Origin of the sequence: Novosphingobium gossypii, assembly GCF_050433305.1 — a bacterium.
GTDB classification, from domain to species: domain Bacteria; phylum Pseudomonadota; class Alphaproteobacteria; order Sphingomonadales; family Sphingomonadaceae; genus Novosphingobium; species Novosphingobium gossypii.
On sequence record NZ_JBNPXM010000012.1, the window covers coordinates 1 to 54,643 of the forward strand.

A 54,643-nucleotide genomic window follows, 5' to 3' on the forward strand; every position below is an offset into this window, starting at 1 on the left:
AGCATCATGCCCGACGCGCTTGTGCAGGCGTCCGGGCCATCGTATTTAACCGCTGGACTCTCGTTATGATCGAGGGACTGCCGGGGGGCAGGTCAGGATCAATGCCGCTTTCAAGCTGCTCGCGCGCTTCGTCTCTTTTGTCTCGCGCCTCCTTGAGGCCCACATCCGGATAGCGGCCTAGCGCCATCTTCTTCTCGATCCCGTGAAAGCGGAATTTGACCCGCCAAAGTAGCGAACCATTCGGCTTCACAAGGAGGTAAAGCCCCTTTCCATCGGCGACTTTATAGTCCTTTTCGCGAGGTTTAAGCGCATTGATCTGGATCGTTGTCAGCATCTGGGGGCCTCGATTCTTGAGGATCGAAAAGGCCCCCGATTCGGGGCCCCCAAATCACCTGGACGGAGATGGATAAAGGGGGACACCACCGGAAAGCCGATGCCGTATTATGCCTGATTTCCGGGGGTTTTTGGAGCGAAAAAACGCTTGACAAAAGGGTGCCGTGGTGCCGCTTACGTGACTCGAACACGTGACCCCATCATTACGAATGATGTGCTCTACCAACTGAGCTAAAGCGGCGTCCCTTGCGGGCAGGGGCGGCGTTTACATGCGCTGTGCGGCGGATGCAATTGCCTTTTGCGCATTTTTGCCATCGTTCGACCTCCCTTGGGAAGTTTCACGAATGGTGGGCGGTGAGGGGCTCGAACCCCCGACCCTCTCGGTGTAAACGAGATGCTCTACCAACTGAGCTAACCGCCCGCTTGCGCGTTGCGGGGCTATTGCCGTCTTGGATGCGCGACGTCAATGGCGATCCGCGCCATCCTTCGGTGGAAAACCGTCCTGACGCTTACCAGTCGAACCAGCGGCGGCGGCGGCTGACCAGCGGCCTGCCTTCGCCCGCGTCAGTGACGACGGCATGGGGTTCGTAGACGGGCGCGGGGTGGCCCTGGGCCAGCGCGTCGGCGCGGGCCTCGGCACGGGCGGCGCGCAGTTCGGCGTCGCGGATTCGGACGTCGGCGTCGCGGGCCGCCAGTTCGCCGCGACGTTCACGGGCGATGGCGTAGTAATGGCTCCACATCTGGCTGTGCGCGAAGGCCAGCGCGAGGCCGCCGATGATCGCCAGGTTCTTGAGCGCCATGATCCGCTGCATCGGATCGCCGATCTGGTGGTGGAAGAACAGCACGGTCAGCGCGGTGAAGCCCGCCAGCAGCAGCGCCACCAGACGCACCATGAACCCGGCGGCAAGGCACAGCCCGCCGAGGAGTTCGAACAGGCCGGTGGGAATGGCAAGGCCCCCCGGAAGGCCGGCAGCGACGATCATCGTCTCGGTCGCGGAAATGTCGGCCAGCTTGCCGGCCCCGGAGAAGATGAAGATGAGGGCGATAAGGATGCGCCCGATGATGGCGGCGATCTTCGACACGGCATGTCTCCCGGCCAGTTCGTTATGCCGGGAGAAGCGAGGATCGCGCGGGTTTGTTCCCGCCGCCGGTTTCTTCCGCTCAGAGGCGGGGGAGCGTGACCCCGCGCTGCCCCATGTACTTGCCCGCGCGATCGGCATAGCTGGTTTCGCACGGTTCGTTGCCCTTGAGGAACAGGAACTGGCAGGCGCCCTCGTTCGCGTAGATCTTGGCGGGCAGCGGGGTGGTGTTGGAGAATTCCAGCGTGACGTGCCCTTCCCAGCCCGGTTCCAGCGGGGTGACGTTCACGATGATGCCGCAGCGCGCATATGTGCTCTTGCCCAGGCAGATCACCAGAACGTCGCGCGGCACGCGGAAATATTCCACCGTCCGCGCCAGCGCGAAGGAGTTGGGCGGGATGACGCAGACGTCGGTCGTGCGGTCCACGAACGAGTTCGCCGCAAAGTCCTTGGGATCGACCACGGCCGAATCGACATTGGTGAAGATCTTGAATTCCGGCGCCACGCGGGCGTCGTAGCCGTAGGACGACAGGCCATAGGAAATGCACCCGTCACGGCGCTGCGCCTCCACGAACGGCTCGATCATGCCGTGTTCGGTGGCCTGGGTGCGGATCCATTTGTCGCTGAGAATAGACATGGCGAGGGTGATTGCCCAAGCCGCGCGGGCGGGCAAGAGCGATGAGCGGTTTTGTCCACGCCGCAGGCCGCCGCCCGCATAATCGTAATGCTTAGAGACGCACCCTGCCGCCCGCCATACCCTGCCCGCTCAATCTGGCCAACCAGGGACGGGAGCCACGCCGATGATCGAAGCAGCCACCGCCACGCGCACTTCCGCCGGGCTCGATGCCGGCGCAGCGAGCAGCGCTCCGCCCCCGTCACGCGATCATGTCGTCGTCAGCGGCGATACCGTATCGGCCATCGCGGCGAAGTCCGGCGTCACGGTAGAGGCGCTGATCGCTGCCAATCCGCAGATCGACAACCCCAGCCTGATCTTCCCCGGCGACCGACTGGCCATCCCGGCAACGGCAGGCATGCGCGTGGTCGAGCATGGCGACACGTTCGGCGCCATCGCCCGCGAAGCCGGCCTCAGCGTGGGGCTGCTAAAAGCCGCCAATCCGCAGGTGCTGGACATCGACCGCATCTTTCCGGGGGACCGGATCGCCCTGCCCTCGGTTCCGCCCACCTCGGTCGCAGCGCGCGGCGAACCGGTGAACACTTCTGCAACGGTGAACGACACGCGGCCCTCCACCAATCAGCCTTCCGCCACTCAGGCCACCACAGCCGTCGCCACCACTTCGGGCGTCAGCGAAGGCGCGCTGCACTTGTCCGCGCAGGACGTGACGAACATCAAGAAGACGCTGCAGACCGAATGGGTGCAGTCCGCCGGGGATGCGCAGGCGCGCGGCATCGTCGATACGATCCTGAACCGGCAGGCATCGGGGCACTGGGGCGACAGCGTGGCCGACGTGGTCAATGCCCGCAACCAGTTCTCCGACATCAACGGCCCGATTTCGCGGCGCGACGGGCGCACCTCGGTGGACCAGCTCCCCGAATCGCGGATTTCTTCGCGCGTGGACACGCTGGTCGACACGTATCTGGCGGAGCGCGCGGCAGGCACCCCTTCCAGCGTTGGCGACAACCTGAACTACGCCAATCCGCACTTCTCGGACGCGCGCAATCTGGGTTGGATCAATGCGCTTGAAGGGCCGGTGCTGGGACGCGGGAATGCCGTGCACCATCATGGCACCACGCCTGACCTGCAGAGCCATCGTCCGGGCGCGTTCGAGGTTGTTCTACCTTGAAATAATACGCTAGTCTGGTGCTCGTGACACCGCACGCTCTCCGCTTCGCCCCCGCCTTTCTGGCTGCCCCCGTCCTTGCAGTCGGGCTCGTCGCCTGTAACGCGCAGCCCGACGCCCGAGCCGAGGCGTCGGCATCCGCTTCGGCCAAGGCCACGCCCGACGCCGCGGCGCTGGCACGGTCAGAGGCGTTGGCGCAGCGCGAACAGGCACAGCTGGCCTGGCTGAAGAAGACGCTGGACGTTCCCGCCCATGCGCAGGTCTACGAGGCTGCCGTGGGCCAGTCCCGCGGTCGTGCAGCGCATTGCCCGACCCAACGCTGCATCGAAACGGGCCTGAGGCGCCGGGAAACCCGGCTGAACTTCGCGGAAGGAAAGCCCGCCCGCATTCCCGGCCTGCCCTTCCCTTCCGGCCAGTTCGCGCGGGACGAAGCCGGATTTAGCGGCCCGGTGCGGATCGTTCCGCTGATCGACGGCAAGGCCATGCTGGTGATCGCCCTTTCCTTCAAGGGCCGCCCGTCCTGCACGATGGACGGCGTGATGACGCGCGATGAAGGCACGAACACCTGGACGGTCGCTTCGCTGGATGAAGGACTGCCCACGATGGTCCTGACGCCCGGCGATGAGAAGACGTTCTCGCTTTCCTATGCAGAAGCCGGCCACCAGCCGTATCAGGTCGATTATTGCACCCAGGGCACCAGCATCGACGGTAAATACAGGCTGGCGGGCTGAAGCGCCTTATTCTCCGTTTAACACACGGGTGTTATGCCCCGCGCCATGACCGCCAGAATCCTCGTCGTCTTCGGCACTCGCCCCGAAGCCATCAAGCTGTTCCCGCTCATCCATGCGCTGAAGGCCGATCCGCGATTCGAATGCGTGGTCTGCGTGTCGGCGCAGCATCGCCAGATGCTGGATCAGGTGCTGGACATCGCCGGCATCGTGCCCGACCACGACCTTGACGTCATGCAGCCCGACCAGACGCTCGATGGCCTGACCGCGAACCTGCTGACCGGGCTTGGCAGGGTGATGGATGCGGTGAAGCCGGGCCGCGTCATCGTGCAGGGCGATACCGCCACGGCCATGTCGGGCGCGCTGGCGGCCTATTACCGCAAGATCCCGGTCGATCACGTCGAAGCGGGGCTGCGCAGCTACAGCATCTATCACCCCTGGCCCGAAGAGGTGAACCGCAAGATCATCGGCGCCATGGCATCGCTGCACTTCGCGCCGACCACCACCAGCGAAGCTGCGCTGCTGCGCGAGAACGTGGCGCAGACCCGCGTCCACGTCACCGGCAACACGGTGATCGACGCGCTACACTGGGTGACGGCGGAGATCGAGCGCAACCCTGCCCTGGCGGCAGGTCTGGCCGATCTCGAAGCGCGCTTTGCCGGCAAGCGCATCATCGGCGTCACCAGCCACCGGCGCGAGAATTTCGGCGAAGGCATGGAGCAGATCGCCCTTGCCATCCGCCAGATCGCAGAGCGGCCTGACACTGCCGTGATCTTCCCCGTCCACCTCAACCCCAACGTGCGCAAGGTGATGAACGAGCGTCTGTCCGGCCTCGACAACGTGGCCCTGATCGAGCCCTTGGACTATCCGCACTTCGCGCGCCTGCTGGCGATCAGCGAGATCATGCTGACCGATTCGGGCGGCGTGCAGGAAGAAGCCCCCGCGCTGGGCAAGCCGGTGCTGGTCATGCGCGAAACCACCGAAAGGCCCGAAGGCGTCGAGGCCGGGACCGCGAAACTCGTCGGCACCGACGCCGCACACATCGTTACCGAATTATCAACCCTGCTCGACGATAAGACCGCCTACGAGGCCATGGCGCGCGCCCACAATCCGTTCGGGGACGGGCAGACATCGCGCCGCATCCTGGAGCTGCTTGCGAATGAAATCTGACAACAAACCTGCAGTGTGCGTGGTCGGCCTCGGCTATATCGGCCTTCCCACCGCCGCCGTCATCGCGCGCTCGGGCAGCAGGGTGCTGGGCCTAGACGTCTCGCAGAAGGTGGTGGACACCATCAACCGCGGCGAAATCCATATCGAGGAAGTGGACCTCGACGGTCTGGTGCAGGGCGTGGTCGCGCGCGGGCTGCTGTCGGCCTCGCTGGACGTGGCGCCTGCCGACGTCTTCGTGATCGCCGTGCCCACCCCGTTCGACAAGGATCATGCGCCGGACATTTCCTATGTCCTTGCCGCCGGACGCACCATCGCGCCGGTGCTGAAGGCGGGCGACGTGGTGATCCTCGAATCGACTTCGCCGGTCGGCACCACCGAGCAATTGCGCGACATGATCGCGGAGATGCGCCCCGACCTGAAAATTCCCGGTTTGACGCGGGAAACGCCGGACATCTCCATCGCCTATTGTCCCGAGCGCGTCCTGCCGGGCCGCATCCTGGAAGAGCTGACCAACAACGACCGCTCCATCGGCGGCATCACCCCACGCTGTGCGCGCAAGGCGCTGGCCTTCTACAAGCGTTTCGTGCGCGGCGAATGCGTGACCACCGATGCCCGCTCGGCCGAAATGACCAAGCTGGTCGAGAACGCCTATCGCGACGTCAACATCGCCTTCGCCAACGAACTGTCCATCGTCTCGGATCGCATGGGGCTGGACGTGTGGGAGGTGATCCGTCTGGCGAATCGCCACCCGCGTGTGAACATCCTGTCCCCCGGCCCCGGTGTCGGCGGCCACTGCATCGCGGTGGACCCATGGTTCATCGTCCACGGCGCGCCGGAGGAAACGCCGCTGATCCGCACCGCGCGCGGCGTCAACGACGGCAAGATGCACCACGTCATCGCCAAGGCCGAAGCCTTGATCGAAGCGCACCCGGACGCAAAGATCGCCTGCCTCGGCCTTGCCTTCAAGGCCAACATCGACGACTTCCGCGAAAGCCCCGCCCGCTTCGTCGCCAGCCGGCTGGCGCGCAAGTTCGGTGAACGGGTCCACATCGTCGAGCCTTATGCCGCCGAACTCCCCATCGAATTCACCGATACCGGCGCAAGGCAGATCGACGTCGACGATGCGCTGGAAAGCTGCGACATCCTGATCGTGCTAGTAGACCACGACGTGTTCCGCGTGGTCCCGCTGGCCGAACGCGCCGACAAGCTGGTCTACGACACGCGCGGCATCTGGCCCGACCAGCCCCGCGTCGTGCGCGAAGAAGCGGCAAAGCTGGCACTGGCAGTCTGAACCCGATCCTTCCCTGATCAGGGAGGATCGAGCCAACCCATATCCCTGAAATCCAACATCGATTCGAGGCCATCGTCCGTCGCTGGCGACAAGGCGGTTCATCTCAGCGCAACATCCTCTATGAAGCGATGAACCGTGCGAGAGGGGCGATGGCTTCCCGGCAGCCTTTCTGGCGCGGTAAGACTTGGGCGTTATAACTCCCTTCCATGAAATTCGTTCCCGCATTCGCACTTGCCGCTCTTGCCCTGCTGACCCAGCCTGCGGTGTCGCAGTCGGCAACGGCCCGCCCGCTGCAGTGCGCGCCTTATGCCCGGGAACACTCCGCCATCGACATCCACGGCAACGCCGCAACGTGGTGGGGTCAGGCCGAAGGAACTTACGCCCGCGGCAAGACCCCGCTGACCGGTTCGGTGCTGGTCTTCAAGGCAACCGGGGCTATGCCGGTGGGCCATGTCGCCGTGGTCAGCAAGATCGTCGACGAGCGCCACGTGGTGCTGAACCACGCCAACTGGTCGCGCCCCGGCATGATCGAACGCTCGGCCATGGCCGAAGACGTATCGGCCAACGGCGACTGGAGCAGCGTGCGCGTATGGTACGCCCCCACCCAGTCGATGGGCCTGCGCGCCAGCCCGACCTTCGGCTTCATCTACGCCCCCGGTTCGGACGCCCACACCACCCTCGCCGTAGACAGCGCCCCCTCGGACAGCTTCCAGGCTGCCTTCGCCGACCTGCCCAAGCAGGGCTGAACGGCTGCGGCGACGGCCCCAAGGCGAACACTAAGCCGCCCCTTCCAAATTCTGCGCTTCTGACAGACGGCGCCATCTTGGTTGGCTGGTTACAAGCCTGAGCCATCGGCTTGTCAGGCCCTGAACAAGTTCAGGGTGATAGTAGAGATGGGTGGGTCGCGGACACCCCGTCAATCAGGCAAGTGGCAGTTTTGACAGGTTTCATCAAAAAGCCAGTACGGCATTAAGTACGAAAAATATTGCTGCCCGCATTCTCCGCATCGCCAGAATACCGACAAGACGGAAAATGCTGTAGTGCTGACGAGCATAGGGACAATGCAAAGTACAAATAGGGCGATAGGAAAGATTGCGTATTCTGAGAACAGTAATGTTGTAATGGCTAAGGCTGTGAAGGTGGCGGCAAACGGGTATATGCCTATGGCCGTCAGCCAAAAACGTGCTCGTTCGTGCGTCACCTATCACCTTTCAAAGTCATTCCAATACCCTCATACATTCCCTTTTATCTTCCTCTCAAGGTCTGCAAAGGGGCGTTACTCGCCATTCCGGTGGCCACCTTTAGCACGAACTCCCGGTAAGCTTCCGCCGGCCGCCGCGGCATTGCCGCTCAAGCGCACTTCGCTCCAAACGCAGCCCGGCGCTTATTTCGGGGGTTCGATCAGCGCCAGCTTGCGCACCGAGCGTGTCGTCTGCACCACGAACAGGCCGATCAGCACCACGCCCACGCTGCCGACGAACCAGTCGAAGCCGGTCATCGCCTCCATGTCGCGCTGCTTGTCGCCCAGAACCAGCATTGCGAAAGTCAGCGTAATCAGGATCAGCCGCAGTTCGGTGGGTCCGGCGTTGAGGTAGGACAGCCGCATCTCGCCCAGAACGCGCACGGCCAGAAAAGCGTGGATGCACAGCAGCAGATAGCCGACCAGCGCGATCAGCGACACTTCCAGCCGCACGTAAGGGCTGACGCCAATACCCAGCAGGATCAGGAACGTGGCGAGGCCATCGCAGCTGTGATCGAGGAAATAGCCATAGCGCGGCCGCTCTATGTGGCGGAAACGGGCGAGGCTGCCGTCCATCGAATCGCCGAACCAGTGGATCAGGTATCCCGGAATGCACAGCCACAGCCAGTCCTCGTCAAGCAGGCTGGTGGCATATCCCGCGAAGATCAGAACCGCTCCGGTCATGCCGATGGCGGTCAGCAGGTCGGGCTTCACCCAGGCAGGCATCCGGGCGCAAAGCCAGTTCAGCAGCCGGCGCTCTCCGATGGCGAGGAGATTGCGCTGGATACGGGCGGGGGGCGCGATACGATTTTCCTGCATGGGCCCTTATTGTGACAAGTCGATGGCTTGGCAAGGCAAACCGCCCCTGCCCGCCCCCGCTCCATCGCGTTGCGGGGGACAACCGGCGGTTTCACTCCCCGATCAGGTGCACCGCGATCTCGCGCCGGTGGGGACGGCGGCGATGCTCGGCAAGGTAGAGGCCCTGCCAGGTGCCCAGCGCCATGCGCCCGCCGATCACCGGAATCTGCAGGTTCACGCCGGTCAGCGTGGCCTTGAGGTGCGCGGGCATGTCGTCCGGCCCTTCGTCGTCATGCAGGTAATGCGCGCCTTCCGGCGCCAGCCGGTCCAGCCATTGCGCCAGATCCACCCGCACTTCGCGCGCGGCATTTTCCTGTATCAGCAACGAAGCGGAAGTATGCCGGCACAGCAGGGTCAGCAGACCTTCGCCAATGCCCTCCCCCGCCAGCCACTCGGCCATGGCGCGGGTGATTTCGGTGAAACCCCGCCCGGGGGTGTCGATGGTCAGGATGGTCGATGCCTGTCTCACGCTGCCGTACTTGCGCGAAAGCGGCACGGCAATGCAAGCCTTCGCGAAGAGGGCCGGCACCACGGAAGAAACATCCGAATTAACTTCGATTAAACGCGCGCATGGCAAGAATATGGCCAATAGTGCCCTCACCCAAAGGAAGCACATGCGGCACGGTTCGAGGATGGTCACTGCAGCGCTGCCGATCGTGTTCCTGACGGGGCACGCCGGATCGCTGGCGCTTGCCGGAAGGGGGCAGACTGCGGGCTCGTTCGCCTGGCTGATCGCCGCGCCCGTGCTGGCCGGTCTGGCCTGCCTGTGGCGCACCCGCAGGGACGGTCCCGAAGGATGGCTGCCGCTGGGTGCCGCAATGCTGTTCTGGGCCGGCGGCATGGCATCGACCATGGTGGCCACGCTGTTCTTCGACATCGTTCGGGAAGACCAGCTTAGCATGTTGCTATACGTGCTGTACGGGGTGCCGCTGATCTTCGCACTTGCCAGTCCCGAAGATGAGAAATGGTCGGTTCGGCTGGTGGACGGGCTGCTGGCGGCGGCGCTGGGCTATCTCTACTACATCCACGTCACCGCCCTGATCGCCGCTGCCGCCACGCCGCAGAAGACCCTGCAGGCGCTGCAGATCATGTTCGATATCGAGAACCTTTATATCGCACTGTTCGCGATCATCCGGTTTTCCGCGCGCAACCGGGGCCGGGCGGAGTTTTTCCGGGCGATCGCCGTCTACGCCGTCGTCTACCTTTTCTCCGCCGCGTACATAAACCATTTCGAGGCCGAGGGCACTTATGGCCGCTGGCCGGACCTGCTGATCGACCTGCCCTTCGTGCTGCTGGCGTGGCATGCCCTTGGCGCAGGGTATCGGCTGGGCCTTGGCGAGGCGCCCAATGCGCCCGCCCGGGCACGCATCGTCCGGGCGGGCGGCCCGCTGCTGATCCCGGCCAGCCTGCTGACCGTCTCGGTCCTGCTGGTGTCGCGCGATCCGGTGATGGCGATCACCGGCTGCGTCATCGCATCGCTGGGCTATGGCCTGCGCACGATGCTTGTGCAGATCCGCAACTTCGAGGAGCAGGACGAGCTTACCCGCCTTTCGCATGTCGACGGGCTGACGGGAATCGCCAACCGCCGCCGCTTCGATGAAGTGCTGGTGCGCGAATGGGCCCGCCGCCGCCAGACCACGGGCCAGCTGGCGCTGCTGATGATCGACATCGATCACTTCAAGCAGCTGAACGACCGGTTCGGCCATGCCGTGGGCGACGACCGCCTGCGCTGCGTGGCTGCCGTGCTGGCCGGTTGTGCCCGGCGCGAAGCCGATCTGGTTGCACGCTACGGAGGCGAGGAATTCGCCGCGATCCTTTCCGGCATCGAACCGCAGGACGCCATCGCGATCGCCGAACGGATGCGCACGTCGGTGGAAGCGCTGTGCCTGACCTCGGGAGCGGGATCGGGGGTCGTCACCGTCAGCATCGGCCTGGCCTGCGCGCAGGCGCTGGATACGGACATGGCGGCTTTCGTCACCGCCGCCGACGCTGCCCTCTACGAAGCCAAGCGCAGCGGCCGCAACCGCGTCTCGCGACGTACTGCAACCCTGCTGCGGGCGGTGGAAGCGCCCGCAGCATCCAACGACGGCCGCGCCGCTTGACGCCGCCGCCTTTGCCGTGGCAGTAGCCCGTCACCACGACAGCGCGGGCCGCGCTGCGATGCGGGTGTAGCTCAATGGTAGAGCAGCAGCTTCCCAAGCTGAATACGAGGGTTCGATTCCCTTCACCCGCTCCACTCCCACCTGCCGAAACGAACATCGCACCAGATGCCGCACAGCAAAACGCCCGCCATTCCAGTGGAATGACGGGCGCGCAATCCTATCGCCGCAGTGTTCCGGCGATCATTCCCACTCGATCGTGCCGGGCGGCTTGCTGGTGTAGTCGTAGACGACGCGGTTGATGCCCTTCACCTCGTTGATGATGCGGGTGGCGACACGGCTGAGGAAGGCGGCGTCGAAGGGATAGATGTCCGCCGTCATGCCGTCGGTCGACGTCACCGCGCGCAGGCCGCAGACGCTGTCGTACGTGCGGCCATCGCCCATCACGCCCACGGTCTTGACCGGCAGCAGCACCGCGAAAGCCTGCCAGATGGCGTCGTAGAGACCGGCGTTGCGGATTTCCTCAAGATAGACGGCGTCGGCCTTGCGCAGGATGTCGCAGCGTTCGCGGCTGACTTCGCCGGGGATGCGGATCGCCAGGCCCGGTCCGGGGAACGGGTGGCGGCCCACGAACACATCGGGCAGGCCCAGTTCGCGGCCCAGTTCGCGCACTTCGTCCTTGAACAGTTCGCGAAGCGGCTCGACCAGCTTCATGTTCATCCGCTCGGGCAGGCCGCCGACGTTGTGGTGGCTCTTGATCGTGACCGACGGGCCGCCGGTGAACGAAACGCTTTCGATCACGTCGGGGTAGAGCGTGCCCTGCGCGAGGAACTCGGCGCCGCCGATCTTGCGGGCCTCGTCCTCGAACACGTCGATGAAGGTCTTGCCGATGAACTTGCGCTTGGCCTCGGGGTCGGTGACGCCTTCAAGACCCTTGAGGAACAGCGTCGAGGCGTCGACGTGGACCAGCGGGATGTTGTAGTGGCCGCGGAACAGGCTGACGACCTGATCCGCCTCGCCCATGCGCATCAGGCCATGGTCGACGAAGACGCAGGTCAGCTGGTCGCCGATCGCTTCGTGGATCAGCACTGCGGCAACTGCCGAATCGACGCCGCCGGAAAGGCCGCAGATCACCCGGCCCTCACCCACCTGGGCGCGGATCTCGTCGATCTTGGTCTTGCGGAATTCCGCCATCGTCCAGTCGCCGGCAAGGCCGCAGACATGGCGCACGAAGTTCTTCAGCAGCTTGCCGCCATCGGGCGTGTGCACGACTTCGGGGTGGAACTGCATCGCGTAGATGCGCTTCTCGTCGTTGGCGATGACGGCGAAAGGCGCGCCGGGGCTGGAGGCGACCGGCCGGAAGCCGGGAGCCAGGCTGGTCACCTTGTCGCCGTGGCTCATCCATACCTGGTGCGTTTCGCCGACCTTCCACAGGCCGTTGAACAGCGCGCACTCGTCCGCGATCTCGATGAAGGCACGGCCGAATTCGCCGCCGTCGCCACCGGTCACTTCGCCGCCCATCTGATGCATCAGCGACTGCTGGCCGTAGCAGATGCCAAGGATCGGCAGGCCGCTGTCCAGGATCACGTCCGGAATGCGCGGGCCGTTCTCGTCCAGCACCGAAGCGGGCGATCCGGACAGAATCACGCCCACCGGGTTCATGCGGTGGAACGCTTCCTCGGCGGCATTGAAGGGCGCGATCTCGGAGTAGACGCCGGCTTCGCGCACGCGCCGCGCAATGAGCTGCGTCACCTGGCTGCCGAAGTCGACGATCAGGACGGATTCGGTCGAGTGGATATTCATGGCGGGGCCGTAGTATCGCGCAGGTTTCCTGTCCAGCCCCGCGCGCGTGAAGGCCTTGGAATCCGCTCCGAAGGCCCGCATGGTTGCGCGCTCGACCGTCGTTTTGCATTGCACCATGAAAACTGGCCAGAGCCTTGTGCCTAAAATTTAGGCAGAGCCGTTGATGTGCAAAAAACGGGTTCGAAAGGTGAAAAGTTATTACAGTTTGATGGCACTTGCGGGCTTTGCCAAATTCCCGAAATTTAGGCATTTACAAGCGCTCTACATAACTTCGGAACAGCAAGCCGTCCTCGTTTGTTGCGCAAATTGCAACTCAAATTGCCGGTTTTGAGTTTGTGCAATTTGTAAGCATCGCTATCTGCCGCACTGCAGCACGGAGCGCCGGAACGCTCCTGGCATGCGATAAAACGATAATAATGTTTGCAGGAGCTTACCAATGACCATCGTGCACCGCACGGTCGGTTTCGCAGCAGCCCTGGGCGCCAGCGCCCTCGCGTTCGCTCTGACCCTCGCCTGATTACCCAAAGGCGGGCCGCGAAGCCTCCATTACCCATTACCCATTACCCAGATACGAGGGCGGCCCCAAGGCCGCCCTTTTATTTTGCCGGGTTGCCGCGCACGCTGCACCGGGCAGCCCATGATTTTCCTACAAGGCCCGACCCTGCTACAATCGGAACGGCTCTTTCCATTCGTCGATCCCACTGCGTCCAGGCGGCCTTCGCAAAAGGCCCGTGCCCCATGTATTTCATCAACTAAGCTCGCGGTCTTTCAACCAGTTGCCGAACGCCGCCGCCATCTGGCCGCCACCTTGTGGAAAACCCCCGCTGCAGAGGCGGTTTCGCTTGGGTTTACCGGTCTCAAACCCTATATGCTGGTCATGTCCAGCAATCCCGAAAACAAGAACCAGAACTCGTATGGCGCCGATTCGATCAAGGTCCTGAAGGGCCTTGATGCCGTCCGCAAGCGCCCCGGCATGTATATCGGCGACACCGATGACGGTTCGGGCCTGCACCACATGGTGTTCGAAGTTTCGGACAACGCCATCGACGAAGCGCTGGCCGGCCACTGCGACCTGGTGCTGATCGAACTTAACCCCGATGGCTCCGTTTCGGTCGAAGATAACGGGCGCGGCATCCCTACCGGCATCCATGCCGAGGAAGGCGTTTCCGCCGCCGAAGTGATCATGACCCAGCTCCACGCGGGTGGCAAGTTCGAGAACACGTCGGACGACAACGCCTACAAGGTGTCGGGCGGCCTGCACGGCGTCGGCGTTTCGGTAGTCAACGCGCTGTCGGAATGGCTGGAACTGACCATCTGGCGCGAAGGCCAGGAGCACTGGATGAAGTTCGCGCACGGCGATGCCGTTGCGCCGCTGGTGGTCAAGGGCCCTGCACCCAGGGCCGAGCAGAACCCCGATGCGGACGGCTTCAAGAAGGGCACCCGCGTCACCTTCCTCGCCTCCACCGACACGTTCAAGAACGTCACCGAGTTCGACTTCGACAAGCTGGAGCACCGCTACCGCGAACTGGCGTTCCTGAACTCGGGCGTGCGCATCAAGCTGCGCGACAGGCGCCATGAAGAGGTCAAGGAACACGACCTGTTCTACGAAGGCGGCATCGCAGCTTTCGTGCAGTATCTTGACCGCAATAAGACCGCGCTGCTGGCCGAACCGATCGCGATCTCCTCCGAACGTGACGGCATCGGCATCGACGTCGCGCTGGAATGGAACGATTCGTACTACGAAAACGTCCTGTGCTTCACCAACAACATCCCGCAGCGTGACGGCGGCACCCATCTTGCCGCCTTCCGCGCCGCGCTGACCCGCACGCTCAACAGCTATGCCGAAAAGTCCGGGCTGCTGAAGAAGGAAAAGGTCTCGCTTACCGGCGATGACATGCGTGAAGGCCTGACCGCGATCGTCTCGGTCAAGCTGCCCGATCCCAAGTTCTCTTCGCAGACCAAGGACAAGCTGGTCAGTTCCGAAGTGCGCCAGCCGCTGGAAAGCCTCATGGCCGACCGCATGACCGAGTGGCTGGAGGAAAACCCGGCGCACGCCAAGTCGATCGTCCAGAAGATCATCGACGCCGCCGCCGCCCGCGAAGCCGCCAAGCGCGCCCGCGAACTCACCCGCCGCAAGGGCGCGATGGACATCGCCTCCCTCCCTGGCAAGCTGGCCGACTGCCAGGAACGCGACCCGTCGCTGTGCGAACTCTTCCTGGTCGAGGGCGACTCGGCAGGCGGTTCGGCCAAGCAGGGACGCGACCGCAAGACGCAGGCGATCCTGCCGCTCAAGGGCAAAATCCTGAACGTGGAACGCGCGCGGTTCGACCGCATCATTTCCTCGAAGGAAGTGGGCACGCTGATCCAGGCCATGGGCACCGGCATCCGCGACGACTTCACGCTCGACAAGCTGCGCTACCACAAGATCGTCATCATGACCGACGCAGACGTCGACGGTGCGCACATCCGCACCCTGCTGCTGACGTTCTTCCACCGCCAGATGCCCGAGATCATCCGCGCCGGGCACCTCTTCATCGCCCAGCCGCCGCTCTACAAGGTGGCGAAGGGCCGGTCAGAGGTCTATCTGAAGGACGGCGCCGCGCTGGACCGTTATCTGGTGGAAGCCGGTCTCAATGGCCGCATGCTCGAATCGTCGAGCGGGGCGCGTTCGGGCCCGGATCTCGAAGCGCTCGTCGAACATGCGATCCGCCTGCGCAACCTGATGGCGTTCGTGCCCCGGCGCTACGATCCGGTCATCATCGAGGCACTGGCGCTGGCCGGCGTGTTCGAGCCGGACCTGTCCACCAACGCCCGCAATGCCGCGCTGACCCGCACGGCGCAGTGGCTCGACCGCGGCGACACCGAAGCCCGCTGGTCGGCCCGCTTGTCCGAAGACGGCACGGTAGAGGTGGAGCGCGTGTGGCGCGGCGTCACCGATCACCACAAGATCGAAGGCAGCTTCCTGTCCAGCGCCGAAGCGCGCAAGCTGGCCCGCCTCGCTGCAGAGAACGCCGATGTCTACGCCGGAACCGCCCGCCTCGTGCGCGCCACGGCCGGCTCGGCCGAGCCGGAACCGGAAACGCTCAACACCGTCGAGGTGGAGGGCGAGGACGAACCCGTCGCCGCTCGCCCGGCGCAGGGCGCAGACGTCATCACCCGCCCCAGCCAGCTTCTGGCGCTGGTGCTCGCCGCCGGTCGCAAGGGCCTGTCGATCGCTCGCTACAAGGGTCTGGGCGAAATGAACGCGGAACAGCTGTGGGAGACCACGCTGGACCCGGAAAACCGCATCCTCCTTCAGGTCAAGGTGGAGGACGCCGACGTCACCGACGAGATCTTCACCCGCCTGATGGGCGACATCGTCGAGCCACGCCGCGACTTCATTCAGGAAAACGCCCTCAACGTCGCCAACCTGGACGTCTGAGGATCACGAGCCCGGTCGACTGCGGCAGTCGACCGGGTTGTCTATTTCAGCTCCAGGTCGCCTCTGGCGGCAGGCTCATCAGGATCGCGTCGATGTTGCCGCCGGTCTTGAGGCCGAACAGCGTCCCCCGGTCGTACACCAGATTGAACTCGGCATAGCGACCGCGCCATTCCAGCTGCTGCGCCTTGTCCGCAGGCGTGAAGTCCATGCCCATGCGGCGGCGCACCAGCTTCGGGAACACCGCCAGAAACGCTTCCCCGACGGCCCGCGTGAAGGCGAAGTTGGCTTCCCATGCCGCCTCCTCGTCGCATTCCAGATGGTCGTAGAAGATCCCGCCGACGCCGCGGTGAACCTTGCGATGGGGAATGTAGAAATACTCGTCCGCCCAGGCCTTGAAGCGGTCGTAGTAATCGGCGCCGTGTGCATCGCAAGCCGACTTGAACGCGGCATGGAAGTCCGCCGTATCCTCTTCGTAAGGCAAAGGCGGGTTGAGGTCTGCGCCGCCGCCGAACCACGCTTTGGTCGTCGTCAGGAAGCGGGTGTTCATGTGGACCGCCGGGACGTGCGGATTGGCCATGTGCGCCACCAGGCTGATCCCGGTGGCGGTGAAGCCGTTGTTCTCCGCCGAAGCGCCGTTGATGCTCACGGCGAAATCCTTCGCCAGACCGCCGGACACGGTAGAGATGTTGACGCCGACTTTCTCGAACACCCGCCCCTTCATCAGGCCGCGCGTTCCGCCCCCGGTTTCGGCACCTTCGCCCTCCACCGCGTCTCGCTGCCAGGGGGTGTAACCGAACGCGGCGTCCGACCCGGCCTCGCGCTCGATCGCCTCGAACTCTGCGCAGATATTGTCGCGCAGGGTGCGGAACCAGTCGCTGGCGCGGGCGGTGTAGGGGGTCCAGTCCGTCATCGTGTCCTCATGGCAGGGCGCACCCTTGTGGCACCCTTCGCATCGCGCAGCGCTTGCCAAATCGAACAGGCTGCGGCAAGGAAAAGCCATGGTTCCCTTTTCGTTCCACGGTCAGGAAATGGTGCTGCTGGATGGCAGCATGAAAGGCGCGGCCGCGCTCTACTGGCCGGCCGAGCAGGCACTTCTCGTCGCCGACCTGCATCTTGAGAAAGCCAGCTTCTTCGCGCGCACCGGACAGATGCTGCCCCCTTACGACAGCCGCGAGACGCTGGAGCGGCTGGCGCTGGCCGTGCGGCAGACCGGTGCGCGGCGGGTCTTCGCGTTGGGGGACAATTTCCACGACAGCCGCGGCCCTGACCGGCTCGAACCGCATGCGGCAGGCATGCTGGGCGCCCTCACCCGTGCGCTGGACTGGGTCTGGATCACCGGTAACCACGACCCGCATCTTGCCGACGGCGCGGGCGGCACGCGGTTGGAGGAACTGGTGCTGGGCGGCCTGGCGCTGCGCCACCAGGCCGCGCCGGGCACGCGCGAGGCGGAAGTATCGGGCCATTTCCACCCCCGCCTGATGATCGAGGCGCGGGGCCGCAGGATCGCGCGCCCTTGTGCCGTGCGCGGCGGAAACCGGCTGATCCTGCCCGCGTTCGGGGCACTGACCGGGGGAATGAGCGCAGGCGATCCCGCCATCCTTTCCGCCCTTCAGCCTGCCGACGCGATAGAGGCGCTGGTCCCGGCGCGCGGGCAACTGGTTCGCTATCCGCTCTGGCGAAAGGCGGCCTGACACCCTATATGGCACTCAAGACCGGTTTCGGTCGGGGCGATCATCTGCATTGTGCCGTAAATCCTGCTTTCGCGGGACGGCGAATCGCATTAATGACCGCCGAATCCCGCCACGTCGACAGTAACGACTCAGGAGAACGCATATAGCACCCCCACCCCGGCGCATGATGACGCCACCGGTCAAGAGTGGACCGCGCTACAACAACATGATCCAGACCGACAAGGTTCGCGTCATCGACCAGGATGGCGAAAACCTCGGCGTCATGTACACGCGCCAGGCGATCGAGCAGGCCATGGACGTAGGCCTCGACCTCGTTGAGGTTTCGCCGAACGCCGATCCGCCGGTGTGCAAGTTCCTGGACGTGGGCAAGTACCGCTACGAAGCGCAGAAGAAGGCCAACGCCGCTCGAAAGACGCAGAAGACGCAGGAGATCAAGGAGATCAAGATGCGTCCGAACATCGACGACCATGACTACGACACGAAGATGCGCAACGTCGTGCGCTTCATCGAGGACGGAGACAAGGTCAAGGTGACGTTGCGTTTCCGTGGCCGCGAACTTTCCCACCAGCAGCTGGGCATGGACCTGCTGCGCCGCGTCCAGCAGGACGTGGAGGAAATCGCCAAGATCGAGGCCTATCCGCGCATGGAAGGCCGCCAGATGCTGATGGTGCTGTCGCCCAAGTAAGCGCATCCGTCAGGTCTGACCAACACGAGGGGCGTGGCTGATGGCCGCGCCCTTTGCTTTTGGGGCCAGCGGTGGCCGACCGCAGGCGGGCAAAGTCAGCCCTGCTCCTCAAATCCCGTCATCCTGAAATCGTTTCAGAGTGCATCACACCGCAAGCGCGGTGGCTGATCCTGTAAACCGAGAGCGCTGCTGGCGGAACCAAGCGCGTGGTAAAGCTGCCCGATGGACCCTGAAACAAGTTCAGGGTGACGGAAACAAGGCCGAGCCGGTGGCGGGAGGCCCCGCCCCCTCTACCTTACCCCTTCCACTCGCGGCGTTCTTCCGCCGCGCGCAAAACTTCGTAAGCCAGCTGGTAGGTCTGGAAGGCCTTTGCCGCTTCAGGATCGTTGGGCTTCACGTCCGGGTGGACTTCCTTGGCGCGGGTACGCCATGCCTTGCGGACGGCATCGAAATCGGCATCGGGATCAAGGCCGAGAGCCTCCAGCGCGCGCAGTTCGTCGCGGCTGCGGGTGCCATCGCCGGAGCCGCCCCAGCCGTAATGCGCGGATTCCTTGTAGCCGGAGGTTTCCGCCTGCTCGCTCGCTTCGCGGGCGGCGGCTTCCTCGGCGTCGAGGCCGGCGAAATAGTCCCAGCCCGCGTTGTATTCCGCCGCGTGCTTCTGGCAGAACATCCAGCGATCGGGACTGTTGGGGCTTTTGGGAGCCGGGCACTCGCCGCGTTCGTTGCAGCCATGGCGATCGCACAAACGCACTTCCACGGCTTCGCGGGCGCTGCCGTAGCCGCGCCAGCGCGGAAAACCCCAGTCTGCGGATCGGCGTGCGCGGCTCATCTGATCGGCGATACGCCGCGACTCGACGGCGATGCAACCCTTTCGACAGGCAAAAACAGCAAACCGGCACGCAGGAAACACCTGCGCGCCGGCCATGCCCCGATAATGGGGAGATCAGTCGATGGTGACGGTCACCGCACGGCGGTTCTGCGCCCACGATGCATCGTCCGAACCCAGCGCGATCGGGCGTTCCTTGCCGTAGCTGACGGTCGTCAGGCGCGAGGGATCGATGCCCAGGCTGGCAAGGTAGTTCTTGGCCGCATTGGCGCGACGTTCACCCAGCGCGATGTTGTATTCGCGGGTGCCGCGTTCGTCGCAGTGCCCTTCGATGGTGGCCCGCTTGTTGGGGTACTGCTGCAGCCACTGGGCCTGCTTTGCCAGCAGCTGCTGGTCCTGCGGATCGACATCCGACTTGTCGAGCTGGAAGTGGATGGTGTCGGCACCCATCATCTTGGCGACGAAATCCGCCTGGCTGCCCGGCTGCGCGGCGCCATAGCCGGGTCCGGTGGAACCGTTGTCAGCCGAGCTGACCGGGCCGGGATCGGGCGGCAACTGGGCCGGAGCCTTCTTGCTGCAGCCCGAGATGGCAAGCGCGCCCGCAGCGATCAGCGCTACGGCGCCGACGCGGGTGATGCGCGCGTTGGAAAGGGAAGAAGGCATCGGCAATCTCCTAAGTCGCTCGACCCCGTAGAATGGGCGGCGTTGCAGTATGGTTCCGTGCATTTTTCTACACAGTCAAGATGAACGTGGGACAACCTGTCCGGAAGGGTTATCGGACATCGATACGCCCCCCGCCCTCCCGGAACGGTCGTCGTCGGTTACTGCCGGATCGGCCCCCAGGCCGGATCGGATGCACCGACGGGGGTGGGCAGCTTGCGCTCGTTGCGGCCGGTAAGGTCCACCTGCCAGATCGACGCAACGCCTGTGCTCCTGGCGGTGCGGAAGAACTGCACGATACGGCCGTTCGGCGACCACGTCGGCGCTTCATCCTGCCACGAATCCGTCAGGTGGCGCAGACCGCCGCCGTTCGGGTTCATCACCGCGACGCGCAGGTTGCCCGCGATGTGCGTGAAGGCGATCTGGTCCCCGCGCGGGCTCCATTCCGGCGTCGCCGCGCGGCCGCCGAAGAAGCTGACGCGATGCTGGTTCGACCCGTCCGCATTCATCACGTAGATCTGCTGCGAGCCGGACCGGTCGCTCTCGAACACGATCTGCGAACCATCGGGCGAATAGCTGCCGCCGATGTTGATCCCCGGCCCGTTCGTCAGCCGCTGCGGCGTGCCGCCACCTGCGGAAGAGATGCGGTAGATGTCGGTCGTGCCTCCGCGCGCCATCGAATAGAGCACCCACTTGCCGTCCGGTGACCAGCGCGGCGCCAGCGTCGGCGCGCCGGTACGGGCGATCAGGGTCTGTCGATCAGTGGCAAGGTCATACGAATAGATGCTCGGCTGCCCGTTGAGATAGGACAGGTACATGATCTTGCGGTAATCCGGCGAGTAGCGCGGCGTCAGCGCCATCGACTGCCCGCTGGTGAGGAAGCGGTGGTTGGCGCCGTCGGAATCCATGATCGCCAATCGCTTCATGCGGCGGTCCTTGGGACCGGTCTCGGCGATATAGGCGATCTTGGAATCGAAGAACGGGCTTTCACCCGAAAGGCGCGAATAGACCATGTCGGCGCACTTGTGCGCCGCGCGGCGCCAATCGGACGGTGGAACCTGCCAGCCGCCCTTCACCAGCTGCTGCTTGAGCTGCACGTCGTAAAGATAGCAGCCGATCGTCAGGTTGCCGTCGCTGCCGGCGCGCACGAAGCCCTGCACCAGCATGTCGGCGCTGCGGGCGGACCAGATGCCGTAGTCCGGAGCCTGGATCTGCGCATAGACGGGCTGCGGCAGGCCATCCGGGCCGGAAGGCTTGAACAGACCGTTGTTCTTGAGATCGCCCGCGACGACCTGCGCCAGCGCGCGGCCCAGCTGCCCGGTGCTGCCGGCGTTGGTCTGGGTGGGCACGTCCTGATCGGTGGCGAAAGTCGTGATGGCGATGCCCAGGTCGTTCCATGCGCTGTCATCGGAAACGGTGACTTCCAAGCCGCCGTCCTGCGGAGCGGGTGGCGTAATGACGGGGGGCACGCTCTGAGCGAAGGCCGTACCCGCCACCGCCACACTCGACGTCAGCATCAATCCCAGTGCTAGAATGCGGGTTATCTTCATTGCGATAGCCTTCTGTCAAACGTGGTCGTGACGACCTTCCAGCCTTCATAGAGATCGTCGGGCAAGTTGAAAGGCGCGGCAAGCCTTACCGCGCGCACGGCCTGTTCCTGATGGCGGGTGACCTGCGCCCGGTTGGATGCGTTGACACCGCCGGTGCCGATCACCTCGGGCGCGCCGGCAAGGCTGCCGTCGCGGTTCAGGCGAAAACGGACCTTGGTGACGAGAAGTTCCACATCCGCACCCTGCGGCGCCGACCAATGCGGCTTCAACTGTCGGTTGATCGCCGCACCCAGCGCCGAGCGGGCCGAAGGGCCGATCTCGGACGCGGGGGTTCCAGTATTCTGCTTGGCCGCAGAACTGGCGCCCGGCGTCCCGCTCTTGAAGGCGTCATCGAACGCGCTGGAGCCGGCCTTCTTCGGCGGCGTCGTCGCCTTGCTGGAGCCTGCTGCGCTACCTGCAGTCGCGGGCTTGGAAGCGGGTCTGGCCGGGGGCTTCCTGACGATGGCATCGATCGCGCTCGACTGACGCGGTGGGGCTTTCTGCGGCGGCTTGGCCGCAGGCTTTGGAGCAGGCTTCGCCGGAGCCGGTTTGGGCGGCGCGGGCTTGGGCTTCGGCTTGGGCGCAGGCTTTTCCACCGGCTTGGGCGGCGTCGGCTTCGGCACGGGTTTAGGTGCAGGCTTCGGCTTCGGCGCGGGGGCCGGCTTGGGCTTTTCCACGGGACGCGGTGCGGGCGCCGGTTCGGGTTCCGGCTCCGGAGCGGGCGCGGGTTCCGGCGGCGCCGCAGGCGCGGGTTCCGGCGGCGCCGCAGGCGCGGCCTCAGGCGCAGGCTCACCCAGTTCCGGGCTCTTGTCAGGTGTCGCCTCACCGGGATCGGGCGCGGTGGAGGTCATGCCGACTTCGTCGCTGATCGTCACTTCGATCCGCTCCGGCGGCTTGACCACGTTGTTAGAGCGCGGGCTGAACAGGATCGCCCCCAGCACCGCCATGTGCAGCAGCACAGCGACGACGAGGCCGATCCGTTCTTCCTTGCGCAGACCCATTACTGCCATCAGGCGAAACCTAGCCCTTCCGCCTTAGCCGCCGCTGACATCGGTAACCAGCGAGATCGAGGTGAAGCCGGCGCGGTTGAGTTCGCCCATGACTTCCATGACGCGGCCATAATCCAGCGCCTTGTCCGCACGCAACGTCACCAGCGGCGGCTTGCCGTCGGCACCCGTGGGTGTTGCGGCCAGCCGCTCGGTCAGTTCGCCGGAGGCAAGCTCGTCCTGCTCGTAGAACACAGCGCCGTCGCGGCGCAGGGTGATGGTGATCTGGCCCTGCTCCTCGCTCATCGCCTTGGCCCGGCTTTCGGGCAGTTCGATCGGCACGGCGGCCTTCAGCAGCGGCGCGGTGACCATGAAGATGATGAGCAGCACAAGCATCACGTCGACCAGCGGGGTGACGTTGATCTCTGCCATCGGGCCGCGCGAACCACGGCCACGCCTGCGGCCCCGGCCGCCTCCGGCAAGCCCCATCGCCATCAGCGCTGCTCCAGCTGGCGGGTCAGCGCTGCGTGAAGGTGATCGGCGAAGCGCTGCAGTCGCGCCTCGAAGCCGTTCACCTTGTGCGAGAAGCGGTTGTAGGCGATGACCGCCGGGATCGCCGCGAACAAGCCGATCGCGGTGGCGAAAAGTGCTTCAGAGATGCCCGGCGCAACGACCGCAAGCGAGCTGTTCTGCTGCTGGCCGATATCGAAGAAGCTCTTCATGATACCCCAGACCGTGCCGAACAGACCCACGAACGGTGCCACCGAACCGACCGTCGCCAGGAAGTTCAGGCGGTCGGACAGCTTGTCCGCTTCCTCACCCACCGCCGAGTTGAGGATCGCGGCGATGCGCTGGCGGGCGCCTTCGGCTTCGATGCCCGCACCGACGTTGCGCTTGAATTCGCCCAGGCCCGCGCCTGCGACCTTGCCCATCGGCACGTCACCGCGCTTGCGCTCCTTCTGGTAGGTGTCGAAGTTCTGCGCTTCCCAGAACCCTTCCTCATACTCGTCGCAGCGGCGGTTCACGGCACCCATGCGCAGCATGAAGGTGACGATGATCATCCACACCCAGACGCTGGCGAGGATAAGCCCTGCCATGATCGCCTGCACCACGATGTCGGCATCGAGGAACAGTTTCACCGGGTTGAGATGGTTGTTGTCGCCGGCGAAGCTGATGGTCGAGGCAAGCAGGTCGAGCGTCATTCTGGTCCTTCCGGGGCCGGATTGGCGATGGGTTCAAGAGTGGCGAAGGCCTGTTGCCAGGCTTCGGGCTGTCGGCGTGGTCGTCCTTCAGGACTGATGAACGCGACCTTTACGGCGGCTTCGCAAAGCCGAACACCGTCGCGAAGGGCAACCTGTTTCAACACGCTGGCGACCCGGCCTGTACTCTCGGCCCAGGTCTCTATTATCACGGTGTCGCCCAGGCGGGCCGGGGAAAGATAGCGCAGGTTCGCTTCTGCCACGGTGTAAAGGCCGGTACCGGCCTCCATCGCGCCGCGCTGGTCGATGCCCAGCACATCGAGCAGGTCGGACCGTGCACGCTCGAACCAGCGCAGGTAATTGGCGTGATACACTACCCCGCCCGCGTCGGTGTCCTCGTAGAACACGCGCAGGGGGTAGCGGTGGACCTTGCCGTCGATCACGCCAGCCTGCGGAACAGGCGGTGGCGCAAGGGGGGAGGATGGTGCGTCCGTCATGCCGGGCGGTTGTGTAACGGGCAGCGGGTCGACTGCAAGCCCGAGGCGGCAGGAACTGGCCTTTGTGGCCGCATTGTGAGGTAAATTTTCGGTGGACAGCTGTATGCTTGCGGTGAAGTCCCGCCGCTCAGTCCCCGATCATCTGGAAGAACTGCCGCCCGCCGAAGATGTGGACGTGCAGATGCGGCACTTCCTGATGACCGTTTCCACCCATGTTCACCATCAGGCGATAGCCCGGCCCGTCCAGTTCCAGCTGCCGGGTCACGTTGCCGACGGCGCGCATGAAGCCCGCTATTTCGGCATCATCGGCCTTCGCAGTGAAATCGTCCCACGACACGTATTCGCCCTTGGGGATGACCAGCACGTGGACCGGCGCCTGCGGCCGTATGTCGTTGAAGGCCAGCGCGTGCTCGTCCTCGTACACTTTGGAGCACGGCAATTCTCCGCGCAGGATCCGGGCGAAGATGTTGTCGGCGTCGTAAGGCAGCTTCGGGTCGATCGGCATCACAGGCTCCGCTTTGAAACGTCGTCAGGAAGGATTGCGCGCGGCTTTTTCGGCAATGCCGGAGACACCTTCGCGGCGATCCAGTTCGGCCAGCACGTCCGCCAATGGCACGTTCTTGGCACCCAGCAGGACCATCAGGTGGAAGATCAGGTCTGCCGCTTCACCGACAAGCGCCTTGTCGTCTTCGGTCAGGGCGGCGATCACCGTTTCGGTGGCCTCTTCGCCCAGCTTCTGCGCGATCTTGCGCAAGCCCTTGGCGTTCAGCTTCGCGACGTAGCTGGATTCCGGATCGGCCGCCCGACGCTCTGCAATCGTGGCTTCAAGGCGCGCGAGGGTGTCGGGGCTGGTCATGAAGAGGCCATGCGGGCTTGTGCCCCCAGGGTCAAGAGCAGGCGAGCAGGAAGCCGGTCAGTCGTCGCCCCGTTTGGACGACAGCTTGCGACCCACGGCGACGCCGACCACGCCAAGGCCAAGCAGCAGCATGCTGCTGGGTTCGGGAAGCGGAATGCCCCCACCGGCGGCATGAGCCGGCACTGCGGCGGTTAACGCGCCAGCTAACATAGGTACATACTTCAAAACGGGCACGGCGAATCCTCCTGTTGATCCGATGGGCCGCATCCGCCATCGACGAGAGGGTGCGCTGCAGCAACCCCATAACGAGCGTTGTCCCGCGATGGTTCACTCGGTTAGCCGCATATGACTAATCCGAAGTGACTGCAATTACGTAGGTTTACCCGCGTGCAGGAAGTCCGGCAGCGCGCAGGGCCGCGTGCGCTTCGGCGACGGTGTGCTTGCCGAAGTGGAAGATCGACGCCGCCAGCACGGCGCTGGCCTTGCCCTGTGTGACGCCCGCCACCAGATGGTCGAGGTTGCCGACGCCGCCGCTAGCGACCACCGGCACGGAAACCGCTTCGGCTATAGCCCGCGTCAGCGCCAGATCGTAGCCGTTCTGGGTGCCGTCGCCGTCCATCGACGTTACCAGCAGCTCGCCCGCGCCGTAATCGGCGAGCTTCACAGCATGTTCCAGCGCGTCGATGCCGGTGGCCTTGCGCCCGCCATGGGTGAAGATCTCCCACTTGCCGGGCGCCGTGCGGCGCGCATCGACGGAGGCGACGATGCACTGCGAGCCGAACTTCTCGGCAATGTCGGCCACAACTTCAGGGCGCGATACAGCGGCGGAGTTGACCGCCACTTTGTCCGCCCCTGCCAGCAGCAGCGCGCGTGCGTCCTCCGCAGTGCGGACGCCGCCGCCGACGGTCAGCGGCATGAAGCATACTTCCGCCGTCCGTTGCACCACGTCCAGCAGGGTGCCACGCCCTTCGTGGCTGGCGGATATATCCAGGAAGCACAGTTCGTCCGCCCCGGCGGCATCGTAGGCACGTGCCTGCTCCACGGGATCGCCGGCGTCCTTGAGGTCGACGAAGTTGACACCCTTCACCACGCGCCCGTCACGGACGTCGAGGCAGGGGATGACGCGGATGCGGACGGTCACTCAGGTCACTCCGGCTTGAAGAACAGCAGCACCGCGAACACCGCCACCACCGCGCACAGGGCCACGTTGAAGGCGGTGTAGATCGCGAACTTGCGCGGGTTTTCGGCGCGCGTGGTGCGCACCGGCGTGCGCGCGCGGCTGAACAGCATCAGGCGGGCCTTGCCCTCGCGCCAGTCGTTGAACACGAAGATCGCGCCCGGCACGAAGATGGCCAGCGCCAGCACCGCCATGAGGCGATTTTCGTTCACCCCTCGCGCTCCGCGAACTGGATCGCGGCGGCCAGGTCCAGGCGTCCGTCGTAAAGCGCGCGCCCGGTGATGACCCCTTCGATACCGTCCTTGGCGTGGAGCGCCAGCAGGCGAATGTCGTCGAGGCCCTTGACCCCGCCCGACGCAATCACCGGCAGGTCGGTGCGGCGGGCAAGGTCCACCGTGGCGTCGATGTTCACGCCCTTGAGCAGGCCATCGCGCCCGATATCGGTGAACAGCAGCGAGGCAACGCCCGCATCCTCGAACCGGCGGGCCATGTCGACGATCGAAACGTCGGAGACTTCGGCCCAGCCTTCGGTCGCGACCATGCCGTCGCGCGCGTCCACCGCGACGACGATGCCGCCGGGAAATTCCTTTGCCATGTCCTTGACGAACTGCGGGTCCTTAAGCGCGGCGGTGCCCATGACCACGCGGCTGACGCCCAGGTCGAACCAGCCCGCAACCGCCTCGGGCGTGCGGATGCCGCCGCCCAGCTGGACATGGCCCGGGAACACCTCAAGGATGGATTCCACCGCCTCGCGGTTTTCGGCACGTCCGGCGAACGAGCCGTCAAGGTCGACGACGTGCAGGAACTGCGAACCCGCTTCGGCAAACAGCATCGCCTGCGCGGCGGGGTTGTCGCCATAGACGGTGGCGCGGTCCATGTCGCCTTCGGCAAGGCGCACGACCTGCCCTTGCTTGAGGTCGATGGCAGGGAAGACGATCATGATCTCAGGGCTTCCATTCGAGGAAACGGGACAGCAGCGAAAGCCCGTAGGCCTGGCTCTTTTCGGGGTGGAACTGCACGCCCACGACATTGTCCTTCGCCACTGCGGCGACAAGGCCGCCGCCATGGTCGGTCATCGCGGCCACGTTGGCGCCGTCGTTGGGCTGGAAGTGGTAGGAGTGCAGGAAATAGGCCTCGCCCGGATCGATCAGGCCCTGCGCCGGATCCTTGCGGCCCAGCGAGACGTCGTTCCAGCCCATGTGCGGGATCTTGATCTCGGGATCAGTCCGCTCGATGCGCTGCACCTGCCCCTCGATCCAGTCCAGACCGCGCGTCACGCCGTGCTCAAGCCCGCGCGTGGCGAGAAGCTGCATGCCGACGCAGATACCCAGGAACGGCGCACCGCCCACGTGGACACGCTCGTTCATCGCCTCGACCATGCCGTGGATGCCCCACAGGCCCTCGGCGCAGGCCTTGAAGGAGCCGACGCCGGGCAGGACGATCCGATCCGCCGCGCGCACTACGTCCGGGTTAGCGGTGATCGCGACGTCTTCCGCCCCCGCCGCGCGCAGGGCATTGGCGACCGAGTGCAGGTTGCCCGCGCCGTAGTCGATCAGCGCCAGCGTCATCCCGCCAGCCCTGCTACACTGTCGTCGAGGAAGCCGTGCGCCCATTCGATGACTTCGATGGTGGCGACGCCGCCCTTCACGAAGGGATCCTGCGACGCCAGCGCCTCAACCGCCGCCCTGCTCTCCCCCCGGGCCAGCAGGACGCCGCCTTCGCGCGGAACCTTGCGGCCCCACCCCAGCAGATGCCCGGCAGCGTGCTGCTCGCGCAGCCAGGCGACATGCGCGTCAAGCAGCGCATCCACCTTTTCGATGGGGGCCGTATAGGTAAGCGAGACGATGAAGCTAGCCATTACAGCGATTCCTGTCCGAGAATGCCCTTGGTCGACGGGATCGCCCCGCCCTTGCGCGGATCCAGTTCCACCGCCGTGCGCATGGCGCGGGCGAAGCCCTTGAAGATGCCTTCGCAGATATGGTGGTTGTTGGTGCCGTACAGCAGTTCGATGTGCAGGGTGATACCCACGGCCTGCGCGATCGAATGGAACCAGTGCTCGACCATCTCGGTGTCGAACTCGCCCAGCTTGTCCTGCGTGAAGGCGGCCTTCCACACCAGATAGGGACGTCCCGAAATGTCGAGCGAGACGCGCGAAAGCGCCTCGTCCATGGGAGAGTTCACGTCGCCGTAGCGACCGATCCCCGCCTTGTCGCCCAGCGCTTTGGTAATCGCCTGGCCGATGGCGATGGCGCTGTCTTCGGTCGTATGATGCTGGTCCACATGAAGGTCGCCCTTGATGTGGCACCTGATGTCGATCAGCGAGTGGCGGCTGAACTGCTCGATCATGTGATCCAGAAAGCCGATGCCGGTCTTCACGTCGTAAGCGCCGGTACCGTCGAGGTTCACCTCCACGGCAATGTCGGTTTCATGGGTCTTGCGGATGATCGAGGCGGTGCGCATGGCCGTGCCTATATACCCGTGCGCGCCGGAATCAATTCCGGTGTCACATCGAGCGCGGCACAAGAATGCGCATGGTGCGTTTTACAAGCAATCTTCGGTCGCGCGCCGTGTGAGTTAGGGAAAACCTGGCCTGCCATGCTATTTTCCGGCCAAACACGCTTGACCGACCAACGAACCATGAGCACGTAGGGCGCGATGAACGATACCACAGACAGCCTCATCCCATACGACGAGATCGTGCAGGAGGCCCTGCGCGCCGTCGTTGGCCGTGTACTCGGCCAGGTGGAAAGCGCGGGCGGGGTGCTCCCCGGCGGCCACCACTTCTACATCACCTTCAAAACCGGGGCGCCCGGGGTCAGCATTCCCGCCGACCTGCGCGCGCGCTTCCCTGACGAGATGACGATCGTGCTCCAGAACAAGTTCTGGGATCTGGGCGTCTCGGACCACGGGTTCACGGTCAGCCTTTCGTTCAACGCGATGCCGGCCAAGCTGGACATCCCGTTCTCCGCGATCACCGCCTTTGTCGATCCGGCGGTGGACTTCGGCCTGCAGTTCCAGGCCATGGCCGACGACGAGGCGGAAGAGGTTTCCCCGGCGGAGAACGACGCGGAACGCGATGTCGCCTCGCGCATTACCCCCAGTGAAGACGGCTCCAACGTCGTCTCGGTGGATTTCGGCAAGAAGAAGTAACCGGGCGCGCCCGGAGAAGAGGGCGACATGGCGACCGTGATCAAGGCCAACCTCAAGGACGGCGCGAAGAAGGCGGCCAGTGTCGTCGCCGCGCCGGCCAAAAGCCTGAAGACATTGGCCAACAACGGCGGCGAGCTTCACGGCCCAAGCCCCAACCCGGCAACGAACCTTGTCATCGCGGATATCGCCTTGCGCACGGCGACGACGATTGCACGCCGCGCCGTGGAACGCGGGGTTCTTGGCGCAAGCTATTCGCCCAAGAAAGCCAAGTCGATCCTGCGCGGCCGCACGATGGGCGAAACGCTGCTGCATGGTGCGTTGGCAAGAGTGGCGCTGGGTTCAGTGCCGGGCGCTTTCGTCGTCGGCGGAGCGCTGGTGGCCAAGACCCTGTATGACCGCAGCCGCGCCCGTCAGGCCCGCGCCGAAGGAGCCGCCGCGCTTCACGAAATGGCCGAGGACGGCGCGGCGGAAACCTGACCGCCGTCAGCCAGCCTGCCCTTACTGTGTGAGCGTAGATGTCCGTTCGATGCGCCAGTTCAGCTGTTCGTCGCTAGCGCCGGGAACGTCATTGACCCGGCGCAGGACGATGGTGCCGCGCTTGGACGGGCGGCCGTCGCCGAAATCGACGACGATGGGCGCTTCGTAATACAGCGATCCTGCCGCGCCTTCCATGTCGCCCTTGCCCACGGCGATGCGTGGCCTGGCGCCGCCGAACTCACCCTGCAACTTGTCGGTGGTCATCTGCGCGTCGAGGCCCCAGGCCTTTGCGGCGCTGGCCCAGTCGCCCGCGCGCACGGCGGCCACGTAGTAGCGCAGAAGGCGCTCCGGATCGCGCCGCTCGGTCAGCGCGCCCGTGTCGAGAGCGACGGTGGATGAAGGCGTCGAAGTGGCATCCGAAACCGGCCCCGCATCGACCAGCGCGTCAGTGCCGGACAGGCTGGGATCGGCCTGCGCACTGGCGCTGTCGAGCACTTTCGGATCCTCTCCCGCCTTGCCGCAAGCGGCCAGCGCCAGCAGCGATGCCGAGAGAAAAACGGTGGTGAGGACAGCTTTGGTGCGCATCTGCTCGGCAGTACCTTTCTTTTCGTGGATCCCCCCACGCCAAATTGTCCCAGGTTTCGTTCAGCCGGCCCGGATCAGCGTGCCCGCCCCTTCCTGGGTGAATATTTCCAGCAACATGGCATGCGAAACCCGTCCGTCAAGGACGACCGCCGCCTCACAGCCGGCTTCGACCGCATGGATGCAGGTTTCCAGCTTGGGGATCATCCCGCCGGAAATCGTGCCGTCGCGCTTCAGGCCTTCGATGGCAGAGGGCGTCAGGTCGGTCAGCAGTTCGCCCTGCTTGTCGAGCACGCCGGGCACGTCGGTCAGCAGGAACAGGCGCGAGGCACCCAGCGCCGCCGCGATGGCACCCGCCATGGTGTCGGCATTGACGTTGTAGGTGCCGCCGTCCGGCCCTGCGGCGATCGGCGCGATCACCGGGATCATGCCGGCGCCCGAAATCGTCTCTATCACGCGGGTGTCGATCGTTTCGGGTTCACCCACGAAGCCGAGATCGACTACCTGTTCGATCAGGCTGTCCGGGTCCTTGCGGGTGCGCTGGACCTTGCGGGCGGTGACCATGCCGCCATCCTTGCCGGACACGCCCATCGCCTTGCCGCCGGCCTTGGCGATCCAGCCGACGATTTCCTTGTTGATAGCGCCCGACAGGACCATTTCGGCCACTTCCGCCGTCGCCTTGTCCGTCACGCGCAGGCCATCGACGAACTGGCTTTCGACGCCGACCTTCTTGAGCATGGCGCCAATCTGCGGCCCGCCGCCGTGGACCACCACGACATTGATGCCCACCGCCTTCAGCAGCACCACGTCTTCTGCGAAGTCGACGGCCTTTTCAGGATCGCCCATGGCATGGCCGCCATACTTCACCACGAAAGTGCGCCCCGCATATCGCTGCATATAGGGCAGCGCGTCGACGAGGGTTTCGGCCTTGGCCAGCAATGCGGGATGATGCGGATTCGACATGAGCGCGCTCATACGCCGGTCCGCGCAATTTTGAACCCGTTTTTAGATGAATTTTCGGCGCAATCGTGCCGATAATCGCATCACGCGTCCAGCTTGCGGCCCAGCTTCACGAAGAACCAGATGAACGGAGGGACCATGATGGTCGAAAGCACCAGCTTGGAAATGATCTGCCCTTCCATCAGCGGGCCGATCGGCATCGACGCGCCGGTGACCGGATCGATCGCACCATAGAACGAAATCGTGATGAAGATCAGGGTATCGACCACCTGCGACAGCAGGCTGGCGATCCAGGCGCGCAGCACGAAACGGCGGCCCTGCCCGCTTGCCATCCGGGAAAAGACGTAGACGTTCAGGGTCTGCGACACGCCGTAGGAGATGAGCCCGGCGAACTGCATGCGGGCCGCCTGTCCCAAAAGGTGCGCGTAAGCGTCCTGATCCTTCCAGAACGGCGCGGGCGGCACCACATGGATCACGAAAGTCAGCAGCACCATCGAGACGATCAGCGGTATGAACCCGAAGCGCACCAGCCGGTTCGCGGTTGCCGTGCCATGCAGTTCCGCCACTGCGCTGGACAGCACGACCAGCAGCAGGAACGCGAAGATCCCCGATTCCACCGCCAGATCGCCCAGCACCGGCCAGTGACCCAGCGATGCCAGCTTGGTTCCCAGCACGCCAGCCAGCACGACAAGGCCGCCATAGAGCAGCGAAAACACGAAAAGAGAGCGGGTGATGACGGGCGCGGGTCGGTCCATCGCCCCCCTGTAACGCGCAAAGGGCGGTTGCACTAGGGTTGGGGTGGAGAAAATGGTGCCCCACCCCGGGACCATCATCTTGCTCCTTCAGGTCTGGCCGGGAAAGCGTGGTGCACGGTCGAAGTCCGCCTTGCCGAATGGGCGATCGCGGAACAGGTAGCCGTAGTAGAACTCGCGCAGTTGCCGGTGGTAGGCGCGAATACTGTCGCGGTAGGCGAGTTGCGCGGTCAGGTCAGTGCGGGCCATCCGGGTGAGCAGCGCCTGCACGCCGACGGAGGGCAGCACCCAGCCAAGGCTGCGCGCGGCACGGTCGCGTGCTTCCAGACCCTGCCGATACGCGCGCACCTGCGGCGCCACGCTTTCGTCGCCCACCTGATGGAAGGCGAAGTACCACTTGTAGTGGAACTCTGCGCCCAGCGGCGGCGAATCGGCCCACTGGGGGTGGTTGGCATAGAAACGGCGCATCGTCTCTTCGCGCGGGATGTCCCAGGCGCGGTTCACCGTCTCGCGCTGAGCCAGGGCGATCTCGGCGCCCTGGTTCACCGGCAGCGCGCGATTGATCGCGACATTGCCCAGCGTCGGCAGGACAAGGACCAGCACCAGCCACAAGGCGGCAAGGCTGGCCGCATTCGCGACACTGCTCCAGCGCAGGCGTCCCACCAGCGCGCACAGCGCCAGCCAGAACAGCAGGTACGCCGCGATCAGCGCCAGTATCAGCAGGATCGCTCCCGCATTCACGCCTGAGATCACGGCGCAAAGCGCAAACGGCACTGCCATCGTTGCCCAAAGCAGGCCAAGGCGCAGCAGGCTTCGGCGGCGCCACAGTGCCGCCCCGCCCTGAGGCAGCGCCACCAGCATCCGCCAGCGCCCTGCCTCCCGCTCGCCCGAAGTCAGATCGTGGCACAGGGCGATGACGAAGATCGGCGCAAGGAACACCAGCACGAAGGCAAAGTCGAAACGGCCCGGCAGCGCCAGTTCGGGATTGAAGGTGTCGCCATCATAGATCTGCGCTTCAAGCCCCAGCGCGCGCACCCGCAGGATGTAAGGCGACACGTCCCGCATCCCTAGTGCCGCGAAGGCCAGCGGCGACGGCGCGTCCCAGGTCGGGTGGAAGCTGTAGTAGGCCGCGCTGCCGGCATCCTTCCCCTTGTCCACCCATGCGGCGATGGCGCCGATGTCCTCGGCCTGAGCAGCGGGTATCGCTGCGATGGCGGCGCGCTGACGGGACACTTCGGCCATGCCCGCCACCAGCGATGCCACCGTAAGGACGGCCAGCAGAGCCAGCGCTATGACCGCCAGACGCTGGCGCAGCAACAGCCGCGCTTCGTGAAGCCACAGGGTCATCGGCGTTCTCCCAGACGACGGGTGGCGAACGCAAGCAGCACTCCTGCCACGGCGAGCCAGCCCAGCACCACGCCAAGCCCCGGCAGCGCCCGCGCCGCCAGCGTGGCACCGTCCGGCGCGCGATAGGCAAAGTCGGGCATGGCTTCCCAGTTCTGCCCCGAAACCCGCTTGCGCCGGTCCGCATCCGCATCGTCCGCGGTATCGTCGGCATAGCTGACGCCGTCCGCCTGCAACGTGTTAAGCCGCTGCACCAGCGCAAAGCGGTAGGCTTCCGCCTGTTCGAGGAACCCGCGATGGGCGGCGAAGTCCGTTCCCGCCGCCGCCATCGACAACGAGCGCAGGGCAATGGCCGGGCTGATGGCGCCCAAACCCGCCACGATGGCGTTCTGCCGCCCTTGCGCGGCATAGCTTTCCCCGCTGTAGCGGTCGAACAGGGCTGACGTGATCCGCTCCCCCTCCACCGCCAGCAGGCCCTTGTAGTTGACCGGCAGATCCTCCACCCGCGAAACGCCGTAGCGCTGCAGCACCGATCGCTTGAACGCCGCGAAATGCGGATCATCGGGGTTGTGGGCATCGCCCAGCCTGCGCAAGTCGCGCGCGATCGCGACTTCGGTCTGGAAGCGGTTCTGCAGCGGCACTGCGGCCCCCGCAACATCCGGCGCGACACGCGGCAGCAGCACCACGCTCATCGCCCAGATCGCGACGAGGGCGAGCAGCGCATCGCGGCTTCGCCCCGCAAGCGCCGATACCAGCACGATGACCGTGACCCACGTCAGCAGCCACGCGCCATAGCCCAGTCCAATGGTTGCCATCGGCAGGATAGAGGCGCCGGGCCGCCCCGCCAGCGCCAGCAGACCCAGCATCGCGGGCACGGCCACAAGCAGCGCGACGATCGCCAGCGCCCGCAGCTTGCCGCGCACGATCTGCCCGCGCGTGGCGCCCTGCATCATGAGCACGCGCAAGGTGCCCCGCTCCGTTTCACGCGCAACGGCGCCATAGCCTAGGAAGATCAGCAGCAGCGGGGCCACCGCCTGAAGGACGAAGGCCGGCGTCAACTGGCCGAAGCGGACGAGCAGCGAACTCTGGTTCACGTCGCCGAAGTTGGCGGTGTTCTGGCGATGCCCTTCAAGGAACATCGAGTTGCCGGTGAAGGCATCCACGCCCGGATCGAACGCGGCAAGCGCGCTCAGCGGCCTGAAGATGAAAGTGCCGTAATGGACCATGCGATGCGGATGGCGATCGGGCTGCGCGTCGAACGCCTGCTCGGCGGCGTGCTGGTGGCGGGTGCGCAAGTCCTCAATGCCGCGCTGATGCGCCCACGAGCTGGCGATAGCGGCCACGGTCAGCAGGACCAGCAGGACACACGCCACCATCGCGACCCGGTTGCGTGCCATCAGCCGCAGTTCGTCCCGCGCTATGAGGCGGACCGGGTTCATGCCGCCAGCCTCTGCGTGGCGACGGCGAAGCGGGCGTGCAGCGCGCGCACGTCGAAACGCTCAGGCCCCTGGGCCGCCACGTCCTCGACGATCCGGCCTGCGTCCAGGAAGCAGATGCGGTCGGCGATGTCCGCCGCGCCGAGCAGGTCGTGCGTGACCATCAGCACTGCGGTGCCGCGTTCGCGTACCGACAGGACGAGCGCGTTGAAATCCGCCGTGGCGCGCGGGTCGAGGCCGGAAGTCGGCTCGTCCAGCAGAAGCACCGGCACTTCGCGCAGCAGCGCCACGGCGATGGCCACTTTCTGACGCATGCCCTTGGAAAAGGCGCCGAGCCGCTGATCCCAGGCGCGGTCCTGCAGGCCCGCCGCCGTGAACGCATCGGCTATGGCCGCGCGGTCCTGCTGTCCGTTGGACAAGGCCAGCAGGTATTGCGCGTTCTCCGTCGCGGTCAGGTGATCGTAGAGCGCGACGTTTTCGGGAAGGTAGGCCATCTTGCGCCGCGCTGCGTCCGGGGCTGCGCCGGGATCGATGCCGCAGATAGACACGGTTCCCGACGCCGCCTTCACGAAGCCCAGCAGGGTCGAGAGCGTGGTCGATTTGCCGGCGCCGTTGCCGCCCAGCAAAGCGGTGACGCTGCCTGCAGGAACAGACAGCGAAAGCCCGTCAAGAACCCGGTGATCGCCATAAGTTACGGACAGGTTCTCGATCAGGATCGGCGGCGCTGGGTGCGTCATAATATTTCCCAAATATTGCTGAAAAGCATTTGCGTTCCGGAACTTGGCCATAGCTTGGCCATAGCTTGGCCAGTCTCCTGCCGGAAGTTTTGTGATGATGCAACATATCATTGACGGCAACGGCCGGTCCTGACAGAAGCGCCGCCGCACGAGGGATACGCCGTCTCTCCGGCTCTGCCTGTCGTAAGGATCACAATGCTTCGTTTCGCCAAAGATCGCCGCCTTCTGTCAGGCGCCTTGCCCATGGCCATGGCCCTCGCGCCGTTTCCGGCTGCCGGGGAAGCTTTCGCAGAGGACGCTGCAGCCGAGGGTGAGGAACGTGGCGCCGCGATCACCGTGACGGGCGTGCGGCAGGCTTATCGCGGCGATTTCGCGGTTTCGGAAATCCCGCAGGCGATCACCGAGATCTCCGCCGAGACGCTGGAGCAGAACGGAATCCAGCGTCTTACCGACGCGCTGGATCTCAACGCTTCAGTGGTGCGCCAGAACACGCTGGGCGGCTTGTGGGACGCTTTCGCGATCCGGGGCTTCACCGGCGACGAGAACATGCCCAGCGGCTATCTTGTCAACGGCTTCAACGGTGGGCGCGGCTTCGGCGGCCAGCGCGATGCTGCCGGGATAGAGCGCGTAGAGGTGCTGAAAGGCCCGGCCGCGGCGCTGATCGGGCGCGGCGAACCCGGCGGGACCATCAACCTCGTGACCAAGCAGGCCGAACTGGGCCGAACTTTCGGCTCCGCTTCCATCCAGTACGGCAGTTTCAATCGCGTGCGCGGCGAAGCGGATGCCAACATCGCCATCACCAGCGGCATCACCGCCCGCCTGATCGGCTATGCCGAGGACGGCGACACGTTCCGCGACCATGTGCATCAGACGCGCTGGGGCTTCCTGCCCTCCGTGGGCGTGGCGCTGGGCGACGATACGCGGCTGACCTACGACTTCGAGAAGACGCGCGTGTCGGTGCCCTTTGATCGGGGCATCATCGTGCTGAATGGCGATTTCGATACGGTGCCTCGTTCGCGCTTCCTGGGCGAACCGGGGGACGGCGACACGGTGGCCCGCGCAACCGGGCATCAGCTGCGGCTTGATCACCGCTTCAGCGACCGCTGGAGCCTGCTGGTCGGCGGCAGCATTCGCCACACCCTGCTCACTGGCTTCTCCTCCGACGCGGAGACCGTGGAATCGCGCCAGGCGCTCTACCGCGACGGTCGCTCACTGTCGCGCCAGCGCCGTTCGCGCTATTATGACGCCGACCACGCGGTGATCCGCGCCGAGATCGCCGGAGAGTTCGACACCGGCGCGCTGCGCCACCGCGTGCTGATCGGCGCGGATCATGATGCCTTCACTTACGACCAGGTGTTCCGCCGCTATCGCCCGCCGGCACTTGCCGCAAACCCGACCGAGCAGCAGGGCTATGTGATCGACATCGTGAACCCGGTCTATGGCCGGTTCCCGCTGCCGCAGACCGCCGTCATTACCGACCGGGTCGATCGCCAGCGCGCGACCGGCGCTTATGTGCAGGACCAGATCGAGGTCACGGACAGGCTTCAGGTCCGCATCGGCGGCCGCTACGACCATCTGACGCTGGAAACAGACAACCGCCTCAGCGGCGTCTCCGCCCGGCGCAATCACACCCGGTTCAGCCCGCAGGCGGGCCTTGTCTACAAGCTGAGCGAGCCGTTGACCGCCTACGCGTCCTATGGACAGGGCTTCCGCGCCAACGTCGGCACGGACGTTAACGGCACCATCTTCGATCCCGAAACCAGCGAATCAATCGAGGCGGGCCTTAAGCTGACCCTGCTGGGCGGCAAGCTCAACGGAACGCTTTCGGTATTCCAGCTGACCAAGTCCAACGTGCTGGCCACGGACCCCAATGCGCCCGGCTATTCGCTGGCGATCGGCAAGGCTCGCAGCCGCGGCGTGGAATTCGACCTTGGCGGACGCCTGCCCGGCGACCTCGACGTGCTGGTCAGCTATGCCTACGTCGATGCCGAGGCGCGTTCGTCTATGCTGGACCCGGCTTTTTCGTTCCGCATCAGCCCCGGCGACCCGCTCATCAACATTCCCCGGCACAACCTCAACATGCAGGTGGCGCGCACCTTCACGTTCGGCGATCGCAGGGCGCAGCTTGGCGCCGGCATGCAATACGTGGGGCGGCGATCGGGTGCGACGGGCACGGACTTCATGCTGCCCGCCCACGCCCTGTTCCGCCTGTTCGGCAAAGTGGACGTCACGAAAAACATCGAGTTGTTCGGTTCCGTCACCAACCTGTTCGACAAGCACTGGTACGCCAACAGCTATTCACCGCTCTGGGTACAGCCCGGAGCACCGCGCACCGCAACCGTCGGCCTGCGCGCCCGCCTATGACTTAATCAGGATAGATCGATGCTGAAATCCGCCACCGCCGCCGCCCTTGGCGCGCTCGCTCTGATGGCACCCCTTGCCGCCGCCGCAGACGCGCCGCCGCCGGACGTGCTGCCACCGGTCATGCCGTGGTCCGGGGCCAGCGAGAAGCTGGTCGTCCCGGGCGGCGATCCCTGGATCACGCCGGCAGAGGCGGCGGGTTTCCGCACCACGCCCTCCTATGCCGAAACGCGCGCGTGGCTGGACAGGCTGGCGGCCGCATCCCCGCTGATTACGGTCGCCACGTTCGGCAAGACCGCCGAGGGCCGCGACATGGTCTTCGTGCGCGCCAGCAAGGGCGGCGCGGCCCGGCCCGTGGTGCTGGTGCAGGCAGGCATCCATTCGGGCGAGATCGACGGCAAGGACGCCGGGCTGATGCTGCTGCGCGACATCGCGCTGCGCGGCAAGGCGCACCTGCTGGACAAGGTCGACCTCGTCTTCGTGCCCGTGCTCAACATCGACGGGCACGAAAGCGCCAGCCCGTGGAACTTCCTGCACGTGCGCGGCCCGGAGGCCAAGGGCACCGAAGGCAACGCCCGCAACATCAACCTCAACCGCGATTACGCGAAGCTCGACACGCCGGAAGTGCAGGCCATGGTCGCGCTGCTGCGGCGGCTCGACCCGGCGCTCTACATCGACTGCCACGTCAGCGGCGGGTTCGACATGCAGTACGACGTGACCTACACGTATGCCGGTTGGGGCAAGTACGCCCGCCACCGGGCCACCGCGCTGTGGCTGGAGCAGCGCTTCGGCCCCACGGTGCAGGCTGCGCTGAAGAAGGCCGGGCACGAACCGATCATCTACCCAAGCCCCATCGACACCCGCGAACCGTCGCGCGGGATTCGCTACAGCCCCGAGGGCCCGCGTTATTCGACCGGCTATGGCGACTTCATCGGCGTACCGACGGTGCTGGTCGAAAACCATATGCTGAAGCCCTACAGGCGCCGCGTTCTGGGCACTTACGTCCTGCTTGAGGCCGCGCTGAAGCTGGCGGCGCAGGATTCGGGCCGCATCACCGAGGCGAAGGCCATCGACCGCGCCTCGCGCCCGGCTCGCCTGCTCACCCGGTGGACGCCCGCCAAACAGCCGATCGGCTGGATCAACGCGTTCAAGGGCGTTGCGTTCGAGACATACCGCTCTCCAACATCAGGCCGGATGGAGCAGCGCTGGCTGGGCAAGCCGGTCACCTTCCGCATGCCGATCATCGGGCAGGATCCTGCCGAAACGGTCGCCCTGCCCAAGGCCTGGCTGGTGCCCGCCGCCCAGACCGAAGCGATCGCCAGACTGCGCCTGCACGGCATCGAATTCGAAACGCTGGACGCACCCCGCACCCTGCACGTGGATACCGTGCGGCTGATCGACCCCAAACCGGCCACGGCTCACGACGGCCGCATCCCGCTTGATGCCCGCTTCGAGCACGGTCAGGCCGCCGCAAACATCCCCGCCGGCACCGTGCGCGTTCCCGCCGACCAGCCGCTGGGCCTGCTGGCCGCCGCGCTCCTCGAACCCGAGAGCCAGGACAGCTTCCTTGCCTGGGGCCTGTTCCCCGAAGTGCTATCCGCTCCCGCCGGGACCGAGGATTTCATCATGGCCCCGATCCTGGACGCGCTCCTCAGCACCAATGCCGATGTGCGCGCCGAGTTCGACAGAAAGCTGGCCGCAGAGCCGCAGTTCGCTGGCGATCCTGAAGCACGCATGGCCTGGCTGGCCACGAAGCTGCCGCACCGCGATGCTTTCTCGCATGTCTATCCGGTGAAGCGAGAAATCTGACCCCTGTCCACGGTGGCCGGGCGATTTCTGTCCGGCCACGGCAGGGGCACCGTGTGCAGCAACGGCATAAGTGAAGCCGGAAAAGCAAAAAGCCCGGCCGAAGCCGGGCTTTTCCTATTGCACCACTTCCGAAGAAGTAGATGGTGCCCAGAAGAGGACTCGAACCTCCACGCCCTTGCGAGCGCCAGCACCTGAAGCTGGTGCGTCTACCAATTCCGCCATCTGGGCACTTTAGCGAGGGGGCGAAGCGCCGTCCCCGCTGGGTAGGAGGGCGCCTCTAAGGGGCTGCCGAAGTGTTGTCAACACTATCTGGCGGAACATTTTTCATTCCGTGCATTTTCTTTTCACCGACCCCGCCAACCGGCCCGGAAAGCGCGCAGAGGCAACTGGCCGGTTGCCCCTTCCCAGGCCTTGTGGCAGGGCGAAAGCCTATGTGCTGCAGGGCGGGACACGTCGCCCGCAAAGCGACCTCAAGGACCGTATCGATCATGAGCATCACCGAATCCCTTTCCGGCAAGATCGTCACCGTGCTGGGTGGCAGCGGCTTCGTGGGCCGCCACCTTGCGCAGGAACTGCTGGCGCGCGGCGCACGTCTGCGGATCGCCAGCCGTCATCCCAAGAAGGCCTTCGCGATCAAGCCGCTGGGCAACCTGGGCCAGGTCCAGTTCGCAGGCGTGGACGTGACCAGGCCGGAATCGCTGGCCGCGGTGCTGGCAGGGTCCGACGCGGTGGTGAACCTTGTCGGTGCCTTCGCCGGCAAGCTCGACGCGCTGCAGGGCTCGGGCGCAGGCTCCATCGCGGCGGCGGCGAAGGCGGCGGGCGCCCAGGCCTTCGTCCATGTCTCCGCGATCGGTGCCGATGCCGGGTCCGACGTCGCCTATGCCCGCACCAAGGCCGAGGGCGAGGCTGCCGTGCTGGCCGCCTTTCCGACCGCTACGGTGGTGCGCCCCGCAGTCATGTTCGGCCCGGACGATGCTTTCGTGAACATGTTCGGCGGCCTGATCGCGCGGCTGCCGGTGCTGCCGGTCTTCGTGCCAAGCGCGCGGCTGCAGCCGGTCTTCGTCGATGATGTGGCCGTGGCCATCGGCAACGCGCTGTCCAGCACCGCAGCGCAGGGCAAGACGTTCGAACTGGCCGGTCCCGAAGTGCTGACGATGCTCCAGCTCAACCAGCGCATTGCCGCAGCGCAGGGCCGTTCGCGCTCCTTCGCCGAGCTGCCAGACGCCGTTGCCGGCCTCATCGCCGCGCTGCCCGGCACGCCGATCAGCGGCAACCAGATCAAGCTGCTGAAGGCCGGTAGCGCCGCCAGCGGCACGCTGCCCGGCCTTGACGATCTGGGCGTGACGGCGCGCCCCCTTGGCCTGTTCCTTGACCGCTGGATGGTGCGCTTCTGCAAGAACGGCCGGTTCGGCGGCAAGACCGCCCACGCCTAACCCTTTTCGCGGCGCGGCTCCAATGCGGAACCGCGCCGCCCGGCAAGGCATTGTTCCTCCTGCACCGGCCCTGACGGCCCTGTAACAGGAGTGCATCCCATGCCCGATTCCGGAACCTTCGACCATGGCGGCGGCAGCTGGCCTACCCTTCAGGGCACGATCCGACGGGGCATGAGGGTGATCGGCCCGGATGGGGCCGTGATCGGCATCGTCAGCGCACTGGAAGGCGATGAACTGGTGCTCGAAGGCGGGTCGCATGATTTCGTCGCCGTCAGCCAGATCGACGGCATCAGCGACGATGCCGTAATCCTTGCCGACCGGGGTGACGCCACCTTCGGCCTCGGCGCGCAGCCTTAGGAATGAATCGCCGAACTGACGAAGCGTTTTCCGGGCAGGACGAACATCGGAACGCCATCCATATAGCGCCGTTTCATGATCATCCCCCCGACAACGCGGTCGCTCCTGCGGCTGCAGACAAGGAGAACCATCATGTTCGAGAAGCTGCGCATCCATGAACACATGGAAGTCACGACTGCAAACGGCGAACATGTCGGCACCGTTGACGAAGTGAAGGACGATCAGATCAAGCTGACCCGCTCCGACAGTTCGGACGGCGCCCATCACTTCATCGCGTTCGACAATGTGGAGCGCGTCGCCGACAACCGCGTCTACCTGAAGCAGGGCACGCCCGTCCCCATGGGCGTCGGCGCGAACTGACGCCTGGGCCCTGACGAGTAACCACCGAGTCGGCGCCGCGCCCCCCCTCTCGCGGTGCCTTCGGGAAACCCCGGCCCTCCCCTGCGGATGGTCGGGGTTTTCACTTATGCGCTGAGGGCGTCAGGAGCCCGGCCGGAACAGCAAGGGACGGATGTTAGCCGGGACGCTTACCGAACAGGGCGCTGCCCACCCGCACATGCGTGGCGCCGAGAAGGACGGCGGTCTCGAAGTCGTCGCTCATCCCCATGCTCAGCTGGTCCAGCCCGTTGTCCGCGGCGATCCTGGCCAGCAGCGCGAAGAACGGCGCGGCCTCTATGCCGAAGGGCGGCACGCACATCAGGCCGATCACGGGAATGCCTGCATCGCGCGCGGAAGCCAGCAGCGCGGGCACGTCTGCAATCGGGCAGCCGCCCTTCTGGTCTTCCTGGCCGATGTCGACCTGAATGAAGCAGGGCACCCGGCGCCCGCTCTTCTCCATCGCCTTGCCCAGCGCGGAGACCAGCGAAGGCCGGTCCAGCGAATGGATGCAGTCGAACAGCGCCACCGCATCCTCGGCCTTGTTGGACTGAAGCTGTCCAACAAGGTGCAGCTTCACGTCGGGATAGGCCTCGCGCAGGGCCGGCCACTTGGCCTCGGCTTCCTGCACGCGGTTTTCGCCGAATACGCGCTGTCCGGCCACAAGCAGCGGCTCGATCGCTTCGGCGGCGTGAGTCTTGGAGATGGCGATGAGTTCCACCGCTTCGGGCTGGCGCCCGGCGATGCGGGCAGACGCGGCGATGCGGTTGCGGATGTCTTCTAGCTGATCCATGACGCGCTGCTATAGCGTGCGCGTGCAGAACCGCCAGCCGTCCCTTCCTCTCCTGTGGCTCATCAGCGATGCGCGCAACGATGCCGCGCTGGAACGCGCGCTAGCTCGCCTGCCACGCGGGTCGGGGCTGATCTATCGCCATTACCACCTGCCTCCGGCTGAGCGACGCACCCGGTTCCGGCGGCTACGGCGCGCGGCGCGGCGGTTCGGGCATCTGGTAGTGCTGTCCGGCGATGCCGCTACGGCGCGGTGCTGGGGCGCCGACGGCGCTTACGGTTCGCCGCGCCTTCTCGCGCCGGGGCCGCGCATCCTGCGACTGACCACGGTGCATTCGCTGCACGAACTGGCGCAGACGCGGCGGGCGGACGCCTTGCTGGTATCTCCGGTGTTCCCGACCGCATCGCATCCCGGCGGCGCGGTGCTGGGGCCGGTGCGTTTCCGCTTGCTTGCCGCGCGGGCGCAGGTACCGGTGATCGCGCTGGGCGGCATGACCCGCCGCCGCGCGCACGGTTTTGCGCGCTGGGCCGCTATCGACGGGCTGTCCTGACCGCAAGCCATCCGACCGCCCTCCACAGCCCTGTTCCCGCTTCATTCTTGACGCCGAGTCCCCCCTCGCCGCATAATCGCCGCCGAACTCCCAAGGACAATTTTTCCCATGGCCACCCGCCCCATCGCGCCCGGCCGGCGCATCGCCAAGCCGGACTGGCGCGCGGTCCTGAAACGATCGCTGCGCCGTGCCGGAGAGCTTTCCGGCGCGCTGGTGCTGTTCGGGGGCATGGTGTTCCTGGCGCTATCGCTGGTGAGCTACCACCAGACCGACCCCTCCACCTCCACGGCGGCGGGCGGCGAAGTGCTGAACTGGATGGGCAGCGCCGGGGCGTGGACGGCAGAGCGCGCGCTGTTCTTCTTCGGCCCGGTATCGGCCCTGTTCGTGCCGCTGCTCTACGTGTTCGGTCGCAAGCTGTGGCTGCTGGTGGAAGAGGACGACGGAGAGGTCGAGCACAGCGACCAGCGCTGGTGGGTGCCGGTGGGCGTGCTGGCCCTGTCGATGCTGCTGATCGCCACGGTGCTGTCGCTGTGGTTCACCAAGCCCGGCGGCACGCTGCCTGCCTCGATGGGCGGCATCGCCGGCCTGCTGGGCGCCAAGGGCATCGCCGGACTGGCCGGCCTCGCCCCGGAAGTCGCGCGCAACTGGATCAAGTTCTTCCTTGCCGCCGCCTGTCTGGGCGTGGGCGTGATGCTGGCGGGCCGCGTCTTCGCGCTCGACTGGGCGCGACTGCTGACGCTGCCGGGCCGCATCGGCCGCCTGCCGGTGCGCCTGCCGTCCGCAGAGGAACTGGCCTTCAAGGCAGGCAAGGAGCCGCGCGCCGAAAAGCCCGAACCCACCGACCGCGCAGAGCCTGCCCCGCGCCCGGCCATGCAGATCGCCGATGGTCCCGCCGTGCAGGACAAACCGCGCAAGGCGCCGGAAATCTCCGACCCGAAGCAGGCCCCCATCCCCGCCCAGTTCGGCACCGAAAGCCGCCAGAAGGACATGTTCGACAAGTACGAACTGCCCGGACTGGAACTGCTGGCCGACCCCGCGCCCAATTCGCAGCCCAAGATCGACAAGCTCAGCCTGGAACGCAATGCGCGCCTGCTGGAGACCGTGCTGGACGACTTCAACGTCAAGGGCGAGATCACCGCGGTGCGCACCGGCCCGGTCGTCACCATGTACGAACTGGAACCCGCGCCCGGCATCAAGGCCAGCCGCGTCATCGGTCTGGCCGACGACATCGCCCGCAACATGAGCGCGATCTCGGCCCGCGTGTCCTCGATCCCGGGCCGTACCGTCATGGGCATCGAACTGCCCAACGCAGACCGCCAGATGGTGTCGTTCAAGGAAATGGTCGCGTCCGAAGCCTTCGCCCACCACAAGGGGATGCTGCCGATCATCCTGGGCAAGGACATCGCCGGCGAACCGGTGGTGGCAGACCTTGCGACGATGCCGCACCTGCTGGTCGCGGGCACCACAGGTTCGGGCAAGTCGGTGGGTCTCAACACCATCCTGCTCTCGCTGCTCTACCGCCTGACGCCCGCGCAGTGCCGCCTGATCCTGGTCGATCCCAAGGTGCTGGAACTCAAGAGCTACGACGACATTCCGCACCTGCTCTCGCCCGTCGTCACCGAGCCGCCCAAGGCCGTGCGCGCGCTGAAGTGGGCGGTCGAGGAAATGGAACGCCGCTATCGCCAGATGAGCGAGATTTCGGTCCGCAACCTCGCCAGCTTCAACGAGAAGGTGCGCACCGCCGCCGCCAAGGGCAAGCCGCTCGGCCGCCGCATCCAGATCGGCTTCGACCCCGAAACCGGCGAGGAATTGTATGAAGACCGGCAGCTCGATTACGAGACGCTGCCCCAGATCGTCCTCATCGTCGACGAGCTGGCCGACCTCATGGTCACCGTCGGCAAGGAAATCGAAGTGTTGATCCAGCGCCTCTCGCAAAAGAGCCGCGCGGCGGGCATCCACCTCATCATGGCGACGCAGCGTCCGTCGGTGGACGTCATCACCGGCGTCATCAAGGCCAACCTGCCGACCCGCGTGTCGTTCGCCGTGACCAGTCGCATCGACAGCCGCACGATCCTTGGCGAACAGGGCGCAGAGCAGCTGCTGGGCAAGGGCGACATGCTCTACAAGCCCAGCTCCGACCCGGTGAAGCGCGTCCACGGCCCATTCGTCTCGGACGAGGAAGTGGAGCACGTCGCCACCTTCTGGCGCGGCCAGGGCAAGCCCGACTACGTCGATGCCGTTACCAACGAGCCTGAAGAAGGCAGCTTCGGCTTCGACGATCTGGACGCCACCGCATCGGACCAGCCGGAAGAACGCAAGTACCGGCAGGTCTGCCAGCTCGTGTTTGAAAACCAGAAGGTCTCCGTCTCGTGGTTGCAGCGCCAGATGGGCGTCGGCTACAACACCGCCGCCAAGTGGGTGGAGCGCATGGAGAACGACGGTTATGTCGGCCCTGCCAACCACGTCGGGCGGCGCGACATCTACCGCGACGAGAACGGCAACGTCCTGTGAGGCGGCTTGCAGCGGCGCTGATGCTCACGAGCCTGCCGGTTGTCGCCATGGCTGCAACGTCCGATCTCACGTCGCGCAGCGGCAAATGGGTCCGCCTGTTCAAGCCCGAAGTCGAGATGCTGGTGGGCCGCAGTGTCAGCGTGGACGCCGCCGGTATCCGCACCGTGGGCACCGCGCGCACCTTCCGCGAGCTTGACGTTCTGGTGAAGGACAAGGGCACACTGCCGCGCGGCACCATGCAGTTCATGCGCCGCAGCGTGAACTGCGCGGCCGGGACCACGCGGGTGGAGGAATGGCGGCTGCTTGCCCGCAATGGAGCGGTGCTGGGCGGCTCCACCACCGCAGGCGCGGTACAGCGCGTGCGCTGGGACAAGGAAGACGGCGTGGTGATGCGCTACGTATGCAGCGGCGTGCTGCCGAGGTAAGCGGCTTTACTTGCGAGCGGCGAACGCCGTACTGATCCTGATCGAGGTCTGCGGCGCACGCGGATCATTGACCACGTTCTCGAACGCGCCCATGACTTCCTGCGCCATGGAACCCGCAAAGTTGGCCTGAAACCGGCTGTTCCGTCCTGCGTCACCGCCCAGCCAGTCGAGCACCCCCCGCGGCGGAAAGGGCGTGATCGTCATACGCGGAAAGGTGACTTTTTCTCCGGTCCGGTCGTCCGTGCCCGAAAGATCAAGATAGCAGGTAAACGCGGTCGTCTGATAATCGATCGAAAGGTGTATCGTGCCGCTGATCGCGTAGACATTGGAGCTTCCCATGCCTCTGGCATTGCCGACTACCAGCCCCTCGTAAACCCCAGCGCCGGTTAGCGTGGTTCGGAACGCATCGAACGGAATGCCAAATGCGAACGGTACGACGCCATGCAGTGTCTCGCCGGTGGCGGTGTTCGTGTAGCTGGTCTGCCCAAGGGCTATTGATGAGAAACGCAGCGGCAGGGCGGGGTTGCTGGTGCCCATTCGCAGTTGCCGCACATCGAAGCTCACGCCGTTGCTTGACCCGGTATATACCGCATAAATCGCATCCGACCTGTCGCTCGCGAGCGAGAGCTTTCCATTTTCAATGTTTGGCATCCCGTAATACAGGAAGCCGGAAGCGCTGTACGTGAAGCCGCCTCGTTGCGCGTCATAGGTGATCGGCGTGCCCGGACCGAACCCAGTGCTGTTGACGGCGGTTACCAGCCCGCTGCGATCGCGGGCATAACCGTTGTCACCTTCGTAGCCGCTCAGTTGCGTCGATGCCGTCAGCGACAGCAACGTGGGTTCGCCGGTCGCAGGCGCCGTCGGCGTAGAGGTTGACGTGGGTGTCGGCACCGGACTTGCTGTAGGCAAAGGTGCAGGCGATGAACCATCCGATCCTCCGCAAGCCGACAGTGTCATAAGCACGAGAAAAGGCAGCGGCGATCGGTCGAATTTCATCTACACCCCCCGGTGGTATATTCCTGTCTGCCGGATCGACGAGCAAGTCGCCCATGGCAAGATCGAATCATGACGAGTAACAGCTTTTTCATCTTGGGGGTCGCCCCAAACTGAAGTGCAGCTTGGCCTGGAGTTCTGAACCACCTAACCAAGCCAGAGCCATCCAAACCCTTGAAGGATCTCATGGAAGAACATGCCCAGGCATTCCTGCTGCGCGACGGTTTCCTCTTGCTGGGAACCGCGCTCGGCTTCGTGCTGGTATTCCGGCGGCTGGGGATCGGTGCAACGCTCGGGTTTCTGACCACCGGCGCGGTGCTTGGCCCTTATGTGCTGGACCTTGTCGGCGACCCGGAGAGCAAGATGGGGATCGCCGAACTGGGCATCACCCTGCTGCTGTTCATCGTCGGGCTTGAGCTTGCGCCCGCGCGCCTGTGGAAGATGCGGCACGAGATATTCGGGCTGGGGCTGCTGCAGGTGGTGCTGTGCGGGCTAGCGGTGTCGGCGGTGATCTACTTCTTCACCGGGTTCAGCCTGCAGGCGTCGCTGGCGCTGGGCCTGCCGCTGGGGCTGTCGTCAACCGCGCAGGTGCTGCCGATGCTGCAGAGCGCGGGGCGCCTGCATACGCCGTTCGGCGAGCGGTCCTTCGCGATCCTGCTGTTCCAGGATCTTTCGATCATCCCGCTGATCACCATCATCGCGGCGATGAACCGCAACCCGGCGCTGCCTTCCGGCCCGCCGGGATGGGTGCTGGGGCTTGAGACGATCGCCGCCATCGTCGGGCTGATCCTGGCGGGCCGCTTCGCCATCCGCCCGCTGTTCCGCCTGATCGGCAACCTGGGCGAACGCGAGATGTTCGTCTTTGCCGCGCTGTTCACGGTGATGGCGTCGGGCGCGCTGATGCAGGCACTGGGCCTGTCGACCGCGCTGGGCGCCTTCATCGCCGGTGTCATGCTGGCCGATTCGCCCTATCGCCACGAACTGGAAGCCGACGTCGAGCCGTTCCGCGCCATCCTGCTAGGGCTGTTCTTCATGTCGGTGGGCATGATGCTGGACCTGTCCGCCATCGCGGAACGACCCGTCTTCGTCATGGCCATGGCGCTGGCCCTGATCGCGGTGAAGGGCGGGATCATCTTCCTGCTGGGTCTGGCGTTCCGCATGGAATGGCGCAGTGCGCTGGCCCTGGGCCTGCTGCTGAGCCAGGGCGGCGAGTTCGCCTTCGTGCTCTTTGCGCAGGCCAGCAACGCGATGCTGGTCGATGCGCAGGCGACCAGCCTGTTCAGCGCCATCGTCACCCTGTCGATGGTCACCACGCCGTTCCTGATGATGGCGACGCGCGGCATCCGCGAACGGCCCGAAGGCAAGAAGGAAGTGCGCGAAGGCCCGCACGAGGACGGCGCCAACGCCATCGTCGTGGGCTATGGCCGCTTCGGGCAGACCGTGGCGCAGATGCTGATCGCCGCCGACATCGAAGTGACGATGATCGACACCGACATCGAGATGATCGACATCGCCAGGGGTTTCGGCGCGCAGGTCTGGTTCGGCGACGGCACCCGCATCGACATGCTGCGCCAGGCGGGCGCGGCAGACGCGGAACTGATCGTCTTCTGCATCGACGGCGACCAGCTGACGGACGTGTTCCTGCAGGCGGTGCACAACGCCTTCCCCGACGCGCAGATCCACGCCCGCGTGTTCGACCGCCGTGCCCTGCTGCGGCTGAAGGATTCGCCCGTGACCTCGATGGCGCGCGAAGTGATGGAATCGGCGGTGGTGCTGGCGCGCAAGGCGCTGAAAGGGCTGGACGTGGCGCTGGCCGACATCGACCGCGCCGAACAGGTCTATCGCAAGAGCGACAAGGAACGCCTGACCCTTCAGTACGAAGCCGGCGACCTGCGCGTGGCACGGGAGCACATCATCACCCAGCGGCCACGGGATCGGCGGTAGGGTGCCTCTACTCGGGCGCTGCCCTGCATTTCCATAATCGTCACCCTGAAACAAGTTCAGGGTGACGGATTGGCTGGAGTCATTCCGTGCCCACGAACGGCGCCGCGACTTCCGGCGGCACCCGCATCAGCCGGCCCGAGGCGATGTCGATCATCGCCCAGGTGGTGCGGGCCGAGACGATCACCTTGCCTGCGCCGTTGCGGAAATCCACCCGGCGGTCGAACCGCGCGCCCGCCGGGCCTTCGGGGATGAACGTCTCGCCCGTCACGCTTTCGCCTTCGCGGATGTTGCCGCGGTAGTCGATCTCGTGACGGGTGACGAGCCAGGCGTACTTGGCCTGATGTTCGGGCGGAGCGACGGCGGCCCAGTGCGCGCCCGCCATCGCCTCCATCCACTGCACCCACACCGCATTGTTGACGTGGCCCATCACGTCGATGTGCTCAGGCAATGCGGTGAAGGTGAGGGTGAACATCAGCCTTCGATGCCCAGCTGCCACAGGATGAAGGCGAATTCCTCCGCCGTTTCCTTGAGGCTCTCAAACCGGCCGGACTTGCCGCCGTGCCCGGCGCCCATGTTGATCTTGAGGATCAGTTCGTTGCCGTCGGTCTTCACCTCGCGCAGCCTGGCCACCCACTTGGCGGGTTCCCAGTACGTCACGCGCGGGTCGTTGAGGCCCGCCGTCACCATCAGCGGCGGGTAGGCTTGCGCCCTGACCTGATCGTAGGGGCTGTAGCTGCGGATCTGCTCGAAGGCGGCCTTGTCCTCGATCGGGTTGCCCCACTCGGGCCATTCGCCGGGTGTCAGCGGCAGGGTGTCGTCCAGCATCGTGTTGAGCACGTCCACGAAGGGCACATGCGCCACCACCGCGCCGAACAGGTCGGGGTCGGAATTGATGACCGCCCCCATCAGTTCGCCGCCTGCCGAGCCGCCGGAAATGCTGATCCGGCCCGCTTGGGTAAAGCCGCGCTCGATCAGGCCCTTTGCCACGTCTACAAAATCGTTGAAGGTGTTCTCGCGCCGCTCCAGCTTGCCGGCCTTGTACCATGCACGGCCCAGATCGTCGCCGCCCCGGATATGGGCGATAGCATAGGCGAACCCGCGATCGACCAGGCTGAGGCGCGAGGTGGAGAACCCGGGATCGATGGCGATGCCATATGCGCCGTAGCCGTAGAGGTGCAGCGGCCCGTCGCCACCCACCGTCTCGGCGCGGTCCTTGCGGTAGACGATCGACACGGGAATCGCGGTGCCATCGCGCGCGGTGATCTCCAGCCGTTCGGTCGCATAGAGCGAAGCGTCGTAGCCTGAGGGGATCTCCTGGACCTTGAGCGTCTCCAGCGTGCGCGCGGCAACGTCGTAATCCAGCACCGAGGACGGCGCGACCATCGATTCGTAGGTCAGGCGCAGCGTCGTCATGTGCCATTCGGGGTTGTTGGCAAGGCCAGCCGAATAGCTGGCTTCGGGGAAGACGATCGGCTCCACGCGGGCGGGATCGTCGTAATACCGCACCTCGATCTGGTCGAGCCCGGCGCGCCGTCCCTCGATCACGTAGAAGTCGCGGAACAGGTCGAAGCCGGTCAGGTAGAAGGCGTCCGTGCCTTCGATCAGCGTCGTCCACTCGCCCGGCGTCGCCAGCGGCGCGGTGGCAAGGCGGAAGTTCTCGTGCGCGTCGTTGGTGTGGATGTAGAGCACGTCGTCGCGCTCATCGACATCGTACTCCACACCCTTTTCGCGCGGCTTCACCAGGATCTGCGGGCCAAGCGGATCGTCGGCCAAGACCATGCGGCATTCGCTGGTCTCATGGTCGCTGGTGCCGATCAGCAGCCACTTCTCGTTCGACGAGAGCGAGGAGCCGACGCGAAAGCCCTCGTCATCCTCGTGGTAGAGTTCGACATCGTCCTCCACCGGCTGGCCCAGCCAGTGCAGGCGGGCGTTGTCGGTGCGCCACTGCTCGTTCGCCAGCGAGTAGACGAGGCCCCTGTCACCCGCCACCCACACCAGCGAGGACAGCGTGCCGGGGATCTCGTCGGGCAGCAGTTCGCCGGTGGTCAGATCCTTGATGCGCGCGGTGAAGCGTTCCGAACCGTTGTCGTCATAGGCATAGGCCAGAAGCTTGCCGTCCGTGGTGGTGGAAATCGCGCCGAGGCGGAAGTAATCCTTGCCCTCTGCCAACGCCACTTCGTCCAGGATCAGTTCGGCCTCGCCGCCGGCGACGGGCTTGCGCCACCACTTCTTGTATTCGGCCCCTTCCTCGAACTCGATCCAGTAGAGGAAATCGCCGTCCTTCTGCGGGACCGAACTGTCGGCTTCCTTGATGCGCCCGCGCATTTCCCTGAACAGGTCGTCGATGCGGCCCTTGTGCCGGTCCATCTTCGATTCGAACCAGCGGTTCTCCGCCTCTAGATGGGCGAGAACGTCCTTGTCCTTCACTTCCGGATAACCGGGGTCGCGCAGCCAGGCGTACTCGTCGCTGACGGTGACGCCGTGGTGCGTGAAGGAATGCGGCTTGCGCGCCGCCTGCGGGGGACCGATCAGGGTCGGGGTGGTTTCTGCCATGGGACACCATCTAGAGTCTGCGGGGGCGGAGTTGAAGGTGGTTTGACGAAAATCGCGTTTCGGCCTCTCGCCACCTTCCCCCTTACACCGTCACCCTGTTGACGGGGCTTGCCAAAGGTTAATCGGCCTTTCGCTCCCCATGCACAGGGCCTATGTTCCGCTGCAACACCCCCGAACACGCGAAAGCCGATGACATGCTGATGAACACCCACGAAGCCCGCCTAGATGCGCTGCGCAAGGAACTGAAGGCGCGCGGGCTCGATGGTTTCGTGATCCCGATCTCCGACGAGCATATGAGCGAATATGTCGGCGCCTATGCCCAGCGGCTCGAGTGGCTGACCGGCTTTGGCGGCTCTGCCGGGACTGCCGTGGTGCTGACCGATGCCACGCTGTCGCCCGCCGCCGCGATGTTCGTGGACGGGCGCTACACGCTGCAGGTGCGCGATCAGGTGGACGGCAGGCTCTACGCTTACGAGAACGTGCCCGCCACCAGCGTCCCGGCATGGCTGGCGACCCATGCGCCAAAGGGCGCGAAGATCGGTTACGACGCATGGCTGCACGGGTCGAAGTGGGCGCAGGCGGTGGAAACCACGCTGGTGGCAAAGGGTGGCGCGCTGGTCGCGGTGGATGGCAACCCGATCGACGCGGTGTGGCAGGACCAGCCCCTGCCCTCCGCCGCGCCCGCGATCGTCCATCCCGACCGCTTCACCGGCGAGGGCAGCGAGGCCAAGCGCGCGGCCGTGTCCGAATGGCTGACCGCGCGCGGCCTTGACGCCACGGTCATCACCGCGCTCGATTCCATCGCCTGGCTGCTCAACATCCGTGGCGCCGACGTCGATCGCACGCCGGTGGCGCTGTCCTACGTCATCGCGCGGAAGGACGGCACCGCCGACTTGTTCATCGCCGGCGAGAAGGTGACGGACGAAGTCCGCCGCCACCTTGGCAATGCCGTGACCATTCGCGAACGTGCCGCATTCGCCGGGGCCTTGCACGAACTGGCGGGCCAGCGCGTCGCCGTAGATCCCGAACGCGCCGTCAGCGCCATCTTCGAGGAACTGCGCCGCGCCGGGGCCACGCTGGTCGAGGAACGCGATCCCACCGTGCTGCCCAAGGCGGTGAAGAACCCGGTCGAGCAGGCCGGTCACCGCGCCGCGCAGGGCCGCGATGCCGCCGCCGTCACCCGCTTCCTGCACTGGCTTTCGGTGGAAGCCCCCAAGGGCGAAGTCACCGAACTGTCCGCTGCGGCAAAGCTGCAGGACTTCCGCGCCGTCGATCCCGCCTTGCGCGACCTGTCGTTCGACACGATTTCCGGCGCCGGGCCGAACGGGGCCAGCCCGCATTATCGCGTGTCGGAGGAGACCAACCTGACGCTGGCGCCGAATTCGGTCTATCTGGTGGACTCCGGCGGCCAGTACCTTGACGGTACCACCGACATCACCCGCACCGTCTGGGTCGGACCCGATGCCCCCTTCGCCGAAGTGAAGGACCGCTTCACCCGCGTGCTCAAGGGCCACATCGCGCTGGCCACGGCGGTGTTCCCCAAGGGCACCGTCGGCGGCCAGCTGGACGTGCTGGCCCGCCATGCGCTGTGGCAGGTGGGGCTGGACTATGCCCACGGCACCGGCCACGGCGTCGGCGCATTCTTGTCGGTCCACGAAGGGCCGCAGCGCATTGGCAAGCCTGCGGGCGGGCAGGCCGGCACCGACCAGCCGCTGCTGCCGGGCATGTTCCTGTCCAACGAACCGGGCTATTACAAGACCGGCGAATACGGCATCCGCATCGAGAACCTGATCCTTGTAGAGCCGCGCGAATTCGCCGGTTCGGATGGCGAATACTACGGGTTCGAGACGCTGACCCACGTTCCGATCGAGCGGCGTCTGGTGGATACCTCCCTGCTCTCGCCCGAGGAGATCGCGTGGTGGAACGCATATCACGCCCGCGTGCTGGAGATCGTGGCGCCGCAGCTTGAAGGTGACGCGCTGGCGTGGCTCGAAGCGCAGTGCGCGCCCCTGTAACATCAAGGATGCCCTGACATGACGGCCCGCGACCTTCGCACTTTTCCGGTCCACCTTGGCCTTGGAGCAAAGGTCGCGGAGCAGCCTGCCTTCACCGGCGCGGACTGGTACGAAGCCTACGCCGCGCGCACTGCGGCGGACGGCGCGGAGGGGCGGCTGGTCAGCCTGTTCGACTTTTCAGCCAGCTGGGATTCGTGGGAAATGCATCCCGGGGGCGACGAACTGGTGGTGTGCCTGTCCGGCGAGATGACGCTGATCCAGGAATACCCGGACGGACGCCTGCATTCCGAGACGCTGCAGGCCGGGCAATATGCGATCAATCCGGCGGGGGTCTGGCACACCGCCGACGTGATCCGCCCCGCCAGCGCGCTGTTCGTGACGGCGGGGCAGGATACGCAGGGGCGGCCGCGCTGATGCTTGCGCCTTGCAAGGCGATGAACGCCCCGCCGCACCTGTGACAATTCACGACAATAATCGCGCCATCCGGCACACCTTAGCGACAAGCCGCGTTTAGAAGGGACATCAGAGAGCCGCAGGACAGTTCTTCCCCCTCCCTCTGTCCTGCGGCTCTCATCCACTTCGCAACGGGACACCACCTATGACCTCGATGAAGACCCTGATGCTGAGCCTGTCGGCGGCAGCGCTGGCGGTCGGCGGCATGGCGAATGCGCAGGCCCCTGCCCAAGCCGCCCGCCCCGCCCCCGACCGTATCGTCACCCGCGCCGAGGCGCAGGCGCGCGCGACCGAGATGTTCGTCCGCCTGGACGTCAACAAGGACGGCAAGCTGGACAAGGCCGACCGCGAACTGCGCCACCAGCAGATGCGCGAGAAGATGTTCGCCCGGCTCGACACCAATGGCGACGGCTCGATCTCCAAGGCCGAGTTCATGGCCGACAGAGGCCCGGAAGGTCGCGGTCCCGGCGCGGATCACGATGGCCCGCCGCCCCCTCCCGGTGAAGGCGGCAAGCTCCACCCGCGCGGTGGGCCTGAGAAGTTCGCCGCTAAATTCGGTGGCAAGGGTCGCGGCCATTTCGGCGGGCACGGCTTCGGACCGGGCGGTCGCTTCGACGACAATCGCGTGGTCACCCAGGCCGAATTCGTC

The 54,643-nt window shown here is 65.5% G+C and carries 57 protein-coding genes and 4 tRNA genes (1 of these 61 cut by a window edge); 24 read left to right on the plus strand and 37 right to left on the minus strand.

The window, feature by feature from the left end; genetic code table 11:
- Nucleotides 1-4: 4 nt before the first annotated feature.
- The 5 genes from GGR40_RS18025 to dcd form a co-directional block, all read right to left on the minus strand.
- Entirely contained in the window at nt 5-334 is a 330-nt protein-coding gene (locus GGR40_RS18025; RefSeq protein ID WP_429277641.1) for an Arm DNA-binding domain-containing protein, read from the minus strand.
- 164 nt (nt 335-498) lie between these two features.
- Nucleotides 499-574 (minus strand) — tRNA-Thr (locus tag GGR40_RS18030).
- A 104-nt stretch (nt 575-678) separates the two neighbouring features.
- A tRNA-Val gene (locus tag GGR40_RS18035) sits at nt 679-754 on the minus strand.
- Between the two features lie 88 nt (nt 755-842).
- A complete protein-coding gene (locus tag GGR40_RS18040) occupies nt 843-1,415 on the minus strand; it encodes a DoxX family protein (RefSeq protein WP_429277642.1) in 573 nt (190 codons plus the stop codon).
- 79 nt (nt 1,416-1,494) lie between these two features.
- Nucleotides 1,495-2,049 carry a dCTP deaminase gene (dcd, locus tag GGR40_RS18045; RefSeq protein ID WP_429277643.1) on the minus strand — a complete coding sequence of 185 codons (555 nt, stop codon included), beginning with the start codon at nt 2,047-2,049 and terminating at the stop codon, nt 1,495-1,497.
- Between the two features lie 163 nt (nt 2,050-2,212).
- Between dcd and GGR40_RS18050 the strand changes: the two genes are divergently transcribed.
- The 5 genes from GGR40_RS18050 to GGR40_RS18070 all read left to right on the plus strand — a co-directional run bounded on the left by GGR40_RS18050 (nt 2,213) and on the right by GGR40_RS18070 (nt 7,146).
- The gene (locus tag GGR40_RS18050) at nt 2,213-3,214 is read left to right on the plus strand and encodes a LysM peptidoglycan-binding domain-containing protein (RefSeq protein WP_429277644.1); all 1,002 of its coding nucleotides are present in this window, start codon (nt 2,213-2,215) and stop codon (nt 3,212-3,214) included.
- A gap of 23 nt (nt 3,215-3,237) precedes the next feature.
- Complete coding sequence (locus GGR40_RS18055; RefSeq protein ID WP_429277645.1) at nt 3,238-3,942, plus strand: hypothetical protein; 705 nt, start codon at nt 3,238-3,240, stop codon at nt 3,940-3,942.
- A gap of 45 nt (nt 3,943-3,987) precedes the next feature.
- Complete coding sequence (wecB, locus tag GGR40_RS18060) at nt 3,988-5,109, plus strand: non-hydrolyzing UDP-N-acetylglucosamine 2-epimerase (RefSeq protein ID WP_429277646.1); 1,122 nt, start codon at nt 3,988-3,990, stop codon at nt 5,107-5,109.
- Nucleotides 5,099-6,400, plus strand: coding sequence for a UDP-N-acetyl-D-mannosamine dehydrogenase (wecC, locus tag GGR40_RS18065; protein WP_429277647.1), 1,302 nt, complete (start codon nt 5,099-5,101; stop codon nt 6,398-6,400). The genes wecB and wecC overlap by 11 nt, the downstream gene beginning before the upstream one ends.
- A 206-nt stretch (nt 6,401-6,606) precedes the next feature.
- Nucleotides 6,607-7,146: a CHAP domain-containing protein gene (locus GGR40_RS18070; protein ID WP_429277648.1), complete on the plus strand. Its 540-nt coding sequence runs from the start codon at nt 6,607-6,609 to the stop codon at nt 7,144-7,146.
- Between the two features lie 638 nt (nt 7,147-7,784).
- On the opposite strand, the gene GGR40_RS18075 is transcribed toward GGR40_RS18070, so the two are convergent.
- Both GGR40_RS18075 and GGR40_RS18080 read right to left on the minus strand, forming a co-directional pair.
- A complete protein-coding gene (locus GGR40_RS18075; protein ID WP_429277649.1) occupies nt 7,785-8,459 on the minus strand; it encodes a CDP-alcohol phosphatidyltransferase family protein in 675 nt (224 codons plus the stop codon).
- Nucleotides 8,460-8,550: 91 nt separating this feature from the next.
- On the minus strand, nt 8,551-8,967 hold the full coding sequence (locus GGR40_RS18080; RefSeq protein ID WP_429277763.1) for a secondary thiamine-phosphate synthase enzyme YjbQ: 417 nt from the start codon (nt 8,965-8,967) through the stop codon (nt 8,551-8,553).
- 163 nt (nt 8,968-9,130) lie between these two features.
- Here GGR40_RS18080 and GGR40_RS18085 point away from each other — a divergent pair, with 163 nt between their 5' ends.
- Nucleotides 9,131-10,600: a GGDEF domain-containing protein gene (locus tag GGR40_RS18085; RefSeq protein ID WP_429277650.1), complete on the plus strand. Its 1,470-nt coding sequence runs from the start codon at nt 9,131-9,133 to the stop codon at nt 10,598-10,600.
- A gap of 60 nt (nt 10,601-10,660) precedes the next feature.
- Nucleotides 10,661-10,734, plus strand: a tRNA-Gly gene (locus GGR40_RS18090).
- 106 nt (nt 10,735-10,840) lie between these two features.
- On the opposite strand, the gene guaA is transcribed toward GGR40_RS18090, so the two are convergent.
- The gene (gene guaA / locus GGR40_RS18095) at nt 10,841-12,400 is read right to left on the minus strand and encodes a glutamine-hydrolyzing GMP synthase (protein ID WP_429277764.1); all 1,560 of its coding nucleotides are present in this window, start codon (nt 12,398-12,400) and stop codon (nt 10,841-10,843) included.
- 877 nt (nt 12,401-13,277) lie between these two features.
- Between guaA and gyrB the strand changes: the two genes are divergently transcribed.
- The gene (gene gyrB, locus GGR40_RS18100; protein ID WP_429277651.1) at nt 13,278-15,821 is read left to right on the plus strand and encodes a DNA topoisomerase (ATP-hydrolyzing) subunit B; all 2,544 of its coding nucleotides are present in this window, start codon (nt 13,278-13,280) and stop codon (nt 15,819-15,821) included.
- A 46-nt stretch (nt 15,822-15,867) separates the two neighbouring features.
- On the opposite strand, the gene hemF is transcribed toward gyrB, so the two are convergent.
- Complete coding sequence (hemF, locus tag GGR40_RS18105) at nt 15,868-16,731, minus strand: oxygen-dependent coproporphyrinogen oxidase (RefSeq protein WP_429277652.1); 864 nt, start codon at nt 16,729-16,731, stop codon at nt 15,868-15,870.
- An 88-nt stretch (nt 16,732-16,819) separates the two neighbouring features.
- Here hemF and pdeM point away from each other — a divergent pair, with 88 nt between their 5' ends.
- A complete protein-coding gene (gene pdeM / locus GGR40_RS18110) occupies nt 16,820-17,512 on the plus strand; it encodes a ligase-associated DNA damage response endonuclease PdeM (protein WP_429277653.1) in 693 nt (230 codons plus the stop codon).
- 163 nt (nt 17,513-17,675) lie between these two features.
- Nucleotides 17,676-18,197, plus strand: coding sequence for a translation initiation factor IF-3 (gene infC, locus GGR40_RS18115; RefSeq protein ID WP_429277654.1), 522 nt, complete (start codon nt 17,676-17,678; stop codon nt 18,195-18,197).
- Between the two features lie 295 nt (nt 18,198-18,492).
- On the opposite strand, the gene GGR40_RS18120 is transcribed toward infC, so the two are convergent.
- From GGR40_RS18120 to hisB, 16 genes are all read right to left on the minus strand, one after another.
- Nucleotides 18,493-19,026, minus strand: a complete 534-nt coding sequence (locus GGR40_RS18120) for a J domain-containing protein (RefSeq protein ID WP_429277655.1) — start codon at nt 19,024-19,026, stop codon at nt 18,493-18,495.
- A 114-nt stretch (nt 19,027-19,140) separates the two neighbouring features.
- Complete coding sequence (gene pal / locus GGR40_RS18125) at nt 19,141-19,686, minus strand: peptidoglycan-associated lipoprotein Pal (protein ID WP_429277656.1); 546 nt, start codon at nt 19,684-19,686, stop codon at nt 19,141-19,143.
- A gap of 158 nt (nt 19,687-19,844) precedes the next feature.
- Nucleotides 19,845-21,233, minus strand: coding sequence for a Tol-Pal system beta propeller repeat protein TolB (tolB, locus tag GGR40_RS18130; protein WP_429277657.1), 1,389 nt, complete (start codon nt 21,231-21,233; stop codon nt 19,845-19,847).
- Nucleotides 21,230-22,282, minus strand: coding sequence for a hypothetical protein (locus GGR40_RS18135; protein ID WP_429277658.1), 1,053 nt, complete (start codon nt 22,280-22,282; stop codon nt 21,230-21,232). Before GGR40_RS18135 ends, tolB begins: the two co-directional genes overlap by 4 nt.
- A gap of 24 nt (nt 22,283-22,306) precedes the next feature.
- Nucleotides 22,307-22,753 carry an ExbD/TolR family protein gene (locus GGR40_RS18140; RefSeq protein WP_429277659.1) on the minus strand — a complete coding sequence of 149 codons (447 nt, stop codon included), beginning with the start codon at nt 22,751-22,753 and terminating at the stop codon, nt 22,307-22,309.
- Nucleotides 22,753-23,460, minus strand: a complete 708-nt coding sequence (gene tolQ / locus GGR40_RS18145; protein WP_429277660.1) for a protein TolQ — start codon at nt 23,458-23,460, stop codon at nt 22,753-22,755. Before tolQ ends, GGR40_RS18140 begins: the two co-directional genes overlap by 1 nt.
- On the minus strand, nt 23,457-23,954 hold the full coding sequence (locus GGR40_RS18150) for a YbgC/FadM family acyl-CoA thioesterase (RefSeq protein WP_429277661.1): 498 nt from the start codon (nt 23,952-23,954) through the stop codon (nt 23,457-23,459). The genes tolQ and GGR40_RS18150 overlap by 4 nt, the downstream gene beginning before the upstream one ends.
- 127 nt (nt 23,955-24,081) lie before the next feature.
- On the minus strand, nt 24,082-24,459 hold the full coding sequence (locus tag GGR40_RS18155; protein WP_429277662.1) for a histidine triad nucleotide-binding protein: 378 nt from the start codon (nt 24,457-24,459) through the stop codon (nt 24,082-24,084).
- Between the two features lie 24 nt (nt 24,460-24,483).
- Nucleotides 24,484-24,810 (minus strand): phosphoribosyl-ATP diphosphatase, encoded by a 327-nt coding sequence (locus GGR40_RS18160; RefSeq protein ID WP_429277663.1) that lies wholly within the window; start codon nt 24,808-24,810, stop codon nt 24,484-24,486.
- 57 nt (nt 24,811-24,867) lie between these two features.
- Complete coding sequence (locus GGR40_RS18165) at nt 24,868-24,993, minus strand: PEP-CTERM sorting domain-containing protein (RefSeq protein ID WP_429277664.1); 126 nt, start codon at nt 24,991-24,993, stop codon at nt 24,868-24,870.
- Between the two features lie 196 nt (nt 24,994-25,189).
- On the minus strand, nt 25,190-25,951 hold the full coding sequence (hisF, locus tag GGR40_RS18170) for an imidazole glycerol phosphate synthase subunit HisF (RefSeq protein WP_232493013.1): 762 nt from the start codon (nt 25,949-25,951) through the stop codon (nt 25,190-25,192).
- Nucleotides 25,952-25,956: 5 nt separating this feature from the next.
- On the minus strand, nt 25,957-26,199 hold the full coding sequence (locus tag GGR40_RS18175) for a hypothetical protein (RefSeq protein WP_429277665.1): 243 nt from the start codon (nt 26,197-26,199) through the stop codon (nt 25,957-25,959).
- On the minus strand, nt 26,196-26,927 hold the full coding sequence (hisA, locus tag GGR40_RS18180; RefSeq protein WP_429277666.1) for a 1-(5-phosphoribosyl)-5-[(5-phosphoribosylamino)methylideneamino]imidazole-4-carboxamide isomerase: 732 nt from the start codon (nt 26,925-26,927) through the stop codon (nt 26,196-26,198). The genes GGR40_RS18175 and hisA overlap by 4 nt, the downstream gene beginning before the upstream one ends.
- Nucleotides 26,928-26,931: 4 nt before the next feature.
- Nucleotides 26,932-27,555: an imidazole glycerol phosphate synthase subunit HisH gene (hisH, locus tag GGR40_RS18185; RefSeq protein WP_429277667.1), complete on the minus strand. Its 624-nt coding sequence runs from the start codon at nt 27,553-27,555 to the stop codon at nt 26,932-26,934.
- A complete protein-coding gene (locus GGR40_RS18190; protein ID WP_429277668.1) occupies nt 27,552-27,845 on the minus strand; it encodes a YciI family protein in 294 nt (97 codons plus the stop codon). Before GGR40_RS18190 ends, hisH begins: the two co-directional genes overlap by 4 nt.
- Nucleotides 27,845-28,447, minus strand: a complete 603-nt coding sequence (gene hisB / locus GGR40_RS18195) for an imidazoleglycerol-phosphate dehydratase HisB (protein WP_429277669.1) — start codon at nt 28,445-28,447, stop codon at nt 27,845-27,847. Before hisB ends, GGR40_RS18190 begins: the two co-directional genes overlap by 1 nt.
- 195 nt (nt 28,448-28,642) lie before the next feature.
- Between hisB and GGR40_RS18200 the strand changes: the two genes are divergently transcribed.
- Both GGR40_RS18200 and GGR40_RS18205 read left to right on the plus strand, forming a co-directional pair.
- Entirely contained in the window at nt 28,643-29,137 is a 495-nt protein-coding gene (locus GGR40_RS18200; protein WP_429277670.1) for an SspB family protein, read from the plus strand.
- A gap of 27 nt (nt 29,138-29,164) precedes the next feature.
- Nucleotides 29,165-29,614, plus strand: a complete 450-nt coding sequence (locus GGR40_RS18205; protein ID WP_429277671.1) for a hypothetical protein — start codon at nt 29,165-29,167, stop codon at nt 29,612-29,614.
- 21 nt (nt 29,615-29,635) lie between these two features.
- On the opposite strand, the gene GGR40_RS18210 is transcribed toward GGR40_RS18205, so the two are convergent.
- The 6 genes from GGR40_RS18210 to GGR40_RS18235 all read right to left on the minus strand — a co-directional run bounded on the left by GGR40_RS18210 (nt 29,636) and on the right by GGR40_RS18235 (nt 35,425).
- Nucleotides 29,636-30,199 (minus strand): hypothetical protein, encoded by a 564-nt coding sequence (locus GGR40_RS18210; protein ID WP_429277672.1) that lies wholly within the window; start codon nt 30,197-30,199, stop codon nt 29,636-29,638.
- Between the two features lie 60 nt (nt 30,200-30,259).
- Nucleotides 30,260-31,159 (minus strand): acetylglutamate kinase, encoded by a 900-nt coding sequence (gene argB / locus GGR40_RS18215; protein ID WP_429277673.1) that lies wholly within the window; start codon nt 31,157-31,159, stop codon nt 30,260-30,262.
- An 80-nt stretch (nt 31,160-31,239) separates the two neighbouring features.
- Nucleotides 31,240-31,911: a queuosine precursor transporter gene (locus GGR40_RS18220; protein WP_429277674.1), complete on the minus strand. Its 672-nt coding sequence runs from the start codon at nt 31,909-31,911 to the stop codon at nt 31,240-31,242.
- A gap of 87 nt (nt 31,912-31,998) precedes the next feature.
- On the minus strand, nt 31,999-33,255 hold the full coding sequence (locus GGR40_RS18225; RefSeq protein WP_429277675.1) for a DUF3526 domain-containing protein: 1,257 nt from the start codon (nt 33,253-33,255) through the stop codon (nt 31,999-32,001).
- Nucleotides 33,252-34,691: an ABC transporter permease gene (locus tag GGR40_RS18230; protein ID WP_429277676.1), complete on the minus strand. Its 1,440-nt coding sequence runs from the start codon at nt 34,689-34,691 to the stop codon at nt 33,252-33,254. The genes GGR40_RS18225 and GGR40_RS18230 overlap by 4 nt, the downstream gene beginning before the upstream one ends.
- Nucleotides 34,688-35,425, minus strand: coding sequence for an ABC transporter ATP-binding protein (locus tag GGR40_RS18235; RefSeq protein ID WP_429277677.1), 738 nt, complete (start codon nt 35,423-35,425; stop codon nt 34,688-34,690). The genes GGR40_RS18230 and GGR40_RS18235 overlap by 4 nt, the downstream gene beginning before the upstream one ends.
- A 195-nt stretch (nt 35,426-35,620) precedes the next feature.
- Between GGR40_RS18235 and GGR40_RS18240 the strand changes: the two genes are divergently transcribed.
- Both GGR40_RS18240 and GGR40_RS18245 read left to right on the plus strand, forming a co-directional pair.
- Nucleotides 35,621-37,789 (plus strand): TonB-dependent siderophore receptor, encoded by a 2,169-nt coding sequence (locus GGR40_RS18240; protein ID WP_429277678.1) that lies wholly within the window; start codon nt 35,621-35,623, stop codon nt 37,787-37,789.
- Nucleotides 37,790-37,807: 18 nt separating this feature from the next.
- Complete coding sequence (locus tag GGR40_RS18245; protein ID WP_429277679.1) at nt 37,808-39,595, plus strand: M14 family metallopeptidase; 1,788 nt, start codon at nt 37,808-37,810, stop codon at nt 39,593-39,595.
- 141 nt (nt 39,596-39,736) lie between these two features.
- Here the strand turns inward: GGR40_RS18245 and GGR40_RS18250 are convergent.
- Nucleotides 39,737-39,823, minus strand: a tRNA-Leu gene (locus tag GGR40_RS18250).
- A gap of 260 nt (nt 39,824-40,083) precedes the next feature.
- Here GGR40_RS18250 and GGR40_RS18255 point away from each other — a divergent pair.
- The 3 genes from GGR40_RS18255 to GGR40_RS18265 all read left to right on the plus strand — a co-directional run bounded on the left by GGR40_RS18255 (nt 40,084) and on the right by GGR40_RS18265 (nt 41,745).
- Entirely contained in the window at nt 40,084-41,028 is a 945-nt protein-coding gene (locus GGR40_RS18255; RefSeq protein ID WP_429277680.1) for a complex I NDUFA9 subunit family protein, read from the plus strand.
- Nucleotides 41,029-41,127: 99 nt separating this feature from the next.
- Nucleotides 41,128-41,385: a DUF2171 domain-containing protein gene (locus tag GGR40_RS18260; protein WP_429277681.1), complete on the plus strand. Its 258-nt coding sequence runs from the start codon at nt 41,128-41,130 to the stop codon at nt 41,383-41,385.
- Nucleotides 41,386-41,517: 132 nt separating this feature from the next.
- On the plus strand, nt 41,518-41,745 hold the full coding sequence (locus GGR40_RS18265; protein ID WP_429277682.1) for a DUF2171 domain-containing protein: 228 nt from the start codon (nt 41,518-41,520) through the stop codon (nt 41,743-41,745).
- A gap of 154 nt (nt 41,746-41,899) precedes the next feature.
- On the opposite strand, the gene GGR40_RS18270 is transcribed toward GGR40_RS18265, so the two are convergent.
- On the minus strand, nt 41,900-42,553 hold the full coding sequence (locus GGR40_RS18270; protein WP_429277683.1) for a YggS family pyridoxal phosphate-dependent enzyme: 654 nt from the start codon (nt 42,551-42,553) through the stop codon (nt 41,900-41,902).
- On the opposite strand from GGR40_RS18270, the gene GGR40_RS18275 reads away from it, so the two are divergent.
- The 3 genes from GGR40_RS18275 (at nt 42,552) to GGR40_RS18285 (ending at nt 46,036) form a co-directional block, all read left to right on the plus strand.
- Complete coding sequence (locus tag GGR40_RS18275) at nt 42,552-43,100, plus strand: thiamine phosphate synthase (protein WP_429277684.1); 549 nt, start codon at nt 42,552-42,554, stop codon at nt 43,098-43,100. The genes GGR40_RS18270 and GGR40_RS18275 overlap by 2 nt on opposite strands.
- Before the next feature lie 108 nt (nt 43,101-43,208).
- Nucleotides 43,209-45,611, plus strand: a complete 2,403-nt coding sequence (locus GGR40_RS18280; RefSeq protein WP_429277685.1) for a DNA translocase FtsK — start codon at nt 43,209-43,211, stop codon at nt 45,609-45,611.
- Between the two features lie 20 nt (nt 45,612-45,631).
- Nucleotides 45,632-46,036, plus strand: a complete 405-nt coding sequence (locus GGR40_RS18285; protein WP_429277686.1) for a hypothetical protein — start codon at nt 45,632-45,634, stop codon at nt 46,034-46,036.
- A gap of 6 nt (nt 46,037-46,042) precedes the next feature.
- Here GGR40_RS18285 and GGR40_RS18290 read toward each other — a convergent pair whose 3' ends face one another.
- Together GGR40_RS18290 and GGR40_RS18295 are read right to left on the minus strand one after the other, a co-directional pair.
- Nucleotides 46,043-46,870 (minus strand): hypothetical protein, encoded by an 828-nt coding sequence (locus tag GGR40_RS18290; RefSeq protein WP_429277687.1) that lies wholly within the window; start codon nt 46,868-46,870, stop codon nt 46,043-46,045.
- Complete coding sequence (locus tag GGR40_RS18295; RefSeq protein WP_429277688.1) at nt 46,824-47,087, minus strand: hypothetical protein; 264 nt, start codon at nt 47,085-47,087, stop codon at nt 46,824-46,826. The genes GGR40_RS18290 and GGR40_RS18295 overlap by 47 nt, the downstream gene beginning before the upstream one ends.
- A gap of 128 nt (nt 47,088-47,215) precedes the next feature.
- Here GGR40_RS18295 and GGR40_RS18300 point away from each other — a divergent pair, with 128 nt between their 5' ends.
- Nucleotides 47,216-48,973 carry a cation:proton antiporter domain-containing protein gene (locus GGR40_RS18300; RefSeq protein ID WP_429277689.1) on the plus strand — a complete coding sequence of 586 codons (1,758 nt, stop codon included), beginning with the start codon at nt 47,216-47,218 and terminating at the stop codon, nt 48,971-48,973.
- A 79-nt stretch (nt 48,974-49,052) separates the two neighbouring features.
- Here the strand turns inward: GGR40_RS18300 and GGR40_RS18305 are convergent, their stop codons facing one another.
- Both GGR40_RS18305 and GGR40_RS18310 read right to left on the minus strand, forming a co-directional pair.
- Nucleotides 49,053-49,445 (minus strand): acyl-CoA thioesterase, encoded by a 393-nt coding sequence (locus GGR40_RS18305; protein ID WP_429277690.1) that lies wholly within the window; start codon nt 49,443-49,445, stop codon nt 49,053-49,055.
- Nucleotides 49,445-51,526: a S9 family peptidase gene (locus tag GGR40_RS18310; RefSeq protein WP_429277691.1), complete on the minus strand. Its 2,082-nt coding sequence runs from the start codon at nt 51,524-51,526 to the stop codon at nt 49,445-49,447. Before GGR40_RS18310 ends, GGR40_RS18305 begins: the two co-directional genes overlap by 1 nt.
- A 194-nt stretch (nt 51,527-51,720) precedes the next feature.
- Between GGR40_RS18310 and GGR40_RS18315 the strand changes: the two genes are divergently transcribed.
- From GGR40_RS18315 to GGR40_RS18325, 3 genes are all read left to right on the plus strand, one after another.
- A complete protein-coding gene (locus tag GGR40_RS18315; protein WP_429277692.1) occupies nt 51,721-53,541 on the plus strand; it encodes an aminopeptidase P family protein in 1,821 nt (606 codons plus the stop codon).
- Between the two features lie 18 nt (nt 53,542-53,559).
- Entirely contained in the window at nt 53,560-53,955 is a 396-nt protein-coding gene (locus GGR40_RS18320; RefSeq protein ID WP_429277693.1) for a cupin domain-containing protein, read from the plus strand.
- A gap of 184 nt (nt 53,956-54,139) precedes the next feature.
- Nucleotides 54,140-54,643: the 5' portion of an EF-hand domain-containing protein gene (locus GGR40_RS18325; RefSeq protein WP_429277694.1), read on the plus strand. 120 nt of this gene lie beyond the right edge of the window; only the first 504 of its 624 coding nucleotides appear in the window; its start codon is at nt 54,140-54,142; its stop codon lies beyond the right edge, outside the window.

Coding starts and splice junctions, on each gene's coding strand:
- GGR40_RS18270 (WP_429277683.1), bottom strand. CDS start 42,553: ATGGATCAGCTAGAAGACATCCGCAACCGCATCGCCGCGTCTGCCCGC.
- GGR40_RS18150 (WP_429277661.1), bottom strand. CDS start 23,954: ATGACGGACGCACCATCCTCCCCCCTTGCGCCACCGCCTGTTCCGCAG.
- gyrB (WP_429277651.1), top strand. CDS start 13,278: ATGTCCAGCAATCCCGAAAACAAGAACCAGAACTCGTATGGCGCCGAT.
- GGR40_RS18240 (WP_429277678.1), top strand. CDS start 35,621: ATGCTTCGTTTCGCCAAAGATCGCCGCCTTCTGTCAGGCGCCTTGCCC.
- GGR40_RS18235 (WP_429277677.1), bottom strand. CDS start 35,425: ATGACGCACCCAGCGCCGCCGATCCTGATCGAGAACCTGTCCGTAACT.
- GGR40_RS18155 (WP_429277662.1), bottom strand. CDS start 24,459: ATGCCGATCGACCCGAAGCTGCCTTACGACGCCGACAACATCTTCGCC.
- GGR40_RS18205 (WP_429277671.1), top strand. CDS start 29,165: ATGGCGACCGTGATCAAGGCCAACCTCAAGGACGGCGCGAAGAAGGCG.
- GGR40_RS18085 (WP_429277650.1), top strand. CDS start 9,131: ATGGTCACTGCAGCGCTGCCGATCGTGTTCCTGACGGGGCACGCCGGA.
- GGR40_RS18310 (WP_429277691.1), bottom strand. CDS start 51,526: ATGGCAGAAACCACCCCGACCCTGATCGGTCCCCCGCAGGCGGCGCGC.
- hisA (WP_429277666.1), bottom strand. CDS start 26,927: ATGATCGTCTTCCCTGCCATCGACCTCAAGCAAGGGCAGGTCGTGCGC.
- GGR40_RS18320 (WP_429277693.1), top strand. CDS start 53,560: ATGACGGCCCGCGACCTTCGCACTTTTCCGGTCCACCTTGGCCTTGGA.
- GGR40_RS18220 (WP_429277674.1), bottom strand. CDS start 31,911: ATGGACCGACCCGCGCCCGTCATCACCCGCTCTCTTTTCGTGTTTTCG.
- wecB (WP_429277646.1), top strand. CDS start 3,988: ATGACCGCCAGAATCCTCGTCGTCTTCGGCACTCGCCCCGAAGCCATC.
- GGR40_RS18245 (WP_429277679.1), top strand. CDS start 37,808: ATGCTGAAATCCGCCACCGCCGCCGCCCTTGGCGCGCTCGCTCTGATG.
- GGR40_RS18070 (WP_429277648.1), top strand. CDS start 6,607: ATGAAATTCGTTCCCGCATTCGCACTTGCCGCTCTTGCCCTGCTGACC.
- wecC (WP_429277647.1), top strand. CDS start 5,099: ATGAAATCTGACAACAAACCTGCAGTGTGCGTGGTCGGCCTCGGCTAT.
- hisB (WP_429277669.1), bottom strand. CDS start 28,447: ATGCGCACCGCCTCGATCATCCGCAAGACCCATGAAACCGACATTGCC.
- GGR40_RS18225 (WP_429277675.1), bottom strand. CDS start 33,255: ATGACCCTGTGGCTTCACGAAGCGCGGCTGTTGCTGCGCCAGCGTCTG.
- GGR40_RS18275 (WP_429277684.1), top strand. CDS start 42,552: ATGACGCGCTGCTATAGCGTGCGCGTGCAGAACCGCCAGCCGTCCCTT.
- argB (WP_429277673.1), bottom strand. CDS start 31,159: ATGTCGAATCCGCATCATCCCGCATTGCTGGCCAAGGCCGAAACCCTC.
- GGR40_RS18200 (WP_429277670.1), top strand. CDS start 28,643: ATGAACGATACCACAGACAGCCTCATCCCATACGACGAGATCGTGCAG.
- dcd (WP_429277643.1), bottom strand. CDS start 2,049: ATGTCTATTCTCAGCGACAAATGGATCCGCACCCAGGCCACCGAACAC.
- hisH (WP_429277667.1), bottom strand. CDS start 27,555: ATGACGCTGGCGCTGATCGACTACGGCGCGGGCAACCTGCACTCGGTC.
- GGR40_RS18265 (WP_429277682.1), top strand. CDS start 41,518: ATGTTCGAGAAGCTGCGCATCCATGAACACATGGAAGTCACGACTGCA.
- tolQ (WP_429277660.1), bottom strand. CDS start 23,460: ATGACGCTCGACCTGCTTGCCTCGACCATCAGCTTCGCCGGCGACAAC.
- GGR40_RS18140 (WP_429277659.1), bottom strand. CDS start 22,753: ATGGCGATGGGGCTTGCCGGAGGCGGCCGGGGCCGCAGGCGTGGCCGT.
- GGR40_RS18120 (WP_429277655.1), bottom strand. CDS start 19,026: ATGAGCCGCGCACGCCGATCCGCAGACTGGGGTTTTCCGCGCTGGCGC.
- tolB (WP_429277657.1), bottom strand. CDS start 21,233: ATGAAGATAACCCGCATTCTAGCACTGGGATTGATGCTGACGTCGAGT.
- GGR40_RS18295 (WP_429277688.1), bottom strand. CDS start 47,087: ATGGGCGACTTGCTCGTCGATCCGGCAGACAGGAATATACCACCGGGG.
- GGR40_RS18230 (WP_429277676.1), bottom strand. CDS start 34,691: ATGAACCCGGTCCGCCTCATAGCGCGGGACGAACTGCGGCTGATGGCA.
- pal (WP_429277656.1), bottom strand. CDS start 19,686: ATGCCTTCTTCCCTTTCCAACGCGCGCATCACCCGCGTCGGCGCCGTA.
- hemF (WP_429277652.1), bottom strand. CDS start 16,731: ATGACGGACTGGACCCCCTACACCGCCCGCGCCAGCGACTGGTTCCGC.
- GGR40_RS18260 (WP_429277681.1), top strand. CDS start 41,128: ATGCCCGATTCCGGAACCTTCGACCATGGCGGCGGCAGCTGGCCTACC.
- GGR40_RS18025 (WP_429277641.1), bottom strand. CDS start 334: ATGCTGACAACGATCCAGATCAATGCGCTTAAACCTCGCGAAAAGGAC.
- GGR40_RS18285 (WP_429277686.1), top strand. CDS start 45,632: ATGCTCACGAGCCTGCCGGTTGTCGCCATGGCTGCAACGTCCGATCTC.
- pdeM (WP_429277653.1), top strand. CDS start 16,820: ATGGTTCCCTTTTCGTTCCACGGTCAGGAAATGGTGCTGCTGGATGGC.
- GGR40_RS18050 (WP_429277644.1), top strand. CDS start 2,213: ATGATCGAAGCAGCCACCGCCACGCGCACTTCCGCCGGGCTCGATGCC.
- guaA (WP_429277764.1), bottom strand. CDS start 12,400: ATGAATATCCACTCGACCGAATCCGTCCTGATCGTCGACTTCGGCAGC.
- GGR40_RS18255 (WP_429277680.1), top strand. CDS start 40,084: ATGAGCATCACCGAATCCCTTTCCGGCAAGATCGTCACCGTGCTGGGT.
- GGR40_RS18160 (WP_429277663.1), bottom strand. CDS start 24,810: ATGACCAGCCCCGACACCCTCGCGCGCCTTGAAGCCACGATTGCAGAG.
- GGR40_RS18210 (WP_429277672.1), bottom strand. CDS start 30,199: ATGCGCACCAAAGCTGTCCTCACCACCGTTTTTCTCTCGGCATCGCTG.
- GGR40_RS18280 (WP_429277685.1), top strand. CDS start 43,209: ATGGCCACCCGCCCCATCGCGCCCGGCCGGCGCATCGCCAAGCCGGAC.
- GGR40_RS18190 (WP_429277668.1), bottom strand. CDS start 27,845: ATGGCTAGCTTCATCGTCTCGCTTACCTATACGGCCCCCATCGAAAAG.
- GGR40_RS18300 (WP_429277689.1), top strand. CDS start 47,216: ATGGAAGAACATGCCCAGGCATTCCTGCTGCGCGACGGTTTCCTCTTG.
- infC (WP_429277654.1), top strand. CDS start 17,676: ATGATGACGCCACCGGTCAAGAGTGGACCGCGCTACAACAACATGATC.
- GGR40_RS18135 (WP_429277658.1), bottom strand. CDS start 22,282: ATGGCAGTAATGGGTCTGCGCAAGGAAGAACGGATCGGCCTCGTCGTC.
- GGR40_RS18075 (WP_429277649.1), bottom strand. CDS start 8,459: ATGCAGGAAAATCGTATCGCGCCCCCCGCCCGTATCCAGCGCAATCTC.
- GGR40_RS18315 (WP_429277692.1), top strand. CDS start 51,721: ATGCTGATGAACACCCACGAAGCCCGCCTAGATGCGCTGCGCAAGGAA.
- GGR40_RS18305 (WP_429277690.1), bottom strand. CDS start 49,445: ATGTTCACCCTCACCTTCACCGCATTGCCTGAGCACATCGACGTGATG.